This is a genomic window from Streptomyces bambusae (genome assembly GCF_020532645.1).
GTDB lineage: Bacteria > Actinomycetota > Actinomycetes > Streptomycetales > Streptomycetaceae > Streptomyces > Streptomyces bambusae.
Genome location: NZ_JAJAUZ010000023.1, coordinates 1 through 54,706, shown reverse-complemented (window position 1 = coordinate 54,706; position 54,706 = coordinate 1). Strand labels below are relative to the sequence as shown.

Annotated in this window: 54 protein-coding genes (1 of these 54 cut by a window edge); 28 read left to right on the top strand and 26 right to left on the bottom strand. The window is 74.5% G+C overall.

From position 1 onward, the window contains the following. Positions 1-619, bottom strand: the 5' portion of a protein-coding gene (locus LG634_RS17975) for a glutamate racemase (protein ID WP_226734864.1). 173 nt of this gene lie to the left of the window's left edge; the window shows 619 of its 792 coding nt (coding positions 1-619); the start codon lies at positions 617-619; the stop codon falls past the left edge of the window. Between the two features lie 244 nt (positions 620-863). On the opposite strand from LG634_RS17975, the gene LG634_RS17970 reads away from it, so the two are divergent. The 5 genes from LG634_RS17970 (at position 864) to LG634_RS17950 (ending at position 6,949) form a co-directional block, all read left to right on the top strand. Further along, complete coding sequence (locus tag LG634_RS17970) at positions 864-2,093, top strand: glycosyltransferase (RefSeq protein WP_226734863.1); 1,230 nt, start codon at positions 864-866, stop codon at positions 2,091-2,093. Between the two features lie 184 nt (positions 2,094-2,277). Then, positions 2,278-2,772 (top strand): DUF6643 family protein, encoded by a 495-nt coding sequence (locus LG634_RS17965; RefSeq protein WP_226734862.1) that lies wholly within the window; start codon positions 2,278-2,280, stop codon positions 2,770-2,772. A gap of 67 nt (positions 2,773-2,839) precedes the next feature. Then, positions 2,840-3,664, top strand: coding sequence for an MOSC domain-containing protein (locus LG634_RS17960; RefSeq protein WP_226734861.1), 825 nt, complete (start codon positions 2,840-2,842; stop codon positions 3,662-3,664). A 157-nt stretch (positions 3,665-3,821) separates the two neighbouring features. Beyond that, positions 3,822-4,448 carry an Rv1733c family protein gene (locus LG634_RS17955; RefSeq protein ID WP_226734860.1) on the top strand — a complete coding sequence of 209 codons (627 nt, stop codon included), beginning with the start codon at positions 3,822-3,824 and terminating at the stop codon, positions 4,446-4,448. Between the two features lie 77 nt (positions 4,449-4,525). After that, positions 4,526-6,949, top strand: coding sequence for a right-handed parallel beta-helix repeat-containing protein (locus LG634_RS17950; RefSeq protein ID WP_226734859.1), 2,424 nt, complete (start codon positions 4,526-4,528; stop codon positions 6,947-6,949). Here LG634_RS17950 and LG634_RS17945 read toward each other — a convergent pair. Then, positions 6,897-9,368, bottom strand: a complete 2,472-nt coding sequence (locus LG634_RS17945) for a hypothetical protein (RefSeq protein WP_372482443.1) — start codon at positions 9,366-9,368, stop codon at positions 6,897-6,899. The two genes, LG634_RS17950 and LG634_RS17945, sit on opposite strands and share 53 nt — an antisense overlap. 81 nt (positions 9,369-9,449) lie before the next feature. On the opposite strand from LG634_RS17945, the gene LG634_RS17940 reads away from it, so the two are divergent. Then, on the top strand, positions 9,450-9,938 hold the full coding sequence (locus tag LG634_RS17940; protein ID WP_226734857.1) for an SRPBCC family protein: 489 nt from the start codon (positions 9,450-9,452) through the stop codon (positions 9,936-9,938). Positions 9,939-10,023: 85 nt separating this feature from the next. Here the strand turns inward: LG634_RS17940 and cds1 are convergent, their stop codons facing one another. After that, positions 10,024-11,166, bottom strand: a complete 1,143-nt coding sequence (gene cds1, locus LG634_RS17935; protein ID WP_226734856.1) for an L-cysteine desulfhydrase Cds1 — start codon at positions 11,164-11,166, stop codon at positions 10,024-10,026. Positions 11,167-11,348: 182 nt separating this feature from the next. Here cds1 and LG634_RS17930 point away from each other — a divergent pair, with 182 nt between their 5' ends. Together LG634_RS17930 and LG634_RS17925 are read left to right on the top strand one after the other, a co-directional pair. Then, a complete protein-coding gene (locus LG634_RS17930; RefSeq protein WP_226734855.1) occupies positions 11,349-11,633 on the top strand; it encodes a hypothetical protein in 285 nt (94 codons plus the stop codon). A gap of 179 nt (positions 11,634-11,812) precedes the next feature. Beyond that, positions 11,813-12,376 (top strand): ATP-binding protein, encoded by a 564-nt coding sequence (locus LG634_RS17925; protein WP_226734854.1) that lies wholly within the window; start codon positions 11,813-11,815, stop codon positions 12,374-12,376. A 372-nt stretch (positions 12,377-12,748) separates the two neighbouring features. Here LG634_RS17925 and LG634_RS17920 read toward each other — a convergent pair whose 3' ends face one another. Both LG634_RS17920 and LG634_RS17915 read right to left on the bottom strand, forming a co-directional pair. Continuing rightward, on the bottom strand, positions 12,749-14,002 hold the full coding sequence (locus LG634_RS17920; RefSeq protein WP_226734853.1) for an ROK family protein: 1,254 nt from the start codon (positions 14,000-14,002) through the stop codon (positions 12,749-12,751). Between the two features lie 171 nt (positions 14,003-14,173). Then, the gene (locus tag LG634_RS17915; RefSeq protein WP_226734852.1) at positions 14,174-14,824 is read right to left on the bottom strand and encodes an alpha-ketoglutarate-dependent dioxygenase AlkB; all 651 of its coding nucleotides are present in this window, start codon (positions 14,822-14,824) and stop codon (positions 14,174-14,176) included. Positions 14,825-14,898: 74 nt separating this feature from the next. Here LG634_RS17915 and LG634_RS17910 point away from each other — a divergent pair, with 74 nt between their 5' ends. Further along, entirely contained in the window at positions 14,899-15,642 is a 744-nt protein-coding gene (locus tag LG634_RS17910) for a maleylpyruvate isomerase family mycothiol-dependent enzyme (protein ID WP_226734851.1), read from the top strand. A 52-nt stretch (positions 15,643-15,694) separates the two neighbouring features. Next, a complete protein-coding gene (locus LG634_RS17905) occupies positions 15,695-15,946 on the top strand; it encodes a DUF6332 family protein (protein WP_226734850.1) in 252 nt (83 codons plus the stop codon). A gap of 227 nt (positions 15,947-16,173) precedes the next feature. Here LG634_RS17905 and LG634_RS17900 read toward each other — a convergent pair whose 3' ends face one another. Beyond that, positions 16,174-16,872 (bottom strand): TetR/AcrR family transcriptional regulator, encoded by a 699-nt coding sequence (locus LG634_RS17900; protein ID WP_226734849.1) that lies wholly within the window; start codon positions 16,870-16,872, stop codon positions 16,174-16,176. 207 nt (positions 16,873-17,079) lie between these two features. On the opposite strand from LG634_RS17900, the gene LG634_RS17895 reads away from it, so the two are divergent. Further along, a complete protein-coding gene (locus tag LG634_RS17895; RefSeq protein WP_226734848.1) occupies positions 17,080-17,595 on the top strand; it encodes a nitroreductase family deazaflavin-dependent oxidoreductase in 516 nt (171 codons plus the stop codon). On the opposite strand, the gene LG634_RS17890 is transcribed toward LG634_RS17895, so the two are convergent. Further along, the gene (locus tag LG634_RS17890) at positions 17,579-18,772 is read right to left on the bottom strand and encodes a geranylgeranyl reductase family protein (RefSeq protein WP_226734909.1); all 1,194 of its coding nucleotides are present in this window, start codon (positions 18,770-18,772) and stop codon (positions 17,579-17,581) included. The two genes, LG634_RS17895 and LG634_RS17890, sit on opposite strands and share 17 nt — an antisense overlap. Before the next feature lie 433 nt (positions 18,773-19,205). Between LG634_RS17890 and LG634_RS17885 the strand changes: the two genes are divergently transcribed. Together LG634_RS17885 and LG634_RS17880 are read left to right on the top strand one after the other, a co-directional pair. After that, the gene (locus tag LG634_RS17885; RefSeq protein WP_226734847.1) at positions 19,206-20,570 is read left to right on the top strand and encodes a dipeptidase; all 1,365 of its coding nucleotides are present in this window, start codon (positions 19,206-19,208) and stop codon (positions 20,568-20,570) included. Between the two features lie 107 nt (positions 20,571-20,677). Further along, complete coding sequence (locus LG634_RS17880) at positions 20,678-21,394, top strand: MBL fold metallo-hydrolase (RefSeq protein ID WP_226734846.1); 717 nt, start codon at positions 20,678-20,680, stop codon at positions 21,392-21,394. A 19-nt stretch (positions 21,395-21,413) separates the two neighbouring features. Here the strand turns inward: LG634_RS17880 and LG634_RS17875 are convergent, their stop codons facing one another. After that, on the bottom strand, positions 21,414-22,451 hold the full coding sequence (locus LG634_RS17875; protein WP_226734845.1) for an NUDIX hydrolase: 1,038 nt from the start codon (positions 22,449-22,451) through the stop codon (positions 21,414-21,416). Positions 22,452-22,660: 209 nt separating this feature from the next. On the opposite strand from LG634_RS17875, the gene LG634_RS17870 reads away from it, so the two are divergent. Continuing rightward, positions 22,661-23,650: a LacI family DNA-binding transcriptional regulator gene (locus tag LG634_RS17870; protein WP_226734908.1), complete on the top strand. Its 990-nt coding sequence runs from the start codon at positions 22,661-22,663 to the stop codon at positions 23,648-23,650. 88 nt (positions 23,651-23,738) lie between these two features. On the opposite strand, the gene LG634_RS17865 is transcribed toward LG634_RS17870, so the two are convergent. From LG634_RS17865 to LG634_RS17845, 6 genes are all read right to left on the bottom strand, one after another. Further along, a complete protein-coding gene (locus tag LG634_RS17865) occupies positions 23,739-25,037 on the bottom strand; it encodes a DUF6986 family protein (RefSeq protein WP_226734844.1) in 1,299 nt (432 codons plus the stop codon). Positions 25,038-25,197: 160 nt separating this feature from the next. Further along, positions 25,198-26,160, bottom strand: coding sequence for an electron transfer flavoprotein subunit alpha/FixB family protein (locus tag LG634_RS17860; RefSeq protein WP_226734843.1), 963 nt, complete (start codon positions 26,158-26,160; stop codon positions 25,198-25,200). A 57-nt stretch (positions 26,161-26,217) separates the two neighbouring features. Beyond that, positions 26,218-27,003, bottom strand: coding sequence for an electron transfer flavoprotein subunit beta/FixA family protein (locus LG634_RS17855; protein WP_226734842.1), 786 nt, complete (start codon positions 27,001-27,003; stop codon positions 26,218-26,220). A 212-nt stretch (positions 27,004-27,215) separates the two neighbouring features. After that, positions 27,216-27,740 (bottom strand): flavin reductase family protein, encoded by a 525-nt coding sequence (locus LG634_RS17850; RefSeq protein WP_226734841.1) that lies wholly within the window; start codon positions 27,738-27,740, stop codon positions 27,216-27,218. 37 nt (positions 27,741-27,777) lie between these two features. Next, positions 27,778-27,858: a putative leader peptide gene (locus LG634_RS38470; protein ID WP_372482448.1), complete on the bottom strand. Its 81-nt coding sequence runs from the start codon at positions 27,856-27,858 to the stop codon at positions 27,778-27,780. Between the two features lie 135 nt (positions 27,859-27,993). After that, entirely contained in the window at positions 27,994-28,326 is a 333-nt protein-coding gene (locus tag LG634_RS17845; RefSeq protein WP_226734840.1) for a TlpA family protein disulfide reductase, read from the bottom strand. A gap of 246 nt (positions 28,327-28,572) precedes the next feature. Between LG634_RS17845 and LG634_RS17840 the strand changes: the two genes are divergently transcribed. Then, positions 28,573-29,295, top strand: coding sequence for a lysophospholipid acyltransferase family protein (locus tag LG634_RS17840; protein WP_226734839.1), 723 nt, complete (start codon positions 28,573-28,575; stop codon positions 29,293-29,295). Positions 29,296-29,327: 32 nt separating this feature from the next. Here the strand turns inward: LG634_RS17840 and LG634_RS17835 are convergent, their stop codons facing one another. The 6 genes from LG634_RS17835 to LG634_RS17810 all read right to left on the bottom strand — a co-directional run bounded on the left by LG634_RS17835 (position 29,328) and on the right by LG634_RS17810 (position 35,502). Continuing rightward, entirely contained in the window at positions 29,328-29,927 is a 600-nt protein-coding gene (locus tag LG634_RS17835; RefSeq protein WP_226734838.1) for a transglutaminase-like domain-containing protein, read from the bottom strand. A gap of 109 nt (positions 29,928-30,036) precedes the next feature. Continuing rightward, positions 30,037-31,098 carry a threonine aldolase family protein gene (locus tag LG634_RS17830; protein WP_226734907.1) on the bottom strand — a complete coding sequence of 354 codons (1,062 nt, stop codon included), beginning with the start codon at positions 31,096-31,098 and terminating at the stop codon, positions 30,037-30,039. Continuing rightward, on the bottom strand, positions 31,095-31,856 hold the full coding sequence (locus LG634_RS17825) for an SDR family NAD(P)-dependent oxidoreductase (RefSeq protein ID WP_226734837.1): 762 nt from the start codon (positions 31,854-31,856) through the stop codon (positions 31,095-31,097). Before LG634_RS17825 ends, LG634_RS17830 begins: the two co-directional genes overlap by 4 nt. A 26-nt stretch (positions 31,857-31,882) precedes the next feature. Further along, positions 31,883-33,277: a DUF6421 family protein gene (locus tag LG634_RS17820; RefSeq protein WP_226734836.1), complete on the bottom strand. Its 1,395-nt coding sequence runs from the start codon at positions 33,275-33,277 to the stop codon at positions 31,883-31,885. An 81-nt stretch (positions 33,278-33,358) separates the two neighbouring features. Next, positions 33,359-34,369 carry an alpha/beta hydrolase gene (locus tag LG634_RS17815; RefSeq protein ID WP_226734835.1) on the bottom strand — a complete coding sequence of 337 codons (1,011 nt, stop codon included), beginning with the start codon at positions 34,367-34,369 and terminating at the stop codon, positions 33,359-33,361. Positions 34,370-34,380: 11 nt separating this feature from the next. Next, positions 34,381-35,502, bottom strand: coding sequence for an LLM class flavin-dependent oxidoreductase (locus tag LG634_RS17810; RefSeq protein WP_226734834.1), 1,122 nt, complete (start codon positions 35,500-35,502; stop codon positions 34,381-34,383). A 323-nt stretch (positions 35,503-35,825) separates the two neighbouring features. Between LG634_RS17810 and LG634_RS17805 the strand changes: the two genes are divergently transcribed. Further along, the gene (locus tag LG634_RS17805; protein WP_226734833.1) at positions 35,826-36,509 is read left to right on the top strand and encodes a glycerophosphodiester phosphodiesterase; all 684 of its coding nucleotides are present in this window, start codon (positions 35,826-35,828) and stop codon (positions 36,507-36,509) included. A gap of 38 nt (positions 36,510-36,547) precedes the next feature. Here LG634_RS17805 and LG634_RS17800 read toward each other — a convergent pair whose 3' ends face one another. Next, positions 36,548-37,090: a GNAT family N-acetyltransferase gene (locus LG634_RS17800; protein WP_226734832.1), complete on the bottom strand. Its 543-nt coding sequence runs from the start codon at positions 37,088-37,090 to the stop codon at positions 36,548-36,550. Between the two features lie 109 nt (positions 37,091-37,199). Between LG634_RS17800 and LG634_RS17795 the strand changes: the two genes are divergently transcribed. The 4 genes from LG634_RS17795 (at position 37,200) to LG634_RS17780 (ending at position 40,341) form a co-directional block, all read left to right on the top strand. Next, positions 37,200-37,742: a DUF5134 domain-containing protein gene (locus tag LG634_RS17795; RefSeq protein ID WP_226734831.1), complete on the top strand. Its 543-nt coding sequence runs from the start codon at positions 37,200-37,202 to the stop codon at positions 37,740-37,742. A gap of 109 nt (positions 37,743-37,851) precedes the next feature. Further along, positions 37,852-38,787: a M56 family metallopeptidase gene (locus LG634_RS17790; protein ID WP_226734830.1), complete on the top strand. Its 936-nt coding sequence runs from the start codon at positions 37,852-37,854 to the stop codon at positions 38,785-38,787. Positions 38,788-38,896: 109 nt separating this feature from the next. Continuing rightward, positions 38,897-39,556 carry a phosphatase PAP2 family protein gene (locus LG634_RS17785; protein ID WP_226734829.1) on the top strand — a complete coding sequence of 220 codons (660 nt, stop codon included), beginning with the start codon at positions 38,897-38,899 and terminating at the stop codon, positions 39,554-39,556. Positions 39,557-39,696: 140 nt separating this feature from the next. After that, complete coding sequence (locus LG634_RS17780; RefSeq protein WP_226734828.1) at positions 39,697-40,341, top strand: TetR/AcrR family transcriptional regulator; 645 nt, start codon at positions 39,697-39,699, stop codon at positions 40,339-40,341. Here the strand turns inward: LG634_RS17780 and LG634_RS17775 are convergent. Beyond that, positions 40,310-41,782: an LVIVD repeat-containing protein gene (locus tag LG634_RS17775; RefSeq protein ID WP_226734827.1), complete on the bottom strand. Its 1,473-nt coding sequence runs from the start codon at positions 41,780-41,782 to the stop codon at positions 40,310-40,312. The two genes, LG634_RS17780 and LG634_RS17775, sit on opposite strands and share 32 nt — an antisense overlap. 118 nt (positions 41,783-41,900) lie before the next feature. Here LG634_RS17775 and LG634_RS17770 point away from each other — a divergent pair, with 118 nt between their 5' ends. Both LG634_RS17770 and LG634_RS17765 read left to right on the top strand, forming a co-directional pair. Then, positions 41,901-42,575, top strand: coding sequence for a DUF305 domain-containing protein (locus tag LG634_RS17770; protein ID WP_226734826.1), 675 nt, complete (start codon positions 41,901-41,903; stop codon positions 42,573-42,575). A gap of 53 nt (positions 42,576-42,628) precedes the next feature. Continuing rightward, positions 42,629-44,005, top strand: coding sequence for an FAD-dependent oxidoreductase (locus LG634_RS17765; RefSeq protein ID WP_226734825.1), 1,377 nt, complete (start codon positions 42,629-42,631; stop codon positions 44,003-44,005). Positions 44,006-44,021: 16 nt separating this feature from the next. Here the strand turns inward: LG634_RS17765 and LG634_RS17760 are convergent, their stop codons facing one another. After that, on the bottom strand, positions 44,022-44,366 hold the full coding sequence (locus LG634_RS17760; RefSeq protein ID WP_226734824.1) for an ArsR/SmtB family transcription factor: 345 nt from the start codon (positions 44,364-44,366) through the stop codon (positions 44,022-44,024). Between the two features lie 177 nt (positions 44,367-44,543). On the opposite strand from LG634_RS17760, the gene LG634_RS17755 reads away from it, so the two are divergent. The 4 genes from LG634_RS17755 to LG634_RS17735 all read left to right on the top strand — a co-directional run bounded on the left by LG634_RS17755 (position 44,544) and on the right by LG634_RS17735 (position 48,600). Beyond that, the gene (locus LG634_RS17755) at positions 44,544-45,620 is read left to right on the top strand and encodes an NADH:flavin oxidoreductase/NADH oxidase (RefSeq protein WP_226734823.1); all 1,077 of its coding nucleotides are present in this window, start codon (positions 44,544-44,546) and stop codon (positions 45,618-45,620) included. 146 nt (positions 45,621-45,766) lie between these two features. Further along, the gene (locus tag LG634_RS17745) at positions 45,767-46,855 is read left to right on the top strand and encodes a WD40/YVTN/BNR-like repeat-containing protein (RefSeq protein WP_226734822.1); all 1,089 of its coding nucleotides are present in this window, start codon (positions 45,767-45,769) and stop codon (positions 46,853-46,855) included. 11 nt (positions 46,856-46,866) lie between these two features. Next, the gene (locus LG634_RS17740) at positions 46,867-47,550 is read left to right on the top strand and encodes a uracil-DNA glycosylase (RefSeq protein WP_226734821.1); all 684 of its coding nucleotides are present in this window, start codon (positions 46,867-46,869) and stop codon (positions 47,548-47,550) included. A 114-nt stretch (positions 47,551-47,664) separates the two neighbouring features. Beyond that, positions 47,665-48,600 carry a sirohydrochlorin chelatase gene (locus tag LG634_RS17735; RefSeq protein WP_226734820.1) on the top strand — a complete coding sequence of 312 codons (936 nt, stop codon included), beginning with the start codon at positions 47,665-47,667 and terminating at the stop codon, positions 48,598-48,600. A gap of 121 nt (positions 48,601-48,721) precedes the next feature. On the opposite strand, the gene LG634_RS17730 is transcribed toward LG634_RS17735, so the two are convergent. The 3 genes from LG634_RS17730 to LG634_RS17720 all read right to left on the bottom strand — a co-directional run bounded on the left by LG634_RS17730 (position 48,722) and on the right by LG634_RS17720 (position 52,808). Next, positions 48,722-49,783 carry a lactonase family protein gene (locus LG634_RS17730; RefSeq protein WP_226734819.1) on the bottom strand — a complete coding sequence of 354 codons (1,062 nt, stop codon included), beginning with the start codon at positions 49,781-49,783 and terminating at the stop codon, positions 48,722-48,724. Positions 49,784-49,859: 76 nt separating this feature from the next. After that, positions 49,860-51,203, bottom strand: coding sequence for a nitric oxide synthase oxygenase (locus LG634_RS17725; RefSeq protein WP_372482442.1), 1,344 nt, complete (start codon positions 51,201-51,203; stop codon positions 49,860-49,862). A gap of 87 nt (positions 51,204-51,290) precedes the next feature. After that, positions 51,291-52,808, bottom strand: coding sequence for an FUSC family protein (locus tag LG634_RS17720; protein WP_226734906.1), 1,518 nt, complete (start codon positions 52,806-52,808; stop codon positions 51,291-51,293). Between the two features lie 366 nt (positions 52,809-53,174). On the opposite strand from LG634_RS17720, the gene LG634_RS17715 reads away from it, so the two are divergent. Continuing rightward, a complete protein-coding gene (locus tag LG634_RS17715; protein WP_226734818.1) occupies positions 53,175-53,654 on the top strand; it encodes an Lrp/AsnC family transcriptional regulator in 480 nt (159 codons plus the stop codon). A 54-nt stretch (positions 53,655-53,708) separates the two neighbouring features. After that, positions 53,709-54,401: an HAD family hydrolase gene (locus LG634_RS17710; RefSeq protein WP_226734817.1), complete on the top strand. Its 693-nt coding sequence runs from the start codon at positions 53,709-53,711 to the stop codon at positions 54,399-54,401. The last annotated feature ends 305 nt before the right edge of the window (positions 54,402-54,706 follow it).

The window sequence follows — 54,706 nt, the reverse complement described above, 5'->3', positions numbered from 1 at the left end:
CCGCGGACCCGTGGAAGACGGGGAGGGCGCCGCCGGTACGGAGCCGGAGCGCGGCCTCGATCGGTTCGACCACCAGCTCGTAGTGCGTGCACCCGAGGACGAGGTCGGTCACGTCGGGCGGGGTCAGCGCCGCCGCGGCGGCGACGGTCCGGCGTACGGCGTCCTCGTCGGCCCACTGCACGGCGTCGGCGAGCCCGGGGCACGGCACCTCGGTGACCTCCGCGCCGGCGGCGAACTCGCGGATCAGCCCGCGCTGGTACGGGCTCCCGGTGGTGGCCGGGGTCGCCCAGATCGCCACCTTGCCGCCGCGTGCGGCGGCGGGCTTGATCGCGGGGACGGTGCCGATGACCGGGATGCCGGGCTCCAGCTCCGCCCGCAGCGCGGGCAGGCTGTGCACGGAGGCGGTGTTGCAGGCGACGATCAGGGCGTCCGGCAGCGCTCCGGCGGCGGCCCGCGCGACGTCGAGGGCGCGTCCGGTCAGGTCCTCGGGGGTACGGGGTCCCCAGGGCATCCCGTCGGGGTCGGACGAGAGCACGATGTCGGCGTCCGGCCGCAGCCGGCGCACCGCGGCGGCGGCCGCCAGCAGCCCGATTCCCGAGTCCATGAGCGCGATCTTCACCCGGTCACTTTAATCGACGCCCCCTCCCCGGCCGGGCCGCAACGGGGGCTGCGGGCACATTCAGCTCCGGCCCGGGGGCACCTCCCAGCCCCCCTGAGGCCGGGGGAAACCGAGGACCGGGGGCACAGTCGAGCCCGTACGGCGACTGAGGACCGGGGTCCGGGGCGGAGCCCCGTGGGCCGCAACGCAGAACACGCCCGCGCCGTTCGGCACCCCCGCCCCCGAATCCGGCACACTGCCGAAGATGCGCTTCGTCACGATGACCGCGGCCCTCTCCCTCGCCGCCTGGCTGTGGCTCCTGCTCGGGCACGGCTTCTTCTGGCGGACGGACGTCCGGCTGCCCCGGCACGCGGCCGGTCCCCGCCACTGGCCCGACGTCGCCATCGTGGTCCCGGCCCGTGACGAGGCCGCCGTCCTGCCCGACAGCCTCCCGTCCCTGCTCGCCCAGGACTATCCGGGCGAGGCCACGATCGTCCTCGTCGACGACGGCAGCACGGACGGCACGGCCGCCCTCGCGCACGCGCTCGCCCGCCGGCACGGCGGTCTGCCGCTCACCGTGACCTCGCCGGGCGATCCCGAGCCGGGCTGGACGGGCAAGCTGTGGGCGCTGCGCCACGGCATCGCCCACGCCCGCACCGCCGGCCCGCGCGAGCCGGGCTTCCTGCTGCTCACCGACGCGGACATCGCTCACGAACCGGACAGCCTGCGCCACTTGACGGCCGCCGCCTGCACGCAGGACCTGGACCTGGTCTCCCAGATGGCCCGGCTGCGGGTGGTCACCGGATGGGAGCGCCTCGTCGTGCCCGCGTTCGTCTACTTCTTCGCCCAGCTCTACCCGTTCCGCCGGATCAACCGCCCCGGCTCCCGTACCGCCGCGGCCGCCGGCGGCTGCGTCCTGCTGCGCACCTCGGCGGCCGCGAAGGCCGGGGTGCCGGAGTGCATCCGGGACGCCGTCATCGACGACGTCTCGCTCGCGCGGGCCGTGCAGCGCTCCGGCGGCCGGATCTGGCTGGGCCTCGCGGACCGGGTCGACAGCGTCCGCCCGTACCCGGGGCTCGGGGAGCTGTGGCGGATGGTCTCGCGCAGCGCCTACACCCAGCTCCGGCACAGTCCGCTGCTGCTGGCGGGCACGGTGGCCGGGCTGGTGCTGGTCTACCTGGTGCCGCCGGCCGCCGCCCTGCTGGGCCTGGCGGCGGGGCGGCCGGCCACCGCCTGGGCCGGCGGCCTGGCCTGGCTGGTGATGGCGGGCACGTACCTGCCGATGCTCCGCTACTACCGGCAGCCCTCCTGGCTCGCCCCGCTGCTGCCGCTGACCGCGTTCCTGTACCTGCTGATGACGGTGGATTCGGCGGTGCAGCACCACCGCGGCCGGGGCGCCGCCTGGAAGGGGCGCACGTACAGCCGCCGCCCCGGCGGGCCGGTGGGCCCTCCGGACGTCCGACCAGCGCCGGAGACAGGGCACGGCGAGGCGTGACAGTGCGTCAGAAAACTTTGCCTTACCGCCGGTACGAGTCGGCGCAGAAAGGGGCGCAAGTGACGAAACGTACGCGTGTACACCGCCTGGCAAGGCGGCTCTGACCTGGGGAGAAGGCCGTCGGCACGGGCCCGGGGCAACCTCGCTATAGACCCGGTGGACCCGTGGGCTTAACTTATGTCGCATGACCTCCCCCCGCGCCTCTTACGGCGGCGGTTACTACTCCGCGCCGTCCTTCCCGGACACCCCCATCTACGACTCCCTCGTGGCCGAGCGTGGCACCCCGCAGATCGCCCCGATCCGCGTCCCCGCCGCCTACGATCCGGCGCTGAGCAGCAGCAGCCACCTGCCGGCCCTGCCGTCGGCGCTGCCCGCGCTCCCGTCGGCGCCGGTCCCGGCGTACCAGGGCCAGCAGCAGCACACCCCGGCGTACGGGTACCCGTACCAGCAGCAGATGGCCGCCGCCCAGCCGGTGCCGCTGCAGCACGCGCCGGCCCCGTACGTCCCGCAGCAGGCCGCGGCCCGCGGGTACGCCGCCCCGCAGCCGATGCGGCCGGTGGCGACCACCGGGTACGAGGCGATGCGCCCGGCCGCGCCGCGTCCGATGCAGGCGCCGGTCCCGGCGCAGGCCCCGTACGAGGACCCGTACAGCCGGCAGTACCAGGGGCGCGGATACTGACCGTCCGCGGGTCGCAGGTCGAAGACGGGGCTGCCGAGCCGCCCGTTCCGGCTGGCACGATGCCCTCATGGTGAACATGCATGTCCAGGCGCTCCACGTCCATCCCGTCAAGTCCCTGGGAGGCACGGCCCCCCGGGAGGCGGTCGTGGAGCCCTGGGGTCTGTCCGGGGACCGCAGGTGGGCGCTGATCGCGCCTGACGGCGCGGTCCTCACCCAACGCGAACAGCCCCGGCTGGCGTTGGCCTCCGCTCTGCCGCTGGGGGGCGGCGGAGTGGCACTGACCGCACCGGGGCTCGCGCCGCTGACCGTGGCCGTGCCCCGGGCGGACGGGACGGTCGCGGTGACCCTCTTCGGGAAGAAGGTCGAGGCCGTCCTCGCGGACGGGACCGCGCACGACTGGTTCAGCGCGTACCTGGGCCTCCCGGTACGGCTGGTCCACCTCGACGCGCCGGAGCACCGGCGGCCGGTCGACCCGGAGTACGCGCTGCCCGGCGAGACGGTGAGCCTGGCCGACGGCTACCCGGTGATGGTCGCGACCCAGGCTTCCCTGGACGCCCTGAACGCGCTGATCGCGAGCGGCGAGCACGCCGCCGAGGGGCCGCTGCCGATGAACCGGTTCCGGCCCAATGTGGTCGTGGCCGGGGCCGGGGCGTGGGCCGAGGACCGGTGGCGGCGGATCGCCGTGGGCGAGGCCGAGTTCCGGGTCGCCAAGAAGTGCGGGCGCTGCATCATCACCACCACCGACCAGGCCACGGCCGAGCGCGGGCGGGAACCGCTGCGCACCCTGGGGGCCTACCGCCGGTTCGGGAAGCAGCTGGTTTTCGGCCAGCACCTGGTGCCGGTGACGCTCGGCACGGTGCGCGTCGGCGACGAGGTGCGGATCCTGGAATGAGCACGGGCCCACGACGGGCGGCCCGGGCCGGAACGCGCGGGTGCCGTGAGGACGTTGTGAACGCAGGTCACGTCCCCGCGGGTCGCGGTGCACCGTCCCGGGGCATGGGGGAGGCTGTGACCGAGGCAAAAGGGGGTGCCGGACCGTGCGGACGGCGATGGGTGTCTGGCGTTGGCGGCGCAATCCGCTGCGCAGGAGGACGGATGTGGTGGAGGCCTGGGTGGCGTTAGCCGCCGTGGTCTGCCTGCTGGTGCTGGCGCCGGTGGCCGGCCTGGTGGCGGGCACCCGCGTGGACGACACCCTGCAGCGGGCGGTACGCGAGCAGGCGCAGGCCCGCCGGCAGGTGTCGGCCGTCGTGCTGCACCCGCCGAAGGAGCCGCCCGCCGACCCGGCCGCCGGGACGGCCGGGGGCGCCGGGGGTTCCGAGTCGGCGCCGAGCGGGCAGTCCGGCCCGTACCCGCGGGTGCTCGCCGAGTGGACGGCGCCCGACGGCACGGCCCGGACGGGGCCGGTGACCACCGTGGACGGCACCCCCAAGCCCGGTGACCGGCTGCGGATCTGGACCGACCGGACGGGCCGCCCGGTGTCCCGGCCGCTGGACCCGGTGGTGGCCGCCGCCTATGCGGGCCTGGCCGGTTTCGCCGCGGCCGGCGCGCTGGCGCTGCTCGTGGACACCGTCCGGCGGCTGGTCGTACGGAGACTGATGCATCATCGGTACGCGCGCCTGGACCGGGCCTGGGCGGCGGCAGGACCGGACTGGGGCCGGGCCGACGCGGGCAGCTGACCGGTCAACTCCCCGGGCCCGCGCGCGCTACGGTGGAACGACCAGTTCGGTCGCACAGGCGGGGGCACGGCAGCACGATGGCACAGGGAACGGTCCAGGTGACCCACGGCAGCTCGCCCCGGTGGCGGCGCCGTACCGGTGAATACCCCACGCTGGCCGCCGCCCTGGCGGCCGCGGGCGACGGCGACGTCCTGTCCATCGCCCCCGGCACGTACCGGGAGAACCTCGTGGTCCGGCACGCCGTCACGCTGCGGGGCCCCGAGGGCGCGGCCGGGGCGGTGCGGATCGCGCCGGCCGACGGGGTGGCGCTGACCGTGCACGCCTCCGCGGTGGTGCAGGACCTGCACGTGGAGGGCCGCGACACGGCCGCGCCGGCGGTGCTCGTCGAGGACGGCGCACCGGAGCTGTCCGATCTGCGCGTGGTCACGCGGTCCGCCGCGGGCATCGAGGTCCGCGGCGCCGCCCGGCCGGTCGTGCGCCGCTGCACCGTGGACAACCCGGCCGGCGTGGGCATCGTGGTGTCCGACGGCGCGGGCGGCGTGTTCGAGGACTGCGAGGTGCTGGCCGCCGGGCAGTCCGGGGTCGCCGTGCGCGGCGGCGGGCACCCGCGGCTGGAGCGCTGCCGGGTCCACCACACCGCCGGCGCGGGGCTGTCGGTCACCGGCGAGGGCTCCGGCCTGGAGGCGCTGGGCTGCGAGGTGTACGAGATCCGGGGCGCGGGCGTGCAGATCGCCGCGCGCGCCGCGGCCCGGCTGACGGACTGCACGGTGCACCGCACCACCGCGGACGGGGTGACGCTCGACACCGACGCGGTGCTGACGCTGTCCGGCTGCGAGGTCCACGACGTGCCCGAGAACGCCCTGGACCTGCGGGCCCGTTCGGTGCTGACCCTGCACCGCACCACGGTCCGCCGGTTCGGGCGCAACGGGCTGTCGGTGTGGGACCCGGGCACCCGGGCGACCGCCGAGCACTGCGAGATCCACGACAGCACCGGCGACTACCCGGCGGTGTGGATCAGCGACGGGGCCAGCGTCTCGCTGGTGTCCTGCCGGGTGCACGACGTACCGGACGCGGTGTTCGTCCTGGACCGCGGCTCCCGCGCGGAGGTCGTGGACAGCGACCTGACGCAGGTCCGCAACACGGCCGTGTCGGTCAGCGACGGGGCGGTGGCCGAACTCGACGACTGCCGGATCCGGGAGGCCGGCACCGGCGCCTGGTTCCGCGACCACGGCAGCGGTGGCGTCCTCGCCGGCTGCACGATCGACGCCGTGCAGACCGGTGTGATCGTCTCCAAGGGCGCCGACCCGCAGATCGAGCGGTGCACCGTGACCGCCCCCGCGGAGGCCGGGTTCTACGTGTCCGCGGAGGGCCGCGGCACCTTCCGGGACTGCCGGGTGACCGGCAGCGACGGCTTCGGCTTCCACGTCCTCGACGGCTGCCGCTCCACCCTGTCAGGCTGCCGTACCGAGCGCTGCGCGCGCGGGGGCTACGAGTTCCCCGACGACGGGCCGCTGGTCCGCGACTGCACGAGCGACGAGAGCACGGTCCGCCAGGCTGCGGTGCCGGCCGGCCCGGCGGCCACCGCCACCCTGCCCGCCACCGCGACCGTGCCCCGTCCGGCGGCCGCCGTCGCCGCGGACGGACCCGGGGAGCCGGCCGCGCCGACGGTGCCCGCGGCCCGCGCCGCAGACCAGGTGCTCGGCGCGCTGGACGCACTGGTGGGCCTGGACAGCGTCAAGCGGGAGGTGCGGGCGCTCACCGACATGATCGAGGTGGGGCGGCGCCGGCAGCAGGCCGGGCTGAAGGCCGCGTCGGTCCGCCGCCACCTGGTCTTCACGGGCTCCCCCGGCACCGGGAAGACCACCGTGGCCCGGCTGTACGGGGAGATCCTGGCCTCCCTCGGAGTGCTGGAGCGCGGCCACCTCGTCGAGGTGTCCCGGGTGGACCTGGTCGGCGAGCACATCGGCTCCACGGCGATCCGCACCCAGGAGGCGTTCGAACGGGCCCGCGGCGGCGTGCTGTTCATCGACGAGGCGTACGCGCTGGCGCCCGAGGACTCGGGGCGGGACTTCGGCCGGGAGGCCATCGACACCCTGGTCAAGCTGATGGAGGACCACCGGGAGGCGGTGGTGGTGATCGTCGCCGGGTACACGGCCGAGATGGAGCGGTTCCTGACCGTCAACCCCGGTGTGGCGTCCCGGTTCTCACGGACCATCACCTTCGGCGACTACGGGCCCGGCGAGCTGCTGCGGATCGTGGAGCAGCAGGCCGACGAGCACGAGTACCGGCTCGGGCGGGGCACGTCCGACGCCCTGCTGGCGTACTTCGCGGACCTGCCGCGCGGCCCCGCGTTCGGCAACGGGCGCACCGCCCGGCAGACCTTCGAGTCGATGGTGGAACGGCATGCCGGGCGGGTGGCGCAGCTGCCGGAGCCGGACACCGACCAGCTCACCCTGCTGTTCCCGGAGGACCTGCCGGCGGCGGGCTCGCCGGTCGGCTGAGCCGCGGCCCGGGCACCCCGGCGGGACCGGGCGGGGCGGCGGGCGCGGCCGCCAGGCGGGCCAGCAGGGCGTCGCGTTCGGCACCGAACGCCGGGTCGGACTGGTAGTCGTCGTGCCCCAGGATCGGGGCGGGCAGCGGGTGTTCGGCCGTACGCCCGTAGGCGAGCGGGTCGGCGAGCGGGCCGCGGTCCACGCCGTCGGCGGGGCCGAGCACCGGCCCGCCGATCGGGTCGGTGGCCCGCCACAGGTTGCGCCAGCAGTCCACGTCGCGGTGCAGCGCGGCGAGCGGCCCCGGCCCGAAGTACGCGGGGAACCAGCGGCCGTACAGCCTCCGCAGCGGGGATCCGTACGTGAGCAGGGCGACCCGGGCCCGTGCCTCCGGGGGCAGTTGGCGGACCGCGGCCGCCGCGAGCACGCTACCCTGCGAGTGGCCGGAGACCACCAGGCGGCCGCCGGTGCGCCCGGTCCAGGTGGTCATCCGCCAGGCCAGGTCGGGCACGGCCCGCTCGGCGTAGCAGGGCGGCGCGAACGGGTGCGCGGCGCGCGGCCAGAAGGTGCCGACGTCCCACAGGATGCCGATGGTCCGGCGGGCCGAGGCGTCCCGGTAGGCGCGCCGGCCCCAGGTGACGAACAGCAGGAACGCGAAGCCGGTCAGCCAGGACCCGGCGCCCTGGGCGGCCTCGGCGGCGCGTTCCACGAGCGGGTGGGTGCCGCGGGCCGCCTCCCCCGGCACCTGCCCGGTGGTCCAGGCCGCGGCGACGGCGGCCGTGCCGAGCAGCAGGGTGAGTGCGGCGACGGCACCGAGGAACCAGGGGGCGGCATCGGTGAGGGCGGCGGTGGCCCGGGCGCCGGCCACCGCCCGGCTGCGGGCCGGGTCCTCGCCCTGGCCCGGGTACTCGGCGGCCACCGCGGCGGCGAGCCGGCGGCGGTGCCGGATGCCGCGGGCCGCGAACCAGAGCGCGAGCAGCAGCAGGACGAGGAACAGCGGCGGCAGGACCGACGCCTGCCAGGACAGCAGGACGGGCGGGCCGGGCAGCCGGGTGCCGGGCATGCCGGGGGTGCCGCCGCCGTCCAGCCAGTCCGCGACCCGCTGGGCGACCCCGCCGGTCATCACCCCGCCCAGGGCGCAGGCGAGCATGGCGACGGCGGGGCCGCCGAGCCCGCCGAGGGCGGCGCCCGCGTCGGCGGGCGAGCCGCGGTGCAGCCGGGCGGCGACGGCCGCGAGGGCGAGCACCAGCAGGCCCTGGGCGAGGACGAGGACACCGAACGCGGTGTCGGCGGGGAGCCGGCCGTCCGCCGTCCAGCCGGGGCGGGACCAGGCCGCGTACCCGAGGGTCGCCACCAGCAGGGCGAGGGCGCCGCCCGGCAGCAGGACCCGTACGGCCCGGTCGGCGCGCGCGTCGGCGCGGCGCTCGGCCCGGCCGCGGCGGCACACCACCCACAGCACGGCGCCGGCGGCGGCCGCCAGCAGGGCCAGGAGGAGCCGGCCGGCGGTGTCGAGGGCGGCGCTGCCGCCGGGTCCGCGGTCGTGCCGGGCGGCGGCCGTGGCCACGGCGGCGGCGACGGTGAGCAGACCGGCCGCGGCGTGGGCGGCGCGCAGCCGGGCGACGAGACGGCGGCCGTACCAGAAGCCGGGGCGGCCGAGGGGGTCGTCGGCGTCGGCGTCCGCGTACGGGGTTCCGGTGGTTCCCGGGGGCGGGGGCTGGGACTCGTACGCGCTCCAGGTGTGGTGGGACAGGTACCAGAGGAGGCCGGTCAGGGCGGTGGGCACCAGGGCGGCCAGGGCGAGCCGGCGGCCGGGCTGGGCCCACCAGGCGCCGTACGGGCCGCTTCCGGGGCCGGGGTCCGGGCCGGGGAAGGCGGGCCAGGAGCGGGAGGCGGCGCAGTGGGCGGAGCCGGCGCACTGCCAGGCGACGAGGTCGAGGGCCACTTCGCACGCGGCGGCGACGAGCAGCACGGTGAGGCTGAGCGCGACCAGCCGGACCAGCAGCCCGTACGCGCGGACGGCGCGGGGGCGGCCGGTGGCGGCGGGCCGGTTCCAGTGGGCCAGGTTGGCCACCATGAAGGGCAGGAGCAGCAGCCACAGGGCGCGGGCGCCGTTGCCGGAGGTCAGCCGGGACCAGCAGTAGGCCTCGGGGACCGGCCGGCCGGCGTACCGCTCGGGGTGCGCCTCCGCGTCGGCGTCGTCGGCGCGGCGGAACACGGCCGCGGTGGCGTCCCCCGTGACGCGGACGGTGCGGGGATCGCCGAGGAGTTCCGCCGGGCCGGCGCCGGCGACTCCGTGCACGTGGAGTTCGAGGCAGAGCGGGGCTTCGGGCACGGCGGCTCCTCTCGCGGCCTGGTCCGGGGCGGCGCGGCCGCCCCGGACAGCATCCCGCGCCGCCGCCGCTGCGCCCAGCAGGCGTGCGGACCAAGACATCTGACGAGCCGACAGCTAAGGTGGCGCGCACGTCCGGCGGCCCTGCCGGTCCGTCGCCGCTTCAGCACAGGGGGTTTCCGCATGGCACGCCGACTCCGGCCCGTCGGGCTCGACTTCGTCGAGTCCGCTCCCGTACGACTGGTCTTCGCGACGGTGGCGCACGCTCCGCCGGAGACGGTGTACCGGTCGCTGGCCGAGGAGGTGGCGGGCTGGCCGTCGTGGTTCCGTGCGGTGACGCTGGCGCGTCCCACGCACGGCGGTGCGGGGCGGGAGATCGGGCTGATCGGCGGGGTGCGGTTCCGCGAGACGGTGATGGCGGCCGACCCGGAGCAGCGCTACGCCTACCGGGTGGACGAGACCAACGTGCCTGGTGTGCAGGCCCTGTTGGAGGACTGGCGGCTGTACCCGGCGGGCCGCGGCACGCGGGTGCAGTGGACGTTCGCGGCCGCCGGCCCGACGGTCTTCCGCCTGGCCCTCCGGGCCGCCCGCCCAGGCCTGGACCGCAGTTTCCGCACGGCGGTCCGCACCCTTGACCGCCGGCTGACGGGCACGTGGGCGGACACGGTGTGAGCGGGGGCCCGGCGGGAGGACTGCGCCGGGCGCCGGGCGGGCCGCCGGGGGAAACGTTTCGGCCGGCGGCCGGGCCCGGGGTGGGTCAGGCGCCGGGTTCCTGCCAGGTGCCGGTGGCCAGCAGGGTGTCGATGGTGCGGGCGTACGGGGTGAGGTCGAGGCCCTGGGCGGACACCCACGCGTCGGAGTAGTACTTGTCGAGGTAGCGGTCTCCCGGGTCGCAGAGCAGGGTGACGACGCTGCCGGTGCGGCCCTCGGCGACCATTTCGGAGACGATCTTCAGGGCGCTCCACAGGCCGGTGCCGGTGGAGCCGCCGGCCTTGCGGCCGATGGCCTGCTCCAGCGCCCGGCACGCGGCGACGGAGGCCGCGTCCGGCACCTTCATCATCCGGTCGATGGCGCCGGGCACGAAGCTGGGCTCCATCCGCGGCCGGCCGATGCCCTCGATGCGCGAGCCGCAGTCGCTGTGCGCGAGCGGGTCGTTCTGCGTCCAGCCGTCGAAGAAGCAGGAGTTCTCGGGGTCGGGGACGCAGATCCGGGTGTCGTGCTGCATGTAGTGCACGTACCGGGCGATGGTCGCGGAGGTGCCGCCGGTGCCGGCGGTGGCGACGATCCACGCGGGCTCCGGGTAGCGCTCCAGCTTCAGCTGCTGGTACATCGACTCGGCGATGTTGTTGTTGCCACGCCAGTCGGTGGCCCGCTCGGCGTACGTGAACTGGTCCATGTAGTGCCCGCCGGTCTCGGCCGCGAGCGAGGCGGACTCGTCGTACATCTTCATCGGGTCGTCCACGAAGTGGCACTCGCCGCCGTGGAATTCGATGAGCCTGCACTTCTCGGGACTGGTGGTGCGCGGCATGACGGCGACGAACGGGACGCCGATCAGCTTGGCGAAGTACGCCTCGGAGACCGCGGTGGAGCCGCTGGAGGCCTCGATGACCGGGCGGCCCGGGCGGATCCAGCCGTTGCACAGCGCGTACAGGAACAGCGAGCGGGCCAGGCGGTGCTTGAGCGAGCCGGTGGGGTGGGTGGACTCGTCCTTCAGGTAGAGGTCGATGCCCCACGCCTCCGGCAGCGGGAAGCGCAGCAGGTGGGTGTCGGCGGAGCGGTTGGCGTCGGCCTGGACCTTGCGCACCGCCTCCTTGAGCCAGGCCCGGTATGCGGCGTCGCTGCGGTCGACGTCGACGGTGGCCAGGGGGCCTGCGATGCCCTGCCGTGCGGTCGTGCTCATGTGCCCTGCTCCTCGTTCCGTGCGGTCCCCCTGCTCTGCAATGTACCCCTCTCACCTGCACAAACGCTGACTTTGGGTCTCTGTCGGCTTTGCTTTGAGAACAGACGTACGGGCGTGCGCACCCTCTGGTGCGGGCGGCCCGGGCGGGGCACACTGGGCCGGGTCGAAGGGGGCTGCCGGCCATGAGCGAACCCGAGTTCACCGCCACGGGCGTACGCATCGACCGCTGGCCGCGCGCCCTGACCAGGGCGGGCAAGGTGCTGATCCGGGACGGCCGGCTGCACCTGCTGACGAGCGGGGACCGCGAGATCGACAGCGCGCCGCTGGGCGCGGTGAGCGCGGCCCGGTCCTGGCTGCCGGGCCGGGAGGCCACGGTGGCCCGCCTCAACGGGACCCGCTACCGGCTGCGGATCCCGGCCGGGCGGCTCGTGGAGGCGGTGCGGCGGGCCCGTGCGGCGGGGGGCTGAGCCGGGGAACTCCCGCGGGACTTCCTGCGGGCCCCAAACCGCTGCGAGTTGCGTGCGGCGCGGCGGCGGGCGACGCTGAAGAGCGTCACTCAGGGTGCACCCTGTCAGTACGGAACGTCAGCACGTGCTGGATCGGATCGTCGTCTTCTTCCGGACCTTCATTTCGGGGAGTCGCAGCCGTGATCAGTCATCGAAGCAGGCACTGCGCAGTGGAGCTGGACGCCCGGCCCGCGCGCATCGGACAGATTCGCAGAATCGTTTCTGCACAACTGCGCTACTGGCAGTTGGACCCGCTCATAGACCAGGCCGCGCTGGGCGTGACCGAACTCCTGAGCAACGTCCACCGGCACGCCCAGCCCGACAAGCTGTGCACGGTGGAGATGCGGCTGCTCCGCGGCCGCCTCACGGTCTCGGTCCACGACCACGACCCCCGCCTCCCCGTCGTCCGGACGGCCGGTCCGCTGGAGACCTGCGGACGCGGCCTGGCCATGGTCGCGGCGGTGAGCGAGAGCTGGGGCGCGCGGCCGCACGAACACGCCGGCACCGCCGGCAAGGTGGTGTGGTTCACCCTCCAGGCCGCCACCGCCGCCCTCCTCCCCCCGCACCCCACGGCGGTCCGCATCCGCCCGGCACCGGTACGGAGCGCCGGGCCGGTGCCGGGCGTGGGGGTGGGTGTGGGGCTGGGCGTGGAGGTGGCGGCAGCGGCCGCCGGGGCGCTGCCGGTCGCGGTGCCGGTGCTCTGAGGGCGGGGGCGCTGCGAGTGCTCTCGTCGTGGGCGGGGGTACTGGGACCGGAGCAGCGCTCTCGTCATGGGCCGGGGCACTGGGACCGGAGCAGCGCTCTCATCATGGGCCGGGGCACTGGGACCGGAGCGATGCACTCGTCGTGGGCCGGGGCACTGGGGCGAGAGCGGCGCTCTCGTCGCAGGCCGACGCTCTGACCGCAGGCGGTCGCTCTGACTCGAGAGCAGCGCTCTCGACGTGAACGGGCGCTCCGACCCCATAGCAGCGCTCGCGCCGTTGGCCGGTGCGGTCTCCGACGCGGACTCGCCCGGCCCGGGGCAGGCCGCTGCGCCGGAGCAGCCGTCGCGCCCGGGGCAGGCCGTCGTGCCCCGGTCAGGCCGCTGCGCCCAGGGAGCCCAGGGGGTCGTCGAGGACCGGCTGCCAGGCCAGTTCTGCGGCGCCGACCAGACTGTTGTGGTCGAGGGTGCACGGCAGGATCGGCACTCCCCCGCTGCGGCCCCACAGGCTGCGGTCGGCCACGACGGCGCGCAGCCGCTCGGGGTCCGCGTCGAGGAGTTCGCGGTGCAGGCCGCCGAGGATGATCCGGTCCGGGTTGAGGATGTTCACCAGGCCGGCCAGGCCCAGGCCGAGCCGGTCGATGAGCTCCTCGGCGGCGCGCCGTACGGACGGGTCGGCGGGTGCGGTGTACTCGCTGCGCAGCAGGTCGCGGGCCTGCTGGAGCAGGTTGACCTCGGGTCCGGGGGTGCGGCCGGCCGCCGTCAGGAAGGCCAGCGGGTCCGCCTCGACGTCGAGGCAGCCGCGGCCGCCGCAGTGGCAGGCACGCCCCTCCGGGTTCACCGTCAGGTGGCCGACCTCCAGGGCCAGGCCCGAACTGCCGCTGTGCAGGCGGCCGTCGAGGACGAGGGCGCCGCCGACCCCGCGGTGGCCGGTGGCCACGCACAGCAGGTGCTGGGCACTGCGGCCGGCGCCGTGCCGGTGTTCGGCGAGGGCGGCCAGGTTGACGTCGTTCCCCGTGAGGACGGGCCCGTCGATGCCGGCCGCCCGTACGCACTCGGTGAAGATCGCGCGGACCGGGGATCCGGCAGGCCAGGCCAGGTGCAGCGGGTTGAGGGCGGTGCCCTCGGGTTCGGCGACGGCCGACGGCACCGCCAGGGCCGCCCCGACACAGCGCCGCCCGCTGTCCTTGAGCAGGGCCGCACCCGCGTCGACGACCTCGCCGAGCACCTGGGCGGGGTCGGCGGAGACGGTGACGCAGCCGGGGGTGGTGGCGACGATGCGGCCGCCGAGGCCGACGAGCGCGGCCCGGAAACCGTCGGGGTGCACCTGGGCGGCCAGCGCGACCGGCCCGTTCTCGTCGATGGACAGGCGGTGCGAGGGGCGGCCCTGGGCGCCGCCGGCGACGCCGGGCCGGGAGTCCACGCGGATCAGGCCCAGCGCCTCCAGCTCGGCGGCGACGGCTCCGGCGGTGGCGCGGGTCACGCCCAGTTCGGCGGTGAGGACCGCACGGGTCGGGGCCCGGCCGGTGTGGACGAGCTCCAGGGCCGGTCCGAGCGCACCACGGCCCCGCTCCAGCCGGGTCCTCGTGGACACATCCCCCACCCGCCGCGGGGCCACGTTGCCGTTCATGGAGCCGATCCTCGCACGATCCCGACACGCCCCCGCACGCGCGGGCACCTGCGACGGCCCGATCGGGCACCTTCCCGGGCGATCACCCCGCCCGGACCCGGCCCGGACCGCTGCGGCCGGCCCGCCGGACCCGGACCGGTCAGCCGGTCAACCGGTCAGCCGGTCAGCCGGTCACGGCATGCCGCCGGCGCGGAGCGTGAGGTTCAGGCGGCCGGTGAGGCCGAGGGCGGGCGGGCCGGTGTCCGGGTGGATGCGGAGGACGCCGTGGTGGGCGAGGCGGGACGGGCCGCCGAAGACGAAGAGGTCGCCGCTGTGCAGTTCCACGTCGCGGTACGGTCTGCCGCGGCCGGCCGCGGTGCCGAAGCGGAACACGCACGAGTCGCCCAGGCTCAGCGAGACCACGGGTGCGTCGGACCGTTCGTCGGCGTCCCGGTGCATGCCCATGCGGGCGTGCGCGTCGTAGAAGTTGATGAGCGCGATGTCGTACGGGTCCGGGCCGGGCTCGATGCCGAGGGAGTCCCGCACGGCCTCCCGCGCGAGCTCCCCCAGCCATCCGGGGAACGGTTTGACCGGCGCGCCGTCCCCGTCGACGGCCCTGTCGGCGTACCCGTACGGGTACCAGTGGCGCCCGAGGCAGACCTGCCGGGCGCTCATGGTCCCGCCGCCGGGGGTGCGTACGGTGCGCAGTCCGGCGGGCGGGCGGGCCCAGGCCCGGCAGGCGTCGAGCAGCTGCCGCTGGCGGTCCGGCGGCAGCCAGTCGGGGACGTGCACGGCGCCGGGGGCGAGCACGGTGCGGGCGCGGGGGAAGAGGGCGTCGGTCATGGCCCCTCCATCGTGCCCGGTCGGAGGGGGCGATGCCGGGGCGGGCCGGGCGCGGGGCTGGCAGACTCGCGGCCATGGAGATCAGGGAGTTCCTCGAAGTGCTCGGGCGCGAGTGCGAACTGCTGGCCGACACGGCCGAGCGGGCCGGTACGGATGCCGCGGTGCCGGTGTGTCCGGGCTGGCGGGTGACCGATCTGCTGCGGCACACCGGGGCGGTGCACCGGTGGGCGGGTCGGTACGTGGCCGACGGGCTGCTGGAGCGGCAGCCGATGGGTGCGGGTCCGGAGCTGTCCGGACCGGAACTCGTGGCCTGGTACCGCGAGCAGAGCACCGGACTGCTGAAGATCCTGTCGGAGGCGCCCGCCGACCGGCAGTGCTGGACCTTCCTGCCGACCGCGCCGCCGTCGCCGCTGGCGTTCTGGGCGCGGCGGCAGGCGCACGAGGCGACGGTGCACCGGATGGACGCCGAGTCCGCGCTGGGCCGGGAGTTCACGGCGGTCGGCCCGCGGTTCGCGGAGGACGGCGTGGACGAGCTGCTGACCGGCTTCCACGCCCGCCCCCGCAGCCGGGTGCGGACCGACGGCGAGCCCATGCTCCTGCGGATCCGGGCCGCGGACACCGGCGCGGTGTGGTCGGTGCACCTGTCGGCGGAGCCGCCCCGGACCGTGCGGGACGACGCCGGCCCGGCGGACTGCGAGATCACGGGCACCGCCGGCTGGCTGTACGCGGCGCTCTGGAACCGGCTGCCGCTGGCCGGCCCCCAGATCACCGGCAACCCGGCAGCGGCCCGGCTGTGGCAGGCCAACTCCGTTATCTGACGGGCCCGGAGGGCGCTTGCCGGTGCGGCCCCGGGCCGTGACACTGCGGGACATGGCGAAACGTACACAGGCCGACCGGGACGCACTCACTGTGGAGATCGGCTACGCGGTGTTCAGCGGGCTGTTCGCAGCCGCGCTGGTCTTCGGCGCGGTGGCGGGACCGGCTCTGGTCTTCGACCTGGACGACGGCCCGGCGGGCCTGCTGACCGGGCTGGGCGCGGTCCTGGCCACGGCGGTCTTCCTGCTCCGGATCACCCACGTCCTGTGGCGGTTCGGCCACCGCACGGGGGAAGAGGGCGGCTGACCCCCCGGCTGCCGGCGGAGCCGCCGCGGCGTGCGGTCGGGCGCGGCGTACGGGCGGCGGGCCCGGCGTGCGGTCGCGGGGCCGGGCGGGCACGGCGTGCGGTCGCGATCGGTACGGGCGCGGACCGGTACGGGCGCGGTCGGGCACCGGTCGGCGGCCGGTCGAGGAATTCAGCCGGGGGCGGACACCGGGGGAAGCGGTGAGCCGGTGACTGCGGCGGCCGCGCGTCAGACGGCGATGATCCCCACCTGGTGGGCGAGTTGGGCGGCGGAGTGGACGAAGAACTCCTCGCGGGCCTCGACCACGCGGTTGAACTGACCGAAGACCTCGAACGAGATCAGGCCGACCAGCTGGGCCCAGCAGGCGACCAGCGTGGCGGTCACCTCGGGGGGCAGGCCCGCGGCGAACTCCCCGGTCATGCGGTCCGCCTCGCGCCGCAGCACGGCGGGCAGCGGCGGCAGGACGAGACGGCGGGCGGCGTGGGCCTCGCGGACGACCGCGACGAGGGTGTTCCCGACCCGGGAGGCCGGCACCACGGTGTCCTCCGGCGCGGTGTAACCGGGCACCGGCGAACCGTAGATCAGCGCGTACTCGTGCGGATGCGCGAGGGCCCAGGCGCGTACGGCGATGCAGACGGCGAGCCAGCGGTCACGGGGCGGGGCGCCGAGGACCCGGGCGTCGGCGTGGGCGGTCTCGGCGGCCGCACCGACGCTGTCGTACGCATCGATGATCAACGCGGTCAGCAGGTCGTCCCGGCTGGGGAAGTAGCGGTAGAGGGCGGACGAGACCATGCCCAGCTCGCGGGCGACGGCCCGCAGGGACAGCTTGGCCGCGCCGTCCTCGGCGAGCTGCCGGCGCGCCTCGTCCTTGATGGCGGCGGTGATTTCGATGCGGGCGCGCTCGCGGGCCCCTCGGACCGTGGTCATGGGCGCCAGTCTGCCATGAAGCGAGAGCACTGCACAAAAATGAGATCACCACACTAAAACGAGAGCACTGCTCTTGCTTTGGCGCACCGCTCCATGCAGACTGATCTCAAGCGAGAGCGGTGCTCACACTTTGGAGCACTGCTCACCGATCTGAGTGCCGCCCCCACACCGGAGCGCTGCTCACACAACAGATCACGGAGGCCCACCATGAGCGCCAGCACCCCGAAGCCCGGCCCGGCCCCGGCCGTCCCCGCTGCCCCGGCCCCGACCCCGGCAGCCGCCCCCTACTACGTCACTGCCGGTCCTCTCACGCTGCGTTTCAACGCGCTGCTCGGCAAGCTGGCCCGGTTCGGCGTCAGCCTCGCCGGGACGGCCGAACTCTCCGTCCGCGGCCGGGTGTCCGGGAAGATGCAGCGGATCCCCGTGAACCCGTACACCCACGACGGCACGCTCTACCTGGTCTCCGCCCGCGGCCACTCGCAGTGGGTCCGCAACATGCGCGCCGCCGGCGGCGGTGAGCTGCGGGTCGGCCGGAAGGTGCGTACCTTCACGGCCACCGAACTCACCGACGCCGACAAGCCGGACGTCCTGCGCGGCTACCTGAAGAAGTGGGGCTGGGAGGTCAACGTGTTCTTCCGCGGGGTCACCCACGACTCCCCCGCCGAGGACATCGCGGCCGCCGCCCCCGACCACCCCGTCTTCCGCCTCACGGTGTCGGAGTGACCGGCCCCTGCCTGCGGTCGACGGCGTCCAGCGCCCGCCGGGCCAGGGAATTCGTCCGCACCATCTCGCCCAGCGAGGACGATCCGCGCGTGATGCGGGCGAAGGCCCGCCAGGCCGGCAGGAAGCCGGTGATCGCCGCGTGCAGCAGCCCCGGCCTGCTCTCGAACACGGCGAGCATGCGCTGCCCCACCGCCATCTCCACGCCGAGTCCGGCCTTGATGGCGAAGGCGTAGTTCAGGGCCTGCCGGCGGGTGTCCACCGCGTCCTGCGCCTCGGCGATGCGCACCGCCCACTCCCCCGCCAGCCTCCCGGACCGCAGGGCGAAGGAGATGCCCTCCCGGGTCCACGGCTCCAGCAGTCCCGCCGCGTCCCCGGCGACCAGCACCCGGCCGCGCGACAGCGGCGAGTCCTCGCTGCGGCAGCGGGTCAGGTGGCCGGACGACAGGGCGGGTTCAAAACCGGCGAGGCCGAGCCGGCCGATGAAGTCCTCCAGGTACCGCTTGGTCGCGGCGCCGTCGCCGCGCGCCGAGATGACGCCGACGGTCAGGGTGTCGCCCTTCGGGAAGACCCAGCCGTAACTCCCCGGCAGCGGGCCCCAGTCGATGAGCACCCGGCCCTTCCAGTCCTCGGCCACCGTGGCCGGCACCGGGATCTCGGCCTCCAGCCCCAGGTCCACCTGACGGGTCTTCACCCCGACGTGTGCGCCGATCCGGCTCGCGCTGCCGTCCGCGCCGACCACCGCGCGGGCCAGCACGGTCTCGCCGTCGGCGAGCACCAGCGCCACGGTCCGCCGGTCCGGCACCGCCGCGCCGTGCTGCTCGACCCGGGTCACGGTCACCCCGGTGCGCACCTCGGCGCCCGCCTTCTCGGCGGCCGCCACCAGACCGGCGTCGAACTCGGCCCGGTTGACCAGCCCGAACAGCATGTGCCGGGCCCTGCGGGTGCGGGTCAGGCGGCCGTTCAGTGAGAAGGTGACGGCGTGGATGCGGTCCTGGAACGGCAGCACGAAGCCCGGCGGCAGGGCATCGCGCGAGGGGCCGATGATCCCGCCGCCGCACGTCTTGTAGCGGGGCAGTTCGGCCTTCTCCAGCAGCAGGACCCGCCGTCCGGCGACCGCGGCGGCATGGGCCGCGGAAGCCCCGGCCGGCCCGGCTCCCACCACGACCACGTCCCAGATCTCGCCGGTACCGGTACCGGTACCGGCGGCCGCCTCGGTGGCGTCCGAACCCGCCTCCTCGGCCGCGCCCTCCGCAGGATCGCCCGCCGCAGAACCCCTCTCCACAGCAGCCCCCTCCTCAGAAGTCCCCGCTCCGGAAGCCTCCGCGGAAGCCGCCTCGGCGACCTCCCCGGAACTCCCCTCCGCGAAGGCCCCCTCCACGGCGTCGGCGCTCTCCGCGCGGTCCGCGCGGCCGTTGTCCCCGTGCTCGCTCACGATGTGCTGCTGCTCCTGATCCCCTGTTGCTCCGGTGCCGAGCGCATCCTACGGCGGCGGCCCTGGCGGCCCCGCTGTGGGAAGATCGGCCCTGTCCCCGCCGTGCTCCGGTGCGCACACGATGCGTCCGGTGCCGGCGTACACATCCAACAACGTCGCACCCACGAGGAGCGTGCCCATGTCGTCCCACCCGATCGCCGAGACCGTCGCCGACCTGATGCCGAGGGCCAAGTCGGAGCTGGCCGAGCTGGTGGCCTTCCGGTCGGTCGCGGACTGGGCGCAGTTCCCGAAGAGCGAGAGCGAGGGCGCTGCGAACTGGGTGGCCGACGCACTGCGCGCCGAGGGCTTCCAGGACGTGGCCCTGCTCGACACCCCCGACGACACGCAGTCGGTGTACGGGTACCTGCCCGGCCCCGAGGGCGCGCCGACGGTGCTGCTGTACGCGCACTACGACGTGCAGCCGCCGCTCGACGAGGAGGCCTGGGTCTCCCCGCCGTTCGAGCTGACCGAGCGCGACGGTCGCTGGTACGGGCGCGGCGCCGCGGACTGCAAGGGCGGGTTCATCATGCACCTGCTCGCGCTGCGGGCCCTCAAGGCCAACGGCGGTGTGCCGGTCGGCGTGAAGGTGATCGTCGAGGGTTCGGAGGAGGTCGGCACCGGCGGCCTGCAGATGTACGCGGAGGCGCACCCGGAGCTGCTGACGGCCGACACGATCGTCATCGGTGACGCGGGCAACTTCCGGCTGGGCCTGCCGACGGTGACGGCGACCCTGCGCGGCATGACCCTGGTCCGGATCCAGGTGGACACCCTGGAGGGCAACCTGCACTCCGGCATGTTCGGCGGCGCCGCGCCGGACGCGCTGGCCGCGCTGATCCGCGTCCTGGACTCGCTGCGGGACGAGGACGGTTCGACCACGGTCGACGGCCTGCCGGCCGGGGAGCCCTGGCAGGGCATGCAGTACCCGGAGGACCAGTTCCGCACCGACGCCCGGGTGCTGGACGGCGTGGAGCTGATCGGCAGCGGCACCGTGTCCGACCGCCTGTGGTCGAAGCCGGCCGTGACCGTGCTCGGCATCGACTGCCCGCCGGTGGTCGGCGCCACCCCGTCCGTGCACGCGAGCGCCCGCGCGCTGGTGAGCCTGCGGGTGCCGCCGGGCATGGACACCGCCGACGCGAACAAGGCGCTCGTCGCCCACCTGGAGTCGCGCACCCCGTGGCAGGCGCGGGTGACGGCGGAGCAGGTCGGCCAGGGCCAGCCGTTCCTCGCCGACACCGACAGCCCCGCGTACGCGTCGATGGCCGCCGCGATGAAGGTGGCGTACCCGGACGAGGAGATGCAGACCGCCGGCATGGGCGGCTCGATCCCGCTGTGCAACACCCTCCAGGGCCTGTACCCGGAGGCGGAGATCCTGCTGATCGGGCTGAGCGAGCCCGAGGCGCAGATCCACGCGGTGAACGAGAGCGTGTCGCCGCAGGAGCTGGAGCGGCTGTCCGTCGCCGAGGCGCTGTTCCTCGTCAACTACGCCGAGTCCAAGCGGATCTGACACCTCCGCGGGTTCCCGGATCCGCTGCGGGCGTACTGCGCGGAGCGCGTAGGACGCCCGCAGCGTTTTCCGGCCGGGGCGGCCGGCGGGCGCCGTAGGTTCGCCGCATGGATCTCGTCGAAGTGACCCCGCGGCTGCACATGCTCCGCTTCCCGATCGGCCAGGCCTACCTGTGGCGGGACGGCGGCGGGCCCGGCGCCGAACTGACCCTGGTCGACGCCGGGAACGCCACGTCCGCCCCGGAGATCGAGGCGGCGATACGCAGCCTCGGCCCCGACCCGGCCGCCCTGCGCCGGATCGTGCTGACGCACTGCCACCGCGACCACGTCGGCGCGGCCGCCGAGCTGTCGGCGCGGTACGGCGCCGAGGTGGTGGCGCACCGGCTGGAGGCACCCGTCATCCGGGGCGAGCGGCCGGTGCCCGAGCCGGTCCTACTCGACTGGGAGCGCCCGCTGTACGCGCACGGCCTGACCGTCCCCGAGGCCCCGCCGACACCGGTGCACCGGGAGGTCGAGGACGGGGCGGACCTCGGGTTCGGCGACGGCGCGTACGCGGTGCACAGCCCCGGGCACACCGACGGCAGCATCGCGGTGCACCTGCCCCGCCGCGGCGTGCTGTTCACCGGCGACTGCGTGGCGGGCGTGCAGCAGGTGATGATGCTCGGCGTGTTCAACACCGACCGGGAGCGGGCCCTGGAGTCGTTCCGCCGGCTCGCGGCCCTGAAACCGGCGGTCGCCTGCTTCGGCCACGGCGACCCGGTGACCGAGGACACCGCGGCGGTCCTGGCTGCGGCCGCGGCCCACGACTCCGCCGCGGTGGCCTGAGCCGGGGGCCGGCCGGCGTTCAGCCGACCGGGACGCCCGCCTCCAGGTTGAGGACGGTGCCGCGTTCACGGGCCCGCAGCGCCCAGCGCAGGCGCTCGAAGCGGACGTGCGGCAGCATCCCGGCCGCCTCGACCTCGGTCGCGAACCGCCAGGCCCGCAGCTCGGGTCCGGGCAGCCGGAGCCGGGCGGCCTGGCCGGCCGGGAGCCGGCCGCCGTCGAAGAGCATCCGCAGGCCGCCGTACGAAGGGCCGCAGGGCGGTTCCCAGTCGACGACCAGCAGTCGCGGGACCTCGTCGAGGATGACGCCGACCTCTTCGGCGACCTCGCGCATCCCGGCCCGGGCCGGCGGCTCGCCGGATTCGACGACCCCGCCGGGGAACTCCCAGCCCGGCTTGTACGTCGGGTCCACCAGCAGCACCCGGTCCTGGTCGTCGAAGAGGAGCACCCCGGCCGCGAGCGTCTCCCGGGTGGGCTCGGGCGTCTGCACGATGTCGCAGGCCCCGGCCTCACCGGTGCGCACCGCGGCGGCGATCCGTTCGGCGGTCTCGCGCGGGGTCAGCCGGCCGTTGTCCACGGGGAACGCGTCGGCGGCGAGCCAGCCGTCGCGGGCGGCCAGCCAGGCCGGGACGTGGTCGCGGGCCCACTGGCGGACGCGCTGCCCGGCGTCCGCGGCGCCCGGCTCCACACGGGCGTCGATCCGCGCCCGCAGGATCGTTTCATCCGGGGTGAGCACGACATGGCGGACGGGGATCCGGCGGGCCGCGAGGCCGCCGAAGATCTCGTCCCGGTACTCCTGCCGCAGCAGGGTCATCGGCACCACCAGCACGCCGCCCAGCTCCGCGAGCATCCCCGCGGCGCCCTCGACGACCAGTCGCCGCCAGATCGGCAGGTCCTGGTAGTCCGTCACCTCGTCCAGGCGCTTCTGCGGCAGCAGGTACTGCAGGGCACCGCCGATCACCTCGGGGTCGTACAGGGTGCTGTGCGGTATCAGGCCGGTCAGCTCACGCGCCGTGCTCGTTTTGCCGGCGCTGAAGGTGCCGTTGATCCAGACGATCACGTATCCCCCTCTTCGGAAGCCCCCAGTGGCCTGCCCGCACCACACTGTCACGGAAACGCAGTTCCCGGCCAAGTCCGGCTCTGACAACGTTGTCGAACCCTCTACCCTGGAAGCGGCGCGCCTGCCGGCCCGCCCGCGACCGTCCGGAGGACCCGCCCGTGCCTTCTGCACCCCGCCCGTCCGAGCTCCGCTACGGCATCCGTCCGACGATGAAGGACGTCGCCGCGCACGCCGGAGTCGGTCTCAAAACGGTCTCCCGGGTGGTCAACCGCGAACCGGGCGTCACCCCCGAGACCGAGCACCGGGTCCAGGCCTCCATCGAGGCCCTCGGGTTCCGCCGCAACGACAGCGCACGGGTGCTGCGCAAGGGCCGCACGGCGAGCATCGGCCTGGTCCTGGAAGACCTCGCCGACCCCTTCTACGGGCCGCTGAACCGGGCGGTCGAGGAGGTCGCCCGGACCCACGGCGCGCTGCTGATCAACGGGTCGAGCGCCGAGGACCCGGAGCGCGAGCGGGAACTCGCGCTGGCCCTGTGCGCCCGCCGGGTGGACGGCCTCGTCGTCATCCCGGCCGGGGACGACCACCGCTACCTGGAGCCGGAGATCCGGGCCGGCATGGCCACGGTGTTCGTGGACCGCCCGGCCGGCCGCATCGACGCGGACGTGGTGCTCTCGGACAGCTTCGGCGGGGCCCGCGCGGGGGTCGCGCACCTGATCGCCCACGGGCACCGCCGGATCGGCTTCATCGGCGACCACCCGCACATCCACACCGCGGCGGAGCGGCTGCGCGGCTACCGGGCCGCGATGGCGGAAGCCGCCCTGCCGGTGGCGGAGGCCTGGACCGCCCCGGGCTCCACGGCCCCCGGCCGGGTCGCCGCGGCGGCCGAGGCGATGCTCGACGACGCAGCGGAGCCCGTGACGGCGCTGTTCGCGGGGAACAACCGGGTGACGGTGACCCTGGTGCGGGTACTGGCGGCCCGGACCCGCCCGGTGGCGCTGGTCGGGTTCGACGACTTCGAACTCGCCGACCTGCTGCGCCCGGCGGTCACCGTCGTCGCCCAGGACGCGGCCGCACTGGGCCGGGTCGCCGCCGAGCGGCTCTTCGACCGGCTGGCCGGCGCCCGCCCGGCCGCCGAGCGCATCGTGCTCCCCACGACGCTGGTCCCCCGCGGCTCGGGGGAGATCCCGCCCGCCGGCTGAGCAGGTCCCCGCACCCCACGCGCCCGGGCCCGGCGCCGCACCCTCGTCGGATGCGGGCCGGGCCCGGGGTCGTTCGTACGGGGTCCGCTCAGGCGGTCGCGGTGAGCGTGGCCGAGCGGCGCGGGATCGCGAACGCGTCGAGCTCGGCGCGGCTCAGGCCGGTCAGCGCGGTGACCTCGTCGGCGCCGACGGCGCCGCAGTCGAGACCGCGGACCAGGTAGCCGGCCAGGGCCTTGGCGGTGGCGGGCTCGTCCATCACATCGCCCTCGATCTTGGCGACGTACGCCTTCAGGCGCGCGGCGGCTGACTCCAGGCCCTCGCGGTAGAAGGTGAACACGGCCGCGTAGCGGGTGGGCAGGTGGCCCGGGTGCATGTCCCAGCCCTGGTAGTAGGCGCGGGCCAAGGCACGGCGGGTCAGGCCGTAGTGCAGCTTCCAGGCCTCGTGGACGTGCTCGGTGGTGCCGATGGGCAGCACGTTGGTCGAGCCGTCGGAGACGCGTACGCCGGTGCCGGCGGCGGCAACCTGCATGATCGCCTTGGCGTGGTCGGCGGCCGGGTGGTCGCTGGACTGGTAGGCGGCGGAGACGCCGACGCAGGCGCTGTAGTCGAACGTGCCGTAGTGCAGGCCGGTGGCGCGGCCCTTGGCGGCGTCGATCATGCGGGCGACGGTGGCGGTGCCGTCGGCGGCCAGGATGGACTGGCTGGTCTCGATCTGGATCTCGAAGCCGATTCGGCCCGGGCGCAGACCGCGGCTGCTCTCGAACGCCTCCAGCAGCCTGACGAAGGCGGACACCTGCTCGGCGTACGTGACCTTCGGCAGCGTGAGGACGAGGCCCTCGGGGAGGCCGCCGTGGGCGAGGAGGCCGGAGAGGAAGATGTCGGTGGTCCGGATCCCGCGGTCGCGGACGTTGGACTCCATGCACTTCATGCGGATGCCCATGTAGGGGGCGTTGGTGCCGTTGGAGAAGGCCTCGGAGACCAGGCGGGCGGCGCGGGCGGCGGCCTGGTCCTCCTCTTCGTCGGAGCGGACCCCGAAGCCGTCCTCGAAGTCGATGCGCAGGTCCTCGACGGCCTCGGCGGCGAGCTTGGCGCGGACGCGCTCGTAGACGGTGCCGGCGAGCTCGTCGGAGATGCCGAGGACCTTGCCGAAGGCGGCGGCGTCGGGGGCGTGCTCGTCGAGTGCGGCGAGGGCCTGGTCGCCCCAGGAGCGGATGGTGTCCGGGGCGAAGACGTCGCCGGGTACGTAGACGGTGTGGATCGGCTGGCGGGTGCCGGGGTCACCCGGGTAGCGACGGGCGAGCTCCGCGTCCACCGGCTTGAGGGAGGCGCTGATCTCCTCGCTGACCGCGCCCGCGAGGCTCGTCGCCACCTTCTCCTGCTGACCCATCCTGCACTCTCCTATTTTCCGCTTCACGGAAGCATCGATCCGCATAGCAGAATTTAGTCAGGGCATTCCGCTCCGTCAATGGTTGCAGGAAACGACGCGGGGCCGCGTGGTGAGTGTCACCACGCGGCCCCGGGCCACAGCATCAGCGCAGGTCAGGCAATTAGCCCTTGCGCGCCTTGATCTCGTCGGTCAGCTGCGGGACGACCTGGAACAGGTCGCCGACCACGCCGTAGTCGACCAGATCGAAGATCGGGGCCTCGGCGTCCTTGTTGATGGCCACGATGGTCTTCGAGGTCTGCATGCCGGCGCGGTGCTGGATCGCACCGGAGATGCCGGAGGCGATGTACAGCTGCGGCGAGACCGACTTGCCGGTCTGGCCGACCTGGTTGGTGTGCGGGTACCAGCCGGCGTCGACGGCGGCGCGGGAGGCGCCGACGGCCGCGCCGAGGGAGTCGGCGAGCGCCTCGATGATCGAGAAGTTCTCGGCACCGTTGACGCCGCGGCCGCCGGAGACCACGATCGCGGCCTCGGTCAGCTCCGGGCGGCCGGTGGACTCGCGCGGGGTGCGGGCGACGACCTTGGTGCCGGTGGCCAGCGCACCGAAGGTGACGGACAGCGCCTCGACGGCGCCGGCGGCCGGAGCGGCCTCGACCGGAGCCGAGTTCGGCTTGACGGTGATGACCGGAGTGCCCTTGGACACGCGGGACTTGGTGGTGAAGGAGGCGGCGAACGCGGACTGCGTCGCGACCGGGCCCTCGTCACCGGCCTCCAGGTCCACCGCGTCGGTGATGATGCCGGAGCCGATGCGGACCGCGAGGCGGGCCGCGATCTCCTTGCCCTCGGCAGAGGACGGGACGAGTACGGCGGCGGGGGAAACCGCCTCGTAGGCCGCCTGGAGGGCGTCGACCTTCGGGACGACGAGGTAGTCGGCGAACTCGGGGGCGTCGGCCGTGAGGACCTTGACCGCACCGTGCTCGGCGAGGGTGGCGGCGGTGTCGGCGGCACCGGCACCGAGGGCGACGGCGACGGGCTCGCCGATGCGGCGGGCCAGCGTCAGCAGCTCGAGGGTGGGCTTGCGGACGGCACCGTCCACGTGGTCGACGTAGACGAGAACTTCAGCCATGGGACTGCTCTCCTGCGATTGCGAAGTATGAGGGGGCGGTGGTGGTGGCGGAAGCTCTTAGATGAACTTCTGGCCGGCCAGGAACTCGGCCAGCTGCTTGCCGCCCTCGCCCTCGTCCTTGACGATCGTGCCGGCGGTGCGGGCCGGACGCTGCGCAGCGGAGTCGACCGCGGTCCAGGAGCCCTCGAGGCCGACCTCTTCGGCCTCGACGTCCAGGTCCGACAGGTCCCAGGACTCGACCGGCTTCTTCTTGGCGGCCATGATGCCCTTGAAGGACGGGTAGCGGGCCTCGCCGGACTGGTCGGTCACGGAGACGAGGGCCGGCAGGGAGGCCTCCAGCTGCTCGCTCGCGGTGTCGCCGTCGCGGCGGCCGGTGACGGTGCCGTCCTCGACCTTGACCTCGGAGAGCAGGGTGACCTGCGGGACGCCCAGGCGCTCGGCCAGGATCGCCGGCAGCACGCCCATGGTGCCGTCGGTCGACGCCATGCCGGTGATGACCAGGTCGTAGCCGGCCTTCTCGATCGCCTTGGCGAGCACCAGCGAGGTGCCCATGACGTCGGTGCCGTGCAGGTCGTCGTCCTCGACGTGGACGGCCTTGTCGGCACCCATGGACAGCGCCTTGCGCAGCGCGTCGCGGGCGTCCTCGGGGCCGACCGTCAGAACGGTGACCTCGGCCTCGTCCGCCTCTTCGGCGATCTGCAGCGCCTGCTCGACGGCGTACTCGTCGAGCTCCGACAGCAGGCCGTCGACGTCGTCCCGGTCGACGGTCAGGTCATCGGCGAAGTGCCGGTCGCCGGTGGCGTCGGGCACGTACTTCACACAGACAACGATCCTCAAGCTCACGCCGGCTCTCCTACTGCATCGTCTTTTCTGGCTGCTGCCTTGTGGAGGCAGCATAGGCGCCTTACTGGGCGGATCCCGGTCGGGGCGGCCCGCGCTCCGAACGAAATGTTACTCGTCAGTACACCCTGGCTGTCACCAGGACGCAAGTTCGGCGAACTGTGACCTTCCCAACGCCCGGGCGGGCCCGGAAAGTGCCCTCCAGCAGGCACTACTCAGTCGCGCAGGGCGTTGAAGCGCCCCTGGTGGTACAGCAGGGGCCGGCCCGGCCCGGCGACGGGCCCCGACGGGTCGCCGGCGACCACCTCGGCCAGTACCAGCCGGTGCGTGCCGGCGGGCACCCGGGCGACCACCCGGCACACCAGCCAGGCCAGTACGCCGTCGAGCAGCGGCACGCCCTCGGGGCCGGTGCGCCAGTCGGTGTCCGGCCCGAACCGGTCGGCGCCGCTGCGGGCGAACAGGCCCGCCAGCCGCTCCTGGTGCTCGCCGAGTATGTGGACGCCGATGTGCTCGGCCTCGGCCATGACGGGCCAGCTGGAGGACGTGCCGGCGGTCGAGAAGGACAGCATCGGCGGGTCGGCCGAGACCGAGCTGAGCGAGGTGGCGGTGAAGCCCACCGGCTGGTCGCCGCGGGCGGCGGTGATCACCGCGACGCCGGCGGCGTGCTGCCGGAAGACGGAGCGCAGCAGCTCCGGCGAGCCATGCAGGGGTGCGGCAGGAAGTACGGTCTGGGCCGTCATGGGGTGGTCCTTCGGGTCGGGTGCGTGTGAGGGCCGTTCAGGAACCGTGACAGCACGCGCTCGCGTATCGGACGAGATCGACGTGGATCCGTCCGTAAAGAAGGAGTTCAGACCGCATGGCGTCAGCCTGTCGATGACCGGTGTGTGCAGTCAAGCGACTACGGCGAGATGCGAGCGGGGTCACGGCGGCGGCGGAAGCGCGGGCCGGGGCTCGAACGCGCACCCGCGGCGGGGCCGGCGGCGGGCGGCCGGGTCAGAGGGCGGCGGCGAGAGCGGTGAGCACGTCGTCCTTGCGCGGCTGCCCGGCGGCGCGGCGGACGATCCGGCCGGCGGCGTCGAGGACGAGGACGGTGGGGGTTCTGGCGATGCCGAGGTCGCGGACCAGGCCGAGCCGGGCTTCGGCGTCGACCTCGATGTGGGCGACGCCCGGGACGAGCCGGGCGATGTCGGCGAGGATCCGGCGGGTGGCCCGGCAGGGCTGGCAGAAGGCGGTGGAGAACTGCACCAGGGTGGCCCGCTCCCCCGGCTCGGCGCCCAGTTCCGCGGCCCCGAGCCGCCTGTCCTCGTCCTGCCCGTGCTCGCGCACCCGTGCGTTCTCCCGTCTGCTTCCGTCCCGGTCCGGTCAGGCCCGTACCCACGTGCGAGCGCGGCGTGTGCCCGGGGAATTCCCGGGCGTGACGAGAATCTCTTCCGGCACGGCCCTCTCAACTGGCCAGCCGGGCCGCCATGGGGCACGATCCCCTTGCCACGTACCTACGATGGCGTAACTTCCCGCCGGGAGAACCTCCCCAGGCAGACCGCCTCCCCAGGCAGAAAGAAGGGGTCTCCCCGCATGGCTGAGCTCGTCTACCCCCCGGTCGTCGGTGCCGCGCACACCCTCTTCCGCGCGCTGGACATCCGCATCGACATGAAGGGCACCGAGAACATCCCGCGGCAGGGCGGGGCCGTGCTGGTCTCCAACCACATCGGCTACCTCGACTTCATCTTCACCGGTCTGACCGCGCGTCCGTCGAAACGGCTGGTGCGCTTCATGGCGAAGGACTCGGTGTTCCGGCACAAGGTGTCGGGGCCCCTGATGCGCGCGATGAAGCACATCCCGGTGGACCGCAAGCAGGGCGAGGCGGCCTATCAGGAGGCGCTGCGGGCGCTGCGGGCGGGCGAGATCATCGGGGTGTTCCCGGAGGCGACGATCTCGCAGTCGTTCACGCTGAAGAGCTTCAAGTCGGGTGCGGCGCGGATGGCCCAGGAGGCCGGTGTGCCCCTGATCCCGATGGCGCTGTGGGGCACCCAGCGGCTGTGGACCAAGGGCCGCCCGAAGGACCTGCGGCGCAGCCACATCCCGGTGACGATGCGGGTCGGCGAGCCCATCGAGGCGCCCACGGACCAGTACGCGGGGGCGATCACGCGCCGGCTGCGCGAGCGGGTGCAGGAGCTGCTGGACGCGGCGCAGAAGGCGTACCCGGCCAAGCCGAAGGGCGCGGAGGACTCCTGGTGGCTGCCGGCCCACCTGGGCGGCACGGCACCGACGGCGGCTCAGGTCCGCGACGCGGGCTGAGGACTTCCGGTACGGGCCGCCCGCGCGGCCGCTCAGAGTCCGGTCGGCAGGGCGTGCCAGAGGGCGGCCCGGTCCGGGGACTCCCGCAGGACCGCGAGGGCGGCCGGGTGCGGCCGCGCGTACAGGGTCGGATAGTCGGCCTCGCCGAGTTCCGGGCGTACCGGGAAGGCGAGTTGCTCGCGGTCCAGGCTGAACTCGGCCGCCACGCCGGGCTTGTTGCCCCGCGGGTCCAGGCGGGCCCAGGAGGTGTGGCCCGGCAGGAGGACGGCGACCAGCCCGTGGACGACCGGGTCGGCGCCCCCGTCGTCGGTGAGGCGCTGGTAGCAGAGTGCCGTGGGGATGCCCTGGGCGCGCAGCAGGGCGGCGAGGGCGTGGGACTTGGCGTAGCAGATGCCGGTGCCCTGGGCCAGGACGTCGGAGGCGCGCCAGGTGACCCGCAGGTCCCCGGAGTCGGCCGAGTGCGGGATGGTGTCGCGGACGTACTCGTAGGCCGCTTTGGCGTACGCGTGTGCGTCGGCGGTGCCGGCGCGCAGGGCGGCGGCGGTCTGCCGCACCAGGGGGTGGCCGTGGTTCACGGCCTCGTCGGCTGCCAGGTAGGCGGAAATGTCGGCATGCTCCTGGGTCAGTTCCATACCCGGAGCATACCTATGCATTGCTTTGCATGTCTATAAAATTAGGCACACCCCGCCGGCCCGGACCCGTGGTGCGGTCCGGGCCGGCGGTGGCGGTCGCGAGGGGAACCTAGCGGTTCATCTCTTCCTTCAGGGCCTGCAGGAAGGCGTCCACGTCCTCCGGCCGGGTGTCGTAGCTGCACATCCAGCGGACGTCGCCGGCCGCCTCGTCCCAGAAGTAGAAGCGGAAACGCTTCTGCAGGCGCCGGGTGACCTCGTGCGGGAGCCGCGCGAAGACCGCGTTGGCCTGGACCGGGTAGAGGATCTCCACGCCGTCGACCTCGCGGACGCCCGCCGCGAGCCGGGCGGCCATGTCGTTGGCGTGCCGCGCGTTGCGCAGCCACAGGTCCTTCGCGAGCAGGGCCTCCAGCTGCACCGACAGGAAGCGCATCTTCGACGCCAGCTGCATCGACATCTTGCGGATGTGCTTGACCTGGCGCACCGCGTCCGGGTTGAGGACGACGATGGCCTCGCCGAACAGCATGCCGTTCTTGGTGCCGCCGTAGGACAGGACGTCGATGCCGACGGCGTTGGTGAACGTCCGCATCGGGACGTCCAGCGAGGCCGCCGCGTTGGCGATCCGCGCCCCGTCGAGGTGGACCTTCATGCCGAGCCCGTGGGCGTGCTCGCAGATGGCCCGGATCTCGTCCGGGGTGTAGACGGTGCCCAGCTCGGTGTTCTGGGTGATCGAGACGACCTGCGGCATCGCGCGGTGCTCGTCCTCGAAGCCCCAGGCCTCCTGGTCGATCAGTTCGGGCGTGAGCTTGCCGTCCGGGGTGGGGACGGCGAGCAGCTTGATGCCCGCCATCCGCTCCGGTGCGCCGCCCTCGTCCACGTTGATGTGCGCGGTCTTGGCGCAGATCACCGCGCCCCAGCGGTCGGTCATGGCCTGCAGCGCGGTGACGTTCGCACCCGTGCCGTTGAAGACCGGGAAGGCCTCCGCGTACGGGCCGAAGTGGCTGCGTATGACCCTCTGGAGGTTCTCGGTGTACTCGTCCTCGCCGTAGGAGACCTGGTGGCCTTCGTTGGCGAGGCCGATCGCCGCGAGGATCTCCGGGTGGACGCCCGCGTAGTTGTCGCTGGCGAAACCGCGCACCGCCGGATCATGGTGCCGGCGGGCGTCGGTCCTCAGGGTTGCGGGGTGAGCCACAGACGCTGTCCGTTCACTTCCGAGGCGGACCGTTCCCAGACGGCGGCGATGGCCTCGGCCAGCTCCTTGACGTCGGTAAAGCCCGCGAACTTCGCATTCGGGCGCTCGGCGCGCATCGCGTCGTGCACCAGTGCCTTGATGACCAGGATCGCAGCTGCGGCGTGCGGGCCGTCCTCGCCCCCGGCCTTGCGGAAGGAATCGGCCAGGGCCAAGGTCCACGCCTCGGCCGCGGCCTTGCCGGCGTTGTACGCCGCGTTGTTCGCGACCGGCTTGTGCGCGCCGGCCTGGCTGACCAGGACGTAGCGGCCGTTGGCGCTGCGCAGCAGGCCGTCGTGGAAGGCCAGCGAGGTGTGCTGGACCGTACGGATGAGCAGCTTCTCCAGGAAGTCCCAGTCCGCGAGGTCGGTCTCCGTGAAGGAGGCGCTGCCGCGCCAGCCGCCCACGAGGTGGACCAGCCCGTCGATGCGGCCGAATTCCTTCTCGGTCCGGTCCGCCCACACCTTGGTGGCGTCGAGGTCGAGCAGGTCGACCGTGTCGCCGATGACGGTGGCGCCGCCGTGCGCGTAGCGCGCGGCGTCGACCGACTCGGCGAGACGGGCGGCGTCGGCATCGGCGGCGACCACGGTGGCGCCGGCCTCGGCGAGCCGCAGCACGGCCGCCTTGCCTGCGGGGCCGCCGGCCCCGGCCACTGCGATGACCGCTCCGGCGAGCGCGCCGTTGCCGTTCCCGGAACCGTTCATTGCTGCTGCCTCCTGTGCACGCTCGGTCACGCGGCGACCTGCGCGTCCTCGGCGGTGATGCCCTTGGTCGAGGCGATCACGCCCTTCAGCTTCTTGGCGAGGGCCTCGAAGAACATGCTGAGCGGAAACTCGTCGTCCAGCACGTCGTCCACCAGCTTGCGCGGCGGCTGGGTCAGGTCGAGGGCGTCGGGGCCCTTGGCCCACTTGGAGCCCGGGTGCGGCGCGAGGTAGGTGGAGACCAGCTCGTACGCCTTGAACCAGTGGACCAGCTTCGGGCGGTCGATGCCGGCCCGGTACAGGTCTTCGATCTCGCCGCAGAGCTGGTTGGTGACCTGCGGGGCGCGAACCCAGTCGATCTTCAGCTTGTTGTCGGTCCAGCGCACCACGTCGTGCTTGTGCAGGTACGCGAAGAGCAGCTGGCCGCCGAGGCCGTCGTAGTTGCGGTTGCGGTCGCCGGAGACCGGGAAGCGGAACATCCGGTCGAACAGCACCGCGTACTGCACGTCACGGCCGTGCTCGTTGCCCTCGGCCTCGAGCTTCACGGCCTCCTTGAAGGCGGTGAGGTCGCAGCGCAGCTCCTCCAGGCCGTACATCCAGAACGGCTGGCGCTGCTTGATCATGAACGGGTCGAACGGCAGGTCGCCGTGGCTGTGCGTGCGGTCGTGGACCATGTCCCAGAGCACGAACGCCTTCTCGCAGCGCCCCTGGTCCTCGACCATCCGGGCGATGTCCTCGGGCAGCTCGATGCCCAGGACGTCGACGGCGGCCGCGGTGACCTTGCGGTAGCGGGCGGCCTCGCGGTCGCAGAAGATGCCGCCCCAGGTGAAGCGCTCGGGGGCCTCGCGGACGGCGATGGTCTCCGGGAAGAGCACGGCGGAGTGGGTGTCGTAGCCCGGGGTGAAGTCCTCGAAGGTGATGCCGAGGAACAGCGGGTTGTCGTACCGCGTGCGCTCCAGGTCGGCGAGCCACTCGGGCCACACCATCTTGAGGGCGACGGCCTCGAGGTTGCGGTCCGGGTTCCCGTTCTGCGTGTACATCGGGAAGATCACGAGGTGCTGCAGGCCGTCGGCGCGGTGGGCGGCCGGCTGGAAGGCGAGGAGCGAGTCCAGGAAGTCCGGGACCTCGAAGCCGCCCGCGGCCCACTTGCGCAGGTCGCCGACCAGGGCCTCGTGGTACGCCGTGGCGTGCGGCAGCAGCGGGGAGAGCTCCTCGACGGCGGCGACGACGCGCTCCACCGCGGCTTCGGCGGCGCTGCGGGCGGGGGCGCCCTCGGCCTCGAAGTCGATCGAACCGTCCTTGGACTGCCAGGGGCGGATCTCTTCCACGGCGGCCTTGAGCACGGGCCACGCCGGGTGGTCCACCACCCGGGCTCCGGCGGCTATGGCGCTGCCGCCCGCACCCTGCACAAGAGTTTCCGTCATGTCACTTCCTCCACAGGAGAACCTCACGTAAAGACAGCGTATGCATGCGAGGCTCTCCCGCTCAAGAGGCGTTACGGGAAATTATCCTGCACAGCCCCCTGATCCACCGGAATTCTTCCGGTCTCGGACGGTGGCGGCGACGACTTCGCCGACGGCGGCCAGTGCCCGTCGCGCGGACGGGAGTTGGTCGGCCAGGGCCAGGAATCCGTGGAACATCCCGGGGTGCAGGTCGACCGTCACGGAGGTCCCGCGGGCCCGGAGCAGACGGGCGAAAGCGTGTCCGTCGTCACACAGCGGATCGCAGCCGGCGAGCACCAGATGGGCGGGGGCGAGCGCCCCCAGGGCCTCCGGTCCGGCCGCCGACGGGGTGGCGAGCGGGTCGCGGGGGTCGCCTCCGGGCCCGAGGTACTGCTCCCAGAACCAGCGGACGTGGGCGCTGGTCAGGTAGTGGCCGCCGCGCCCGTAGCGGTGGTGGGAGGCACCGGCGGTGTCCGGGGAGAGCATCGGGTAGAGGAGGACCTGGAGGGCGACGGGCGGCCCGCCGTGCCGGGCGGCGAGCAGCTGGGCGGCGACGGCCAGGTTGGCGCCGGCGCTGTCGCCCGCGACGGCGAGGGCCGCCGGGTCGCCGCCGAGCCCGGCGATGTGGTCGCCGGCCCAGCGCAGCACCGCGTGGGCGTCGAGCGCCGCGGCGGGGAAGCGGTGCTCGGGCGCACGCCGGTAGCCGGCCGAGACGACGACGGCCCCGGCGGCCCGGCACAGCCGCCGGGCGGTGCGGTCGTGGCTGTCGATGCCGCAGAGGACGAAGCCGCCGCCGTGGCAGAAGACGACGGTCGGGCGGGGACCGGGGTGGCGGGCCGGGTCGGGCCGGTAGATGCGGACGGGGACCGGCGGCGCACCGGGCGGGCCGGGGACGGTCCGGTCGGCCACCGCGCCCACCGGGGGCGGCGCTCCGGTGGGCGCGGGCCCGGCGGCGAGCAGCCGGCGGGCTTCGGCGGCGTCGGTGACGCGCCCGCCGAGGTCGGGGAAGACGGCGGCGAGGGCGTCGAGGTACGGGCGGGCGGCGGGGTCGAGGTCGTCGCGGGACCGGGTCACGGCGGCGCCCCTCAGAGTCCGCGGAAGTGCGGGATGACCTTCTCGCCCCACTGCCGGAGGGTCTCCATGCAGGCCTCCTGCGGGACGGTGCCCATCTGGACCAGGCACATGATCTCGTCGGCTCCGGCCGCGGCGAGCCGCCGTACGTACGCGATGGCGTCGTCGGCCGTGCCGTACGCGTGGTCGGCGTGGAAGGTGGCGGTGGCGGTGGGGCGGACCGGGATGTCCTGCTCGTGCAGCCGGGCCACCACCTGCTCGGCGGCCCGGTGCAGTTCGGCGGCCTCGTCGGCGCCGGGCACCACGGCCTCGTCGGGGATGCCGGCGCCCCCGTACCAGTGGCCGATGGACTGGGCGAAGAACCGCTGCCCGCGGATTCCGGTGCGGCGGGCCTGCTCCCGGTCGTCGAGGACGATGGTGGGGCAGAGCACCGAGAAGTGGTCGTTGACGGCGGTGGAGACGAACCGGCTGCCGTCCCGGGCCGCGACGGCGGCGTCGTAGGCGGTGCGCATCGCGGCGATCGACTCGGGTCCGGCGAAGCCCATGACCAGCGCGCCGACGCCCAGCTCGGCGGCCTGCACCAGGGTCTCGGTCCGGGAGCAGGCCAGGAAGAGCGGCGGGTGCGGGCGCTGGACGGGGCGCGGCAGGATCGGGTGCGGTCCGATGTCGAGCAGCTCGCCGTGGTGCTCCAGCTCGTCCTGCTGCCAGGACTTCCCGATGATCCGCAGCGCCTCCTCCACCTCCTGGGTGGTGCGGTCCGGGTCGACACCGCACAGCGAGGTCTCCTGGCGGGTGCCGCCGCGTCCGGCGCCGAGGTCGAGCCGGCCGCCCGAGAGGAGGTCGAGCATGGCCGCGCGCTCGGCCACGCGGACCGGGTGGTTGAAGTTGAACGGCATGCAGACCACGCCGTGGCCGATGCGGATGGTCCGGGTCCGGGCGGCCACCCAGGTGAGGAACACCTCAGGAGCCGTCATGTGGCTGTACCAGAGCAAGCCGTGGTGCTCGACCGCCCAGATCCGGTCGAAGCCCATCTCCTCGGCGAACACCGCCTGTTCGACGCAGTCGCGGATGAGCTGGTGCTCGCGTTCCACCGTGGGATCGGCCAGTTGCGCTTCGAAGATCACGGAGAATTTCACGCCGCCTCCAGGGTCGTGTACGCGTCCGTCGGTACTTCGATTCGGAATATGACTAGTAGTCATATCGAGAAGAAGCAAGAGACGTGCACCGGTCCGGGAGCAGCCGGTGCGGCCCGCGTCAAGACGGTGGGGACTCGCCCACGCCCGGGTGACCCGATCCGGCCGGGCGGGGGCGCACAGGGCAGGCGGGAAGCGGCCACCACGCCCCGGACGGGCCCTGCACGGGCGCTTCCATTCCGGGACGGGAGCACTAGGCTCCGCCTTGCCGCGCAGCCGGTCAGGGCCGGGGCGCGGGAGCCGCCGTCGACGGAAGCGAGAGAACCTTGACTTTCCTCACCATCGGTCACCGCGGGGTCATGGGCGTGGAGCCCGAGAACACACTGCGGTCCTTCGTCCGCGCGGAACGTTCCGGCATGGACGTCGTCGAGTTCGACCTCCAGCTCAGCAAGGACGGCGCCCTCGTCGTGATGCACGACGCGGAGGTCGACCGCACCACGGACGGTTCGGGCGCCGTCGCCGACCTGACCCTCGCCGAGCTGCGGGAGCTGGACGCCGGGCGCGGCGAACAGGTACCCGTGTTCGAGGAGGTGCTCGATGCGGTGCGGGCCCCGCTCCAGGCCGACGTCAAGGACGTGGGCGCGGCCCGGGCGCTGGCCGAGGTGATGCTGCGCCGGGACCTGGTCGGCCGGGTGGCGGTGTCCTCGTTCCACGACGCCGCGCTCGTGGAGATCGCCCGCCTGGTGCCGGGCGTGCGGACCACGCTGACGGCGAGCCGCTACGGCGAGGACGTGGTGGACCGGGCGCTGGGGGCGGGCGCGGAGACGCTCGCCCTCAACATCCGGCGGCTGACCCTGGAGACCGTGGAGTCGGCGCACACCGCCGGTCTGCGGGTGATCGGCTGGGTGGTCAACACCCACGAGCACCTGAGGCTGGTCCGCGCCTTGGAGCTGGACGGTGCGACGACGGACCTGCCGGAGATCCGGCTGACGGGCCGCTTCACGGCCTGACCGGTTCGCGCGGCGGCCGGACCGCGTCCAGGAGCGGCCTAGGGGAGGTCCTTGGCCAGCAGGACGAACTCCAGGTCGTCGCGCAGCGGCACTCCGAAACGCTGGTCTCCGTACGGGAACGGGCTGCTCTCCCCCGTCAGGCGGTAGCCGCGCCGCTCGTACCAGGCGATCAGCTCGGCGCGCACGTTGACCACGGTCATGCGCATCTGCGCCGCGCCCCACAGTTCGCGCACCCGGCGCTCGGCCTCGGCGATGATCACCTTGCCGAGGCCTTCGCCCTGCAGCACGGGGCGGACCGCGAACATTCCGAAGTAGGCGTGGTCGCCGCGGTGCTGGAGCTGGCAGCAGGCGACGATCTCGTCCTTGCGCTCCACCACCATCAGCGTGCTGTCCACGGTCTCGATGACCTCGCGCACGCCCTGTTCGTCGGTGCGCCGGCCGTCCAGGAAGTCGGCCTCGGTGGTCCAGCCGGCCCGGCTCGCGTCCCCGCGGTAGGCGGACTCCACGAGGGCCACCAGCTCCGGCACGTCGGCCAGGGCTGCGGCGCGGAAGGTCAGTCCGTCCTGCGTACGGGTCTCCATGAACGCGGTCTCCGTTCCGATCGGTGGCGCACGGGTGCACCCAGAGCCTAACCCGGGTGCCGGCCGGGCAGGTTTCCCCCGTCGGACACCTCGAAGGGGGAGGCCTGCCGTGCACGGTCCCGCGGTCCCGGCCTGGCTGCTCGTGGTCCTGTGCGCGGTGAGCGGCTCGTCGTGCCTGCTGCGGCTGCGGGACGGCCCGGCGGCGGACCGGGCGGCGGCGGCCGGGGAGGCGCTGATGGCGTTCGGTATGGCGGCGATGGCCGTCCCGGCCGCGGCGGGCGGGGCCGGGCGGGCCTGGCTGCTGGGCGCCGTGTTCGGCGCCGCGACGCTGCACGCGCTGTGGCACACCGGCCGCTCGGCGTGGGCCGCGCTGCCGGGGTCCGGTCATCTCGCCCACCACCTGGTGGGCTCGCTGGCGATGCTGTACATGGCGCTGGTGATGGCGGGCGGGCACGGCAGCGCGGGGGTGCCGCTGCTGACCGGGCTGCTGCTCCTCTATTACGCGGGTTACGTGCTGCTGGCCGGGGTGCGGCTGGTGCCGGCCGCGGCCGGGCACGGCGGGCCGGTGGCGGTGGGCCGGACCGCCGGGCTGGTGCGGGCCTGCCGGCTGGCGATGGGGATGGGGATGTTCGCCATGCTGCTGACGGTGTGAGGCGCGGACGGGGGCGGTGTGCCTCAAGGGGTCGTGGTGAAACGTGTCCTCGGTCACTTGGCGGCCGTGGGCGTACCTCCGTGCCGTGTGCGCTCATAGGCTGACGCCCATGATGGTCCCCGCCGCACTGCTGCTGCTCGGCGTCCTGACCGCTCTCGGGGCGCCCCGCCTGCTCGCCCGCACCGAATGGCCAGACCGGGAACCCGTCGTGGCCCTGTGGGTGTGGCAATGCGTCGTCGGCGCCGTGTTGTTGTGCTTCGCCCTGTCCATGCTGCTCAGCGCGTCGGCGGCCTGGCAGGCCGTGCGCGGCCGGCTGTTCGCGCCCGCTCCGCACGGCGTGGTGGAGGCGTACGGGCTCGGCGCGGGCGGCCCGTGGGCCGCGGGTACCGCGGTGGTGCTGGCCGCGGGCGCGCTGTGGACCGGGAAGATGCTCGCGGGCGAGGTGCTGCGGGCGCGCTCCCGCCGTCGGCAGCGCCGGGCGGATCTGCTGGTCAAGGCGCCGCTGCTGCCGGGGGAGGATCCGGCGGGCTCCCGGCTGGTGGTGCTGGAGGCGCCGCGCGCGGGTGCGTGGTGGCTGTCGGGTCCGGCGCCGCGGCTGGTGGTGACCACGGCAGCGCTGCGCCGGCTGAAGGGGGACCAGCTCAACGCCGTGCTGGCGCACGAGCAGGGGCATGCGGTGGCCCGGCACGACTGGCTGCTGCACTGTTCGGGGGCGCTGGCGGACGGGTTCCCGCAGGTGCCGGTGTTCGAGGCGTTCCGCAGCGAGGTGCACCGGCTGGTGGAGATGGCCGCCGACGACGCGGCGTCGCGGCGGTACGGGCGGCTGACGATCGCGCTGGCCCTGGTGGAGCTCAACGAGGACCGCGGGGTGTTCGGCCCGTGCGGGCATCCGCACCACCACGTGCCGCAGCGGGTGCGGCGACTGCTGTCGGCGCCCGCACGGCTGCCCGCGGTGCGCCGGCTGCGGCTGACGGCGGCCGCGGCGCTGGTGCCGGCGGTGCCGCTGCTGGTGGCGTTCGTGCCGGGGCTGAGCGCGCTGTCCTGAGCGCGCGGTCCTGAGCGCGCTGTCCTGAACCCCGTTTCCGGGGCGCGGCCGGGCGCGCGTTCCCGCGCCGTGCGCACGCGGCGTGGCGGCCTGTGCCAGGATCCCGGGCATGCGTTCTCCCGCCGCCCCGCACTGGTGGACCGTCATCGCGTGCGCCGTGCCCGCGGCCGTGCTGACCGTGCTCGTCGCGCTCGCCTGGCCGCCGCTGCTGCGCGCCGACCGGCGGCTCTCGGAGGCCCTGCACCGGGACGCGGTGGCGCATCCGGCGACGGTGCGGGTCAACCGGGTGCTGAGCGACTGGGTCTGGGACCCGTGGACGATGCGGGCGTTGGCGCTGGTGCTGTGCGGATGGCTGCTGGTGCGCGGTGCCCGGCGGGCCGCGCTGGCGGTGGCGGTGGCCACGGCGGTGTCGACGGCCGTGAGCCAGGGGCTGAAGGCGCTGCTGGGCCGGGAGCGCCCGCAGTGGCCGGACCCGGTGGACTCGGCGGACTACGCGGCCTATCCGTCGGGCCATGCGATGACCGCCGCGGTGGTGTGCGCGCTGGTGCTGTGGGGCGTGCCGCAGGGCGGGGTGCGGCCGCCGGGCCGGATCGCCGTGGCGGTGGTCGTGGTCTCGGTGCTGGGGGTGGGCTGGACCCGGGTCTACCTGGGGGTGCACTGGCCGTCGGACGTGCTGGGCGGCTGGCTGCTGGGGGTCGCGCTCGCGGCCGCCGCCGCTGCGTGGGCCGCTGCCGGCAGGGCCCCGGCCGGCGCGGCTCCGGTGCGGTGAGCGGCAGGCCGGTGCCGGTGCTGGGCGATCCCCCGCGTCGCCCAGCACGGCGACCGGCTGCCGTCCGGAGCGGTATCGGGTGCACCGCCACCGGGTGCGCTGAGTATATTGGCTGGGAGCCAGTCAACGCAGGAGTAAGCATGTCCCCGCGCAGCGCATCGGTCAATGAGGATTTGCGGAGGCGTTCCCGTGAGCGGCTCCTCCAGGCCACGGTGGAACTCGTGGCGGAGCGCGGTTACGAGGCGACGACCCTCGCGGACATCGCGGACCGGGCGGGTGCCGCCCGCGGTCTGGTCTCGTACTACTTTCCCGGGAAGCGCCAGCTGCTGCAGTCGGCGGTGCACCGGCTGATGCACCGGACCCTGCACGAGGCGCTGGAGCGGGAGCCGCGGACCGAGGACGGGCGGGAGCGGCTGGCCCGGGCGATCGACGCGGTCCTGGGGCTCGCGGCGGAGCATCCGCTGCTCCTGCGCACGCACATGGCGGGGATCCTGTCCGCGGAGGGTTTCGTGCAGTGCCCGGAGCAGCAGCGGCTGGCAGAGCTGCTGCGGGACACGGTGGAGCGGTACGGCTCGGCGGATCCGGATGCCGACTACGCGCTGCTGCGGGCCCTGTTGATGGGTGCGGTGTTCGCGGTGCTGCTGCCGGGGGCGCCGATGCCGGCGCAGACGCTGCGGGCCGAGCTGTTCCAGCGGTACGGGCTGGAGGCGGGCCGGTGGTTGGGGATACTGCGGGGCTGCCGGGGGTCCCGGGTCAGCGGTAGTCGGGCTGCGTCTGGGCGTTGAGGCGGTCCAGGCGCACGTGGCGGGCGCTGTCGGTGCGCCGGTCGTTGATCTTCAGGACGTCGAAGCCCTTGGCGATGTCGTTGGAGTAGATGTGGCCGTTGTAGTAGTACGCGGACCACGAGCCGCCGAGGCTGAGGGTGTCGGTGCTGATCGGGCCGCGCTCGAACCAGCCGATCTCGTGGGCGCGGGCCGGGTCGGTGAAGTCGAAGACCGAGATGCCGCCCTGGTACCAGGCCTGGACCATGATGTCGCGGCCGCGGACGGGGATCAGCGAGCCGTTGTGGGCGACGCAGTTCTCGGTGTCCGCCTGGTACCGGTCGATCTTGTAGTAGCCGCGGAAGGCGAGCCGTCGCTGGTCGCCGCGGCCGGTGATGGCGTAGATGCCGTCCGCGCCGCGGTTCGGGCCGGTGGCCTCGTTGCAGGTGGCGCCTACGCCGCCGCCGAGCTCGTCGGTGAAGACCACCTTGGAGCCGTTCTCGCTGAAGGTGGCGGAGTGCCAGAACGCGAAGTTCACGTCGTCCCGGACGCGGTCGATCACCCGCGGCTGCTCGGGCCGGCTGATGTCGAAGATGATGCCGTCGCCCATGCAGGCGCCGGCGGCGAGCTTCTTCGAGGGGAACACGGTGATGTCGTGGCAGCCGGTGGTCTTGGAGACGGTCGGGGTGCCGGGGTTGCCGCCGTCCGGGAAGAGGACCGGGAAGCCGACCACGGCCGCCCGCTCGGGGGCGTGCCGGGGGACCTTGACGACGGAGATGCCGTCGTGCGGGGGCTTGCAGTCGGGGAAGGCGTCGTTGGGGCTGTAGGAGGAGACGTACAGGTAGACGTCACGGCCGCCGGGCACCAGGGTGTGGGTGTGGGAGCCGCAGTTGGTCTCGACGGCGGCGACGTACTTCGGGTTCGTCTTGTCGCTGATGTCGAAGACCTTGATGCCCTCCCAGGAGGATTTCTCGGTGGCGGGCTGGGAGACGCTGTTGCAGGAGTTGTCGCTGCGCGACGAGTCGGTGGACAGGAAGAGGAGGTCGCCGGAGACGGAGATGTCGTTCTGGCCGCCGGGGCAGAGCACCTCGCTGACGATCTTCGGGCTCTTGGGGCGGCTGATGTCCCAGATGACGAAGCCGTCGTAGTTGCCGGCGTAGGCGTACCGGCCCTGGAAGGCGAGGTCGGTGTTGATGCCCTTGAGGGCGCCCTTGGGCATCTCCGCCACGTGCTCGATGTTGGCGCTGTGGACGACCTGGTCCTGGCCGGGGATGTCGCCGGCCTCGACGGCGGCCCGGGCCGCGGCGGCCGCCCCGGGGCCGGTCTTGCGGACGGCCGGCCCGTCACCGGGGTCGGGGGTGGCCGCCGCCGGTCCGGCCGCGAGGAGTGTCGCGAGCAGACCGGCCGCGGCGGCCGCCGCCGCGGCGCGCCGGCGCCGCACCGGGGTGTTGTGCAACGAAGTCACTGTGCCCTCCCTTGATCCGTTCCTGGTGGGAACGGAAGACTGAGCGTCACCCACGGCAGTATGGTCCCGGTCATGTGCATGGCAATAGTGGTGTGAAAAGACCTTGCGCGGCGTTCACATGACGGAACGTCACGCACCGGAGGAGGACGCGTTGCCGATCCACCGTCGTCTCGCCCAGACCCTGGCGGCCGCTCTGCTGGCCCTCGCCCTCGCCGGCTGCGAGGAGAGCGGCGACCGGGCCGCGGACCCGGAGCCGACCGGCGGGGCCAGGGTGATCGCCCCCGGCAAGCCCGGCGAGAAGTCCCGCACCCTCACCCCCGGGGAGGCCGCGAAGGAGCTGCCCGACGACTCCCCCAACGCCGCGGACCACCAGTACGTCCGGCGCATGATCGAGCACCACCGGCAGGCCCTGACGATGACCGCGCTGGCCCCCGGACGGGCCGCCTCGACGCAGGTCAAGCGACTGGCCGAGCGGATCGCCGCGGCTCAGAAGCCGGAGATCGGGGCGATGGAGGGCTGGCAGTCGGCGCACCCGGCCGACCCCGGCGCGGCCGGCCACGACCATGCGATGCCGGGCATGGCCACCGCGGAGCAGCTCGGCCGGCTCAAGGCGGCCCGCGGCGCGGAGTTCGACCGGCAGTTCCTCGCCCTCATGATCGCCCACCACGAGGGCGCGGTGACGATGGCCGGCGAGGCGCTGTCCGGTGGGAACAACGTGGCCGTGGAGGAGATGGCGACGGATGTGGTCGCCCAGCAGACCGCCGAGATCAGCCGGATGCGCGCCATGGGCTGACGCGCCACCGCCCCGGTGGCATGCTGAAGGCACCCTGCGGAAGGAGCACGGCCGTGCTTCGTGTCGCCGTCGTCGGTTCGGGCCCGAGCGGGGTCTACACCGCCCAGACCCTCGTCCAGCAGCGCACCGTGCCGGACGTGCGGGTCGACGTGCTGGACCGGCTGCCGTGCCCGTACGGGCTGGTGCGCTACGGCGTGGCCCCGGACCACGAGAAGATCAAGTCCCTGCAGGGGAACCTGCGCACGGTGCTGGAGGACGAGCGGATCCGCTTCCTCGGCAACGTCGAGGTGGGCGGCCCGCACCTCGGTCCCGAGCGGCTGCTGGAGCTGTACCACGCGGTGGTGTACTGCGTGGGCGCGGCCCGGGACCGGCGGCTGGGCATCCCCGGCGAGGACCTGGCCGGGGTGCGCTCTGCGACCGCGTTCGTGTCCTGGTACAGCGCCCATCCGGACGCGGCGGGCGACGCCTTCGGGCTCGGCAAGGCGACCTCGGCCGTGGTCGTCGGGGCGGGGAACGTGGCGGTGGACGTGACCCGGATCCTGGCCCGCGGCGCGGCCGACCTCAGCCCCACCGACATGCCGCAGCCGGCGCTCGGCGCGCTCGCCGGGAGCGGGGTGCGGGAGGTCTCGATGGTGGCCCGGCGCGGCCCGTCGGCGGGCAAGTTCACCACGAAGGAGCTGCGCGAACTCGGCGGCCTGCCCGGCGTGGCGGTCACGGTCGACCCGGCCGAGCTGGCCCTCGACCCGGCGTACGCGGACCCCTCGGCGCCGCTGCCGGCGGTGAACCGGCGGAACGTGGAGGTGCTGCGCGGCTGGGCCGGCGCCGCTCCGGCCGGACCGCTGCCGCCCGGGGAGCGCCGGATCGGACTGCGGTTCTTCCTGCGCCCGGTGGAGGTCCTGGACGACGGGGCCGGACGGGTTGCGGGGGTGCGGTTCGAGCGGACCGTGCCGGACGGGCGCGGCGGGGTGACGGGCACCGGCCGGTTCGAGGACGTGCCCGCCCAGCTGGTGCTGCGGTCGGTGGGCTACCAGGGGGTGCCGCTGCCCGGGCTGCCGTTCGACGAGCGCACCTGCACGGTGCCGCACGCGGCGGGCCGGGTGCTGCGCGACGGGGTGCCGTCGGAGGGCGAGTACGTGGCCGGCTGGATCAAGCGGGGTCCCACGGGGGTCATCGGGACCAACCGGCCGTGCGCGAAGGAGACGGCCGGCTCCCTGCTGGCGGACGCCGCGCGGCTGGCCGCCCGGCCGGTGGCCGCCGACCCGGTGGCCGGGCTGCGGGCCGCGGGCGCGCACCCGGTGCCGTGGCAGGGCTGGCTGGGCATCGAGGCCGCGGAGGCGGCCCTGGGGCTCTCGCTGGGCCGCCGATCCGTCAAGATCCCGGACTGGCCGGGGCTGCTGACGGCGGCCGGGCTGCCGCCGGCGGCGGGCTGACGGGCGCGCCCGTGCCTCACGCCCGGCGGGTGTCCTCGGCGTCCGCGGCGGCGAGGACGTGGTCCAGCAAGCCCGGGAACAGGGCGTCGAGTTCGGCACGGCGCAGGGCGTTGAGCTTGGCGGTGCCCCGGTAGGTCTGGCGGACCACGCCGCTCTCGCGCAGCACCCGGAAGTGGTGCGTGCTCGTCGACTTGGTGACCGGGACGTCGAACGCGGAGCAGGCGAGGGCGTCCGGCGCGTCCGCGAGCCGGCGCACGATCCCCAGCCGGACCGGGTCGGAGAGTGCGTGCAGCACGTCTTCGAGGCGGATGCCGCCCGGTTCGGGGTGGGCGAGCGCCCGGTGGGCCGCCTGTTCCGTCATCCGCTCTCTCCGCTCGCTTGTGAGCCGCCGCGCGCCCGCGTCGGTGTGCCCGTACCGGCTCCCGGATCCCATCGTACGAGATCCCTCGTACTTCGAGAACCTTCGTAGTACGATCCTTCTCGTACTCAATCGCCGCACCGGCGCGTCAGCCGCCGGGCGAGAACGGAGCCTGCCGCCATGAGCGCCCTCTTCGAGCCCTACGCCCTGCGGTCGGTCACCGCGCCGAACCGCGCATGGATGGCGCCCATGTGCCAGTACTCCGCGGAACCGGCCGGCACGGCCGCCGGAGTGGCGACCGACTGGCACTTCGCACACTACGCGGCCCGCGCCGCCGGCGGCACGGGCCTGATCCTCCAGGAGGCCACCGCCGTCGCCCCCGAGGGCCGCATCTCCCCGTACGACCTCGGCCTGTGGAACGACGACCAGGCCGCGGCGCTGCGCCGGATCACCGGGTTCCTGCGCGAGCAGGGCACCGTGCCGGGCATCCAGCTGGGCCACAGCGGCCGGAAGGGGTCGACCGACCGGCCCTGGCGGGGCGGGCGTCCGGTGGGCCCGCAGGAGCACGGCTGGCAGCCGGTCGGACCCAGCCCGCTGGCGTTCGACGAGGGCCACCCGGTGCCGCAGGAGCTGACGACCGGTGAGATGACCGTGATCGTCGAGCAGTTCGCGGCGGCCGCCCGCCGGGCCCTGGCGGCCGGCTTCCGGGTGGCCGAGGTGCACGGCGCGCACGGCTACCTGATCGGCGAGTTCCTCTCCCCGCACAGCAACCGCCGCACCGACGCGTACGGCGGCTCCTTCGAGAACCGCACCCGCTTCGCCCTGGAGGTCGTCGACGCGGTGCGCAGCGCGTGGCCCTCGGACCTGCCGCTCTTCTTCCGCGTTTCGGCCACCGACTGGCTCGACGGCGCCGGCTGGACCGCCGACGACACCGTCCGGCTGGCCGGGCTGCTGCACGGGCACGGCGTGGACCTGCTCGACGTCTCCAGCGGCGGCAACGCGGCGCGGGTGCCGATCCCGGTGGGGCCCGGCTACCAGGTGCCGTTCGCGGCCCGGGTCAAGCAGGAGACCGACCTGCCGGTGGGAGCCGTCGGCCTGATCACCGGCTCCGCACAGGCGGAGAAGATCCTGGCGAACGGAGAGGCCGACGCCGTCCTGCTGGGCCGCGAGCTGCTGCGCGACCCGCACTGGGCCCGCCGCGCCGCCCGCGAGCTGGGCGCGGAGATCCGTACGCCGGGCCAGTACGCCCGGGCCTGAGGCCACTGGGGGGCGGGCCCGCGGGGGCGGGCGGCCGCGCGCCGTGCCGGGCCGCTGCCGGTGGCCGGGTGCAGAGTGGAACGACGGGGCCGCGCACCGACGGGTCCCGCACCGCATCGGGACAACGACGTCCGGAGGTGTCGGCCATGACCGACGTCCTGCTCACCGTGGGCACCCGCAAGGGGCTCTTCCTCGGCCGCCGGCGGGCCGGCCGCTGGGAGTTCGACGGCCCGCACTTCAACGCCCAGGCCGTGTACGCCGTCGCCATCGACGGGCGCGGGCCGGTCCCCCGGCTGCTGGTGGCGGGCGACAGCACGCACTGGGGTCCGTCCGTCTTCCACTCCGACGACCTGGGGAAGACGTGGACCGAGCCGGCCCGTCCGGCGGTGAAGTTCCCCGAGGACACCGGCGCCTCCCTGGAACGGGTGTGGCAGCTGCACCCGGCCGGTCCGGCCGCCCCCGGGGTGGTCTGGGCGGGCACCGAGCCGGCCGCGCTCTTCCGCTCCGAGGACGGCGGCGAGTCCTTCGAGCTGGTCCGGCCGCTGTGGGAGCACCCGACGCGGGAGCGCTGGGAACCGGGCGGCGGCGGCGAGGCCGTGCACACCGTGGTCACCGACCCGGCCGACCCGGAACTGGTCACGGTGGCCGTGTCGGCGGCCGGCGTGTTCCGGTCCCGGGACGGCGGCGCCGGCTGGTCCCCGTCGAACAAGGGGGTCTCGGCCGTCTTCCTGCCCGACCCGCAGCCGGAGTTCGGGCAGTGCGTGCACAAGATCGCCCAGGACGCGGGCGACCCGGCCCGCCTCTACCTCCAGAACCACTGGGGCGTCTACCGCAGCGACGACGCCGGCGGGACGTGGACGGACATCGGCGGCGGCCTCCCCTCGGACTTCGGCTTCACGGTGGCCGCCCACCCGCACCGGCCGGGCACCGCGTACGTCTTCCCGCTCAACGCCGACTCCGACCGGGTCCCCGCCGGCCGCCGCTGCCGGGTCTTCCGCACCTCGGACGCCGGCGGCAGCTGGGAGGCGCTGACCGCCGGGCTGCCGGCGGGCGACCACTACGGCACCGTGCTGCGCGACGCCCTGTGCACGGACGACGCCGACCCCGCGGGCGTCTACTTCGGCAACCGCAACGGCGAGCTGTACGCGAGCGCCGACGACGGGGACAGCTGGCACCTGCTGGCCTCGCACCTGCCCGACGTCCTCTGCGTGCGCGCGGCCATGATCGGCCAGTAGAGTGACGCGCCATGGCACGACCACTGAACGAGATCGTCGAAGCGGGCTGGGCACGGGCACTTGAGCCGGTCGCGGGGCAGATCGCCGCAATGGGCGACTTCCTCCGCGCCGAGATCGCGGCCGGCCGCACGTACCTGCCCGCGGGGGCCCATGTCCTGCGCGCCTTCCAGCAGCCCTTCGACGAGGTGCGGGTGCTGATCGTCGGGCAGGACCCGTACCCGACGCCCGGGCACGCGGTGGGTCTGTCCTTCTCGGTCGCGCCCGAAGTGCAGCCGGTCCCCGGCAGCCTGGAGAACATCTTCCGGGAGATGCACCACGACCTCGGCCTGCCCCGGCCCGCCAACGGCGACCTCACCCCGTGGACCCGGCAGGGCGTGCTGCTGCTCAACCGCGCCCTGACCACCGCGCCCCGCAAGCCCGCCGCGCACCGCGGCAAGGGCTGGGAGGCCGTGACGGAGCAGGCCATCCGGGCCCTGGCCGCCCGCGGCACGCCGCTGGTGTCGGTGCTGTGGGGCCGCGACGCCCGCAACCTGCGGCCGCTGCTCGGCGACCTGCCCGCGGTGGAGTCGGCGCACCCCTCCCCCATGTCCGCGGACCGCGGCTTCTTCGGCTCGCGGCCGTTCAGCCGGGCCAACGACCTGCTGGTCCGGCAGGGGGCGCAGCCCGTGGACTGGCGGCTGCCGTCCGCGGGCTGACGGCCCGAAGTGGTTGAAGCTTATCTGACATTCATCGGATAAATACGGACAGATGCCGCCCGACTCCCCCCTGCCCGAACAGGCCGGACGGGAAAGCCAGTAGCATGCGGCGCCATGAGCTCCCCCACTGGGCCCGCTGGCCTGCCTGTACGAATGCCGCGACCCCGCCAGACCGGACGGCACCGCCGTCCGGAGCCCGCGGTGGCGCCCGAGGGCGCGCCCGCGCTGGTCCTGGCGGTGCCCGGTGCCCTCTCCTCCGCCGCCCGGTCGCTGGCGGAGGAGACCCTGAGCATCGCCCGCTCGGAGCTGCCCGGCCTCGACGCCCGGATCGGTTTCCTGGACGGCGACTCCGACACCGCCGAGATCACGGCGGAGTTCCCGACGCTCCAGGCGGTGCTCGGTGCCGTCGTCGCGGAGCGCGCGGCCCGCATCGAGTTCGCCCGCGCCGCCGGCCAGGAGGTCGTCGAGCCGCAGGGTCCGGACGCGGTCGTGGTCCCGCTGCTCGCCGGCCCGGACAGCGGTCTGCTGCGCCGGATCCGCCAGGCGCTGATGGACAGCCCGGCCGCAGCCGAGCTGACCGACGTGCTCGGCCCGCACCCGCTGCTCGCGGAGGCGCTGCACGTGCGCCTGTCCGAGGCGGGGCTGGCCCGCGCGGACCGCGCCCGGCTGTTCACCGTGGCCACCGCCGCGGACGGCATCATCCTCGGCACCGTCGGCGGCGAGGAGGCCGTGCAGACCGCCGGGATCACCGGCATGCTGCTGGCCGCCCGCCTCGCGGTGCCGGTCATGGCCGCCGCCCTGGACCAGGAGGGCTCGGTGGCCGCGGTGGCCGAGCAGCTGCGCGGCTCGGGCTCGGTGCAGCTGGCGCTGGCGCCGTACGTGATCGGCCCGGAGGCCGCCGAGGGCCTGCTGGACACGGCCTGCAAGGAGGCCGACTGCGCCGCCGCCGAGGCGCTCGGCGCCTACCCGGCGATCGGCAAGCTCGCCGTCGAGAAGTACGCCGCGGCCCTGGGCATCGCCCAGCCCGCACAGGGTGCGCAGCTGCGCTGACCCGACGCACGGCATCACGAGGGCCCGCCTCCCCTGTCCGGGGGCGGGCCTTCGTCGTCGGGTCGGGCTCGTCCGGGCCGGGCCGGGCCGGTCGGGTCCGGGCCGGCCAGGCCCCGGCTCGTCAGGTCCGGGCGAAGACCACGCAGGAGGCGGCCGGGACCGCCGTGCTGCCTGCGCGGGACGGCATGCCGGTGGCGGGGTCCACGTCGAACCAGGTGACGTCGCCGGACCGCTCGTTCGCCGCGTAGAGCCGGCGGCCGGACGGGTCGAGGGCCAGGTCGCGGGGCCAGTGCCCGCCGCAGTCCGCGGTCCCGGCGGGGCGCACCCGCTCGCCGCCGGCGTCGAGGGCGAGTACCGCGATGACGTCGGTGCCGCGCACCGCCGCCCACAGGTGGCGCCCGTCCGGCGAGGCCACGAGGGCCGAGGGATAGGCCCGTACGGACGCTGGAGCGCCCTCTGCGGCGACCGGAACCTCTTCGACCACTTCCACCGCCCCCGTCTCGCCGTCCCACCGGCAGACGGTCACCGTGGGTGCGAGCTCGTTCAGGACGTAGAGGACCCGGCCGCCGGGATGGAAGGCGAGGTGCCGGGGGCCGGAGCCGGGCCGCAGGGCGGCTTCGGCGTGCAGGCGCAGGACGCCGGTCTCCGGGTCGAGGGTGCAGACCCGGAGCGCGTCGGTTCCGAGGTCCACGCCGAGGACCCAGCGGCCGCCGGGGGCCGCGACGACCTGGTGGGCGTGGGGTGCGGCCTGCCGCTCGGGGTCGGGGCCCGCGCCCTCGTGGACCAGCACCCTGGCGGGCCCGGCGAGGGCTCCGCCGGCCCCGCGGGCGAGCACGCTGACGCTGCCCGAGCCGTAGTTGGCGGTGAGCAGCCACCGGCCCGCCAGGCACAGGTGGGTGGGACCGTCGCCGGCCACGGGGACGGCAGCGCCGAGCGGCACCGGCCCCTGCGCGGTGAGGCCGAAGGCGGCGGCCGTCCCGGGGGTGCCCTCACCGACCGCGTACAGCACGCCGGCCTGCGGGTCGACCGCCAGGTACGAGGGGTCGCCGAGGGCGTCGGTGGCACCGGTGGGCGTCAGCGCGCCGGTGCCCGGGTCGACGGCCGCGGTGGTGATGCCGCGGCCGCCCGCCGACGTGAACGAGCCGATGTAGGCCCGGTGGTGGCCATGGTCCTGCTCCTGCACGGGTGCTCCCCTCTCCCGCCGGCCGCGGTGCCGGCCCGGGGCCGACCGTAGCAGGTCTAGACCAAGATGGGGGCGGTCACCCGGCTTCCGCCACGGGTTCCTTGCGCCGGACCGGGCAGGCCCCCGGCCGGACCTGCACGACCGGTCCGGGGCAGGCGTCCGGCCGCAGCTCCGGCGCCGGCGCCTTCTCGTGCTCCTCGACGGGCTCCGCGAGGCCCGTACCGGAACGCGGGGCGGGCACGCCCCCGAGCACCCCGGTGGGCCCGCCCGGCACCTCCGCCGGCTCCTCCCCCAGCCCGGCGCCACGGGCCCGGGCGAGGGCACCGGGGTGGTGGACGTACGCGGGGGTGCGCTCGGTGGTGTCGTAGGTGCGGTGGAAGACGGGGGTCGCGGCGCCGGACATCGGGGGCACGATCCAGGACCAGTCGGCGCCGACCTCGCGGCCCTTGCGCTCCTCGCGCTCCATGTGGGTCAGGAACCGCCGGGACTCGGTGTGGTGGTCGGCGATGGTCACGCCGGCGCGGTCGAAGGAGTCGAGGACGGCCCGGTTCAGCTCGACGAGGGCCCGGTCCTTCCACAGCGAGCGGTCGCTGGAGGTGTCGAGGCCCAGTCGGCGGGCCACCTCCGGCAGCAGGTCGTAGCGGTCGCCGTCGGCGAGGTTGCGGGCGCCGATCTCGGTGCCCATGTACCAGCCGTTGAAGGGGGCTGCCGGGTAGCGGACGCCGCCGATCTCCAGGGTCATGTTCGAGATGGCGGGTACCGCGTGCCAGCGCAGGCCCCAGTCGGTCCAGCGGTCGCCCTCCGGGTGCTCGACGGGCACTTCCAGGACCGCGTCCGCGGGCAGTTCGAACCAGCGGGGCTTGTCGTCGCAGCCCTGGACCACCAGGGGCAGCAGGTCGAACGGGGTGCCCGGGCCGCCGGGCCAGCCGAGCCGCTGCACCCCGGCCGTGAAGCCCTCGTTCCGCGGATCGCCCACGGTCCGCCCGTCGGAGCCGTAGCCGGCGTACCGGATCAGCTGCTCGTTCCAGATCAGAGGGCCGGGCCGCCCCGGTATGTCGGGGGCGAACACCGTGATCGTGGGGCGGATCCGGCCGCCGTTGGTGGCCTCGCGCAGGTGGTCGAAGCAGGCCGCGGCGATCTCGTCAGCACCGGTCAGCCCGCGCAGGTCGCGGACCCGCAGCGAGTTCCAGTAGAGCCGGCCGATGCAGCGGTTGCTGTTGCGCCAGGCGACCCGGGCGCCGTGGACGAGCTCCTCCGCGGTGTGCCGGTAGGTGCCCAGCACCCGTATCTCGTCCCGCACGTCGGCCAGCCGTGCTTCCACGTCACCGGCTTCCGGATTCTCCCGGTGGTGGAGTCTGATGAACTCCTCCGCCGCCGCCCACACGCGTGCGGCCGTCGACCGCTGGTGCAGTGTTTCCATTCCGGTCGGTCACCCCCTGTCCGGTCGATCCACTCCGGACGCGCCGGATGAATGTGCTGGAACCAGGCCCGGCGCACTGCTCCCGGGTCAGGCTGGTACGAGTGGTGCGTTCGGGCTGGTGTGCAGGGGCTCGGCGAGTTCCGCGAGCGCCCGCTCCAGATCGGCGAGGTGGACCAGGGCCGTGTCGGCCTGCGCCGGCTGCTCCGCTGCGGGCGCCGGCGCGGGGATCCGTACGACGACCTCGCGCTCCAGCGGCACCGCGCGCCGGGCCACCAGGGCCTCCACGGCGTCCTCCACCCGGGCGCACGCCTGCGCGAGGCGGGCGTCGTGCGAGGCGTCCGGGTCGGCGGCGACCGCGACCAGCCCGCGCACCTGGTGGGCACAGGCGTCGAGCAGCTGGAGCACCTGCCGGGCGCGCGCCTTGCGGGCGCGCAGCGGGCTCAGCGGGTGCACGAGCGGCGCGAGGGCCATCCGGACGCGGGCGAGGAGCAGTTCGAGCTCGGCCGCGTGCGGCGCGGGGTCGGCGTCGGGATCGCCTGCCAGCCGGCGGGCGCTGGCCGCGGTGCAGTGGCGTACGCAGTGCAGGGCGCGCTGGATCCAGGCGTCGTTGGCCGCGTGGGTGGTGACGGGGAGCACGAGGGCGACCGCGAGGGCGGCGCCGAGCGCGCCCACCGCGGTCTCCTCGAAGCGGAGGAGGAGCAGCCCGGGGTGGAGCACGCCGAGCAGCCCGTACAGGAGTCCGGCCATGACGGTCACGAAGAACATCATCCAGCTGTACGAGGGGGCGGCGGTGTAAAAAATGCCGAAAACGCACACGGCGACGAGGAATGCGGTAGGGGCGGGCGCGCCGTGCAGCGGAACGGCGATGAGCAGGCCGGCGGCGATGCCCACGAGGGTGCCGAGCACCCGGCGGAACCCGCGGACCAGGGTCTCGCCGCGGGAGGCGGTGTTCACGAAGATCCACCAGGCGGTGCCGACGGCCCAGTACCAGCGGTCCTCGGACAGCATCTGGCCGACGGCGAGGGCGAAGGCGCAGGCGGCGGTGGCCTGGAAGGCCTGGCGGGTGGTGGGGCGGGCGAGCCCGCGGCCGGGCAGCGGCGGCGGGGCCGCGGCGGGCGGGTTGCGGCGCTCGATCGGCCACAGCAGGAAGCGCACGGCGCCGGACGCGGCGAGGGCGATGCCGACGGCCGCGTACAGCTCGGGCAGCTCCCCGGGGAGGGCGTGCAGGAACTGCGTGACGAAGAACATCATGAACGCGAAGATGCCGAGGGCGTGGCCGCGCGGGCCCCAGCGGCGGGCGTAGACCCCGCAGCAGACGACGGCGAGGAAGGCGGCGTCGCGGGCGAGCGGCACCCCGTGCAGCGTGGTGGCCAGGGCCAGCACCGGGAATCCGGCGGCGGGCAGCAGGGCGGTGGTGACGCGCTGGGCGGGCACGGTCGCGTCGAGGACCGTGAAGAGGGCCAGCAGTGCGGCCAGTCCCCCGGTGATGGAGGCGGTGAGCGAGAGCCCGCAGAGTTCGGCGGCGGTGACGGCGAGCGTCACGCCGACGACGGCCCGCAGTGAGTTCCTGAGTCTCAGACGCCCCGGATCCGGAGCCACGAACATCCTCTTCACGGCGCTCGGCCGCCCCCTCGTGGTGCTGGTCGCCCTGCCGTGCCGCCCGGGGTGTGGGCGGTCCGGGCACGACGAAGGCACCGCGGTCCGCGCGGCCTCGTCGCCGCACGGCGCTGCGGCGCCGAAAGTGCATGGATGATGCACAGATAAGCATCCGGAGGGCTGGTGGCTCAACTCGGGCCCGGATGGGTGTGCCATTGGCACAGAAATCCGCACCGGGTTTCGGCCGGACGGGGCCAACGGACCACGGTCGCCGGACATGCCCGCAATGGGCCGCTGGCCCGCTCCCGGCCCGTATCGGCACCCCGTTGGTACATTCGTCGGGCGGCTCTGCGTGCCCGAGGAGGCCAACGGACCATGGCGGTGGACGAACTCGACACCCGCATCCTGCGCCTGCTGATCGAGCAGCCGCGGACCAGCGTGCGCGAGTACGCGCGCCTGCTGGGCATCGCGCGCGGCACCCTGCAGGCACGGCTGGACCGGCTGGAGCGGACCGGGGTGATCACCGGGACCGGTCCGGTGCTGTCGCCGGCAGCGCTGGGCCATCCCGTGCTGGCCTTCGTCCACATCGAGGTCACCCAGGGGCACCTGGACGACGTCGGCGAGGCGCTCGCGGACGTGCCCGAGATCATCGAGGCGTACTCGATCACCGGCGGCGGGGACCTGCTGACCCGGGTGGCCGCCCGGGACAACGCACACCTGGAAGACGTCATCCAGCACCTGATCCGGCTGCCGGGCGTGGTCCGCACCCGCACCGAGGTGGCGCTGCGGGAACGGGTGCCGCACCGGCTGCTGCCGCTGGTGGAATCGGTGGGCCGGGCGGCACGCAAAGCCTGACATCCTGGACGGGGAAGCATGGACACCCTGTAACCGGCAGAACGGGCAGTGCGGATGATCTCCGTCATATTCGATCTCGACGGCACTCTCGTGGACAGCGAGCCGAACTACTACGAGTCCGGCCGCCGGACGCTGGCGCGGCACGGCGTCCCGGACTTCACGTGGGAGCAGCACGCCCGCTTCATCGGCATCGGCACCCTGGAGACGCTGGCGGTCCTGCGGGAGCGGTACGGGATCGAGGCGCCGGTCGGGCAGCTGCTGGCCGAGCAGAACGCGGCCTATCTGGAACTGGCGCGGGCCGCGACCGAGGTGTTCCCGCAGATGCGGGCGTTCGTGGAGCGGCTGCACGCGGACGGGGTGCCGATGGCGGTGGCGTCCGGTTCGTCACGGGCGGCGATCGACGCGGTGCTGGCCGGGACCGGGCTCGACGCGTTCCTCACGACGGCGGTGTCGGCCGAGGAGGTGGCGCGGGGGAAGCCGGCCCCGGACGTGTTCCTGGAGGCGGCGCGGCGGTTGGGGGCCGAGCCTGCGGACTGCGTGGTGCTGGAGGATGCGGCGCCGGGTGTGCGGGCGGCGCACGCGGCGGGGATGGGCTGCGTGGCGGTCCCGTACGGGGCCCGGGCTGCGGGTGATCCCGGCTTCGCGACGGCGGATCTGCTGTTCCCTGCCGGGCAGGCGGGGTTCGCGGCGGACCGGGCGTACGCGTGGCTGGCGGCGCGTGACCGCGGCCGGTCCGCGCCGCACTGATTCCGCCCCCGCCCCGACCACCCCTTCGAGGCTCGACCCCGCCCCTGCCGGGCCATTTCACCGTCTGCGGCGCGCGGGGGCGGTGGCGGTAGCGGTAGCGGTGGCGCACCATGCTGCGTGTGCCGCGGGGCACCACCCGCCTCGCCGGCGCCGAATCCAGCCTCGCCGGCGCGGGTCCGGGCAGAGCCCGGGAGCCGGCGCCGAATCCAGCCTCGCCGGCGGTTGAGGCGCGGGTCCGGGCAGAGCCCGGGAGCCGGCGCCGGCCGGCCTGCCGGGGGGGGGGGGGGGGGGGGGGGGGGGGGGGG

What these genes read in the sequence shown, in the direction of transcription:
- LG634_RS17970 (WP_226734863.1), top strand. Translation starts at nt 864, where the DNA reads ATGCGCTTCGTCACGATGACCGCGGCCCTCTCCCTCGCCGCCTGGCTG.
- LG634_RS17965 (WP_226734862.1), top strand. Translation starts at nt 2,278, where the DNA reads ATGACCTCCCCCCGCGCCTCTTACGGCGGCGGTTACTACTCCGCGCCG.
- LG634_RS17960 (WP_226734861.1), top strand. Translation starts at nt 2,840, where the DNA reads ATGGTGAACATGCATGTCCAGGCGCTCCACGTCCATCCCGTCAAGTCC.
- LG634_RS17955 (WP_226734860.1), top strand. Translation starts at nt 3,822, where the DNA reads ATGGGTGTCTGGCGTTGGCGGCGCAATCCGCTGCGCAGGAGGACGGAT.
- LG634_RS17950 (WP_226734859.1), top strand. Translation starts at nt 4,526, where the DNA reads ATGGCACAGGGAACGGTCCAGGTGACCCACGGCAGCTCGCCCCGGTGG.
- LG634_RS17945 (WP_372482443.1), bottom strand. Translation starts at nt 9,368, where the DNA reads ATGTCTTGGTCCGCACGCCTGCTGGGCGCAGCGGCGGCGGCGCGGGAT.
- LG634_RS17940 (WP_226734857.1), top strand. Translation starts at nt 9,450, where the DNA reads ATGGCACGCCGACTCCGGCCCGTCGGGCTCGACTTCGTCGAGTCCGCT.
- cds1 (WP_226734856.1), bottom strand. Translation starts at nt 11,166, where the DNA reads ATGAGCACGACCGCACGGCAGGGCATCGCAGGCCCCCTGGCCACCGTC.
- LG634_RS17930 (WP_226734855.1), top strand. Translation starts at nt 11,349, where the DNA reads ATGAGCGAACCCGAGTTCACCGCCACGGGCGTACGCATCGACCGCTGG.
- LG634_RS17920 (WP_226734853.1), bottom strand. Translation starts at nt 14,002, where the DNA reads ATGAACGGCAACGTGGCCCCGCGGCGGGTGGGGGATGTGTCCACGAGG.
- LG634_RS17915 (WP_226734852.1), bottom strand. Translation starts at nt 14,824, where the DNA reads ATGACCGACGCCCTCTTCCCCCGCGCCCGCACCGTGCTCGCCCCCGGC.
- LG634_RS17910 (WP_226734851.1), top strand. Translation starts at nt 14,899, where the DNA reads ATGGAGATCAGGGAGTTCCTCGAAGTGCTCGGGCGCGAGTGCGAACTG.
- LG634_RS17905 (WP_226734850.1), top strand. Translation starts at nt 15,695, where the DNA reads ATGGCGAAACGTACACAGGCCGACCGGGACGCACTCACTGTGGAGATC.
- LG634_RS17900 (WP_226734849.1), bottom strand. Translation starts at nt 16,872, where the DNA reads ATGACCACGGTCCGAGGGGCCCGCGAGCGCGCCCGCATCGAAATCACC.
- LG634_RS17895 (WP_226734848.1), top strand. Translation starts at nt 17,080, where the DNA reads ATGAGCGCCAGCACCCCGAAGCCCGGCCCGGCCCCGGCCGTCCCCGCT.
- LG634_RS17885 (WP_226734847.1), top strand. Translation starts at nt 19,206, where the DNA reads ATGTCGTCCCACCCGATCGCCGAGACCGTCGCCGACCTGATGCCGAGG.
- LG634_RS17880 (WP_226734846.1), top strand. Translation starts at nt 20,678, where the DNA reads ATGGATCTCGTCGAAGTGACCCCGCGGCTGCACATGCTCCGCTTCCCG.
- LG634_RS17870 (WP_226734908.1), top strand. Translation starts at nt 22,661, where the DNA reads ATGAAGGACGTCGCCGCGCACGCCGGAGTCGGTCTCAAAACGGTCTCC.
- LG634_RS17865 (WP_226734844.1), bottom strand. Translation starts at nt 25,037, where the DNA reads ATGGGTCAGCAGGAGAAGGTGGCGACGAGCCTCGCGGGCGCGGTCAGC.
- LG634_RS17860 (WP_226734843.1), bottom strand. Translation starts at nt 26,160, where the DNA reads ATGGCTGAAGTTCTCGTCTACGTCGACCACGTGGACGGTGCCGTCCGC.
- LG634_RS17850 (WP_226734841.1), bottom strand. Translation starts at nt 27,740, where the DNA reads ATGACGGCCCAGACCGTACTTCCTGCCGCACCCCTGCATGGCTCGCCG.
- LG634_RS38470 (WP_372482448.1), bottom strand. Translation starts at nt 27,858, where the DNA reads ATGCGGTCTGAACTCCTTCTTTACGGACGGATCCACGTCGATCTCGTC.
- LG634_RS17840 (WP_226734839.1), top strand. Translation starts at nt 28,573, where the DNA reads ATGGCTGAGCTCGTCTACCCCCCGGTCGTCGGTGCCGCGCACACCCTC.
- LG634_RS17835 (WP_226734838.1), bottom strand. Translation starts at nt 29,927, where the DNA reads ATGGAACTGACCCAGGAGCATGCCGACATTTCCGCCTACCTGGCAGCC.
- LG634_RS17825 (WP_226734837.1), bottom strand. Translation starts at nt 31,856, where the DNA reads ATGAACGGTTCCGGGAACGGCAACGGCGCGCTCGCCGGAGCGGTCATC.
- LG634_RS17820 (WP_226734836.1), bottom strand. Translation starts at nt 33,277, where the DNA reads ATGACGGAAACTCTTGTGCAGGGTGCGGGCGGCAGCGCCATAGCCGCC.
- LG634_RS17800 (WP_226734832.1), bottom strand. Translation starts at nt 37,090, where the DNA reads ATGGAGACCCGTACGCAGGACGGACTGACCTTCCGCGCCGCAGCCCTG.
- LG634_RS17790 (WP_226734830.1), top strand. Translation starts at nt 37,852, where the DNA reads ATGATGGTCCCCGCCGCACTGCTGCTGCTCGGCGTCCTGACCGCTCTC.
- LG634_RS17785 (WP_226734829.1), top strand. Translation starts at nt 38,897, where the DNA reads ATGCGTTCTCCCGCCGCCCCGCACTGGTGGACCGTCATCGCGTGCGCC.
- LG634_RS17780 (WP_226734828.1), top strand. Translation starts at nt 39,697, where the DNA reads ATGTCCCCGCGCAGCGCATCGGTCAATGAGGATTTGCGGAGGCGTTCC.
- LG634_RS17770 (WP_226734826.1), top strand. Translation starts at nt 41,901, where the DNA reads ATGACGGAACGTCACGCACCGGAGGAGGACGCGTTGCCGATCCACCGT.
- LG634_RS17760 (WP_226734824.1), bottom strand. Translation starts at nt 44,366, where the DNA reads ATGACGGAACAGGCGGCCCACCGGGCGCTCGCCCACCCCGAACCGGGC.
- LG634_RS17755 (WP_226734823.1), top strand. Translation starts at nt 44,544, where the DNA reads ATGAGCGCCCTCTTCGAGCCCTACGCCCTGCGGTCGGTCACCGCGCCG.
- LG634_RS17745 (WP_226734822.1), top strand. Translation starts at nt 45,767, where the DNA reads ATGACCGACGTCCTGCTCACCGTGGGCACCCGCAAGGGGCTCTTCCTC.
- LG634_RS17740 (WP_226734821.1), top strand. Translation starts at nt 46,867, where the DNA reads ATGGCACGACCACTGAACGAGATCGTCGAAGCGGGCTGGGCACGGGCA.
- LG634_RS17735 (WP_226734820.1), top strand. Translation starts at nt 47,665, where the DNA reads ATGAGCTCCCCCACTGGGCCCGCTGGCCTGCCTGTACGAATGCCGCGA.
- LG634_RS17725 (WP_372482442.1), bottom strand. Translation starts at nt 51,203, where the DNA reads ATGGAAACACTGCACCAGCGGTCGACGGCCGCACGCGTGTGGGCGGCG.
- LG634_RS17720 (WP_226734906.1), bottom strand. Translation starts at nt 52,808, where the DNA reads ATGTTCGTGGCTCCGGATCCGGGGCGTCTGAGACTCAGGAACTCACTG.
- LG634_RS17715 (WP_226734818.1), top strand. Translation starts at nt 53,175, where the DNA reads ATGGCGGTGGACGAACTCGACACCCGCATCCTGCGCCTGCTGATCGAG.
- LG634_RS17710 (WP_226734817.1), top strand. Translation starts at nt 53,709, where the DNA reads ATGATCTCCGTCATATTCGATCTCGACGGCACTCTCGTGGACAGCGAG.